This window comes from Actinomadura macra NBRC 14102 (genome assembly GCF_001552215.1).
In the GTDB taxonomy this organism is placed as follows: Bacteria; Actinomycetota; Actinomycetes; order Streptosporangiales; family Streptosporangiaceae; genus Spirillospora; species Spirillospora macra.
The window spans coordinates 167,093-224,763 of sequence record NZ_BCQT01000019.1 but is presented as its reverse complement, the minus strand read 5'-3'; the positions used below and the strand labels follow the sequence as shown (position 1 = coordinate 224,763).

The 57,671-nt window shown below is 71.0% G+C and carries 54 protein-coding genes (1 of these 54 cut by a window edge); 39 read left to right on the top strand and 15 right to left on the bottom strand.

Annotated features, from left to right (window positions below):
* On the top strand, positions 1–482 hold the 3' portion of the coding sequence (locus AMA02S_RS30720) for a CocE/NonD family hydrolase (RefSeq protein WP_067465158.1). The gene continues 1,318 nt to the left of window position 1, outside the view; the window shows 482 of its 1,800 coding nt (coding positions 1,319–1,800); its start codon lies off the left edge, out of view; it ends in the stop codon at positions 480–482.
* Between the two features lie 18 nt (positions 483–500).
* Here AMA02S_RS30720 and AMA02S_RS30715 read toward each other — a convergent pair whose 3' ends face one another.
* A complete protein-coding gene (locus tag AMA02S_RS30715) occupies positions 501–848 on the bottom strand; it encodes a GNAT family N-acetyltransferase (protein ID WP_157430913.1) in 348 nt (115 codons plus the stop codon).
* Between the two features lie 229 nt (positions 849–1,077).
* On the opposite strand from AMA02S_RS30715, the gene AMA02S_RS30710 reads away from it, so the two are divergent.
* The gene (locus tag AMA02S_RS30710; RefSeq protein WP_157430912.1) at positions 1,078–2,397 is read left to right on the top strand and encodes a tetratricopeptide repeat protein; all 1,320 of its coding nucleotides are present in this window, start codon (positions 1,078–1,080) and stop codon (positions 2,395–2,397) included.
* 111 nt (positions 2,398–2,508) lie between these two features.
* Here the strand turns inward: AMA02S_RS30710 and corA are convergent, their stop codons facing one another.
* Positions 2,509–3,489, bottom strand: coding sequence for a magnesium/cobalt transporter CorA (gene corA, locus AMA02S_RS30705; RefSeq protein WP_174550999.1), 981 nt, complete (start codon positions 3,487–3,489; stop codon positions 2,509–2,511).
* A gap of 76 nt (positions 3,490–3,565) precedes the next feature.
* Here corA and AMA02S_RS30700 point away from each other — a divergent pair, with 76 nt between their 5' ends.
* From AMA02S_RS30700 to mshC, 7 genes are all read left to right on the top strand, one after another.
* Positions 3,566–4,261, top strand: coding sequence for a histidine phosphatase family protein (locus AMA02S_RS30700; RefSeq protein WP_067465659.1), 696 nt, complete (start codon positions 3,566–3,568; stop codon positions 4,259–4,261).
* A 9-nt stretch (positions 4,262–4,270) separates the two neighbouring features.
* A complete protein-coding gene (locus AMA02S_RS30695) occupies positions 4,271–4,819 on the top strand; it encodes a DUF3090 domain-containing protein (RefSeq protein WP_067465152.1) in 549 nt (182 codons plus the stop codon).
* Between the two features lie 48 nt (positions 4,820–4,867).
* Positions 4,868–5,647: an SCO1664 family protein gene (locus AMA02S_RS30690; RefSeq protein ID WP_067465149.1), complete on the top strand. Its 780-nt coding sequence runs from the start codon at positions 4,868–4,870 to the stop codon at positions 5,645–5,647.
* 46 nt (positions 5,648–5,693) lie between these two features.
* A complete protein-coding gene (locus AMA02S_RS30685; RefSeq protein WP_369688415.1) occupies positions 5,694–6,485 on the top strand; it encodes an NRDE family protein in 792 nt (263 codons plus the stop codon).
* A gap of 77 nt (positions 6,486–6,562) precedes the next feature.
* Complete coding sequence (locus AMA02S_RS30680; RefSeq protein ID WP_067465143.1) at positions 6,563–7,513, top strand: ABC transporter permease; 951 nt, start codon at positions 6,563–6,565, stop codon at positions 7,511–7,513.
* 6 nt (positions 7,514–7,519) lie between these two features.
* Positions 7,520–8,443: an ABC transporter permease gene (locus AMA02S_RS30675; RefSeq protein ID WP_067465139.1), complete on the top strand. Its 924-nt coding sequence runs from the start codon at positions 7,520–7,522 to the stop codon at positions 8,441–8,443.
* An 89-nt stretch (positions 8,444–8,532) separates the two neighbouring features.
* Positions 8,533–9,762: a cysteine--1-D-myo-inosityl 2-amino-2-deoxy-alpha-D-glucopyranoside ligase gene (mshC, locus tag AMA02S_RS30670; RefSeq protein WP_067465136.1), complete on the top strand. Its 1,230-nt coding sequence runs from the start codon at positions 8,533–8,535 to the stop codon at positions 9,760–9,762.
* Between the two features lie 65 nt (positions 9,763–9,827).
* Here the strand turns inward: mshC and AMA02S_RS30665 are convergent, their stop codons facing one another.
* The gene (locus AMA02S_RS30665; protein ID WP_067465133.1) at positions 9,828–10,670 is read right to left on the bottom strand and encodes a PAC2 family protein; all 843 of its coding nucleotides are present in this window, start codon (positions 10,668–10,670) and stop codon (positions 9,828–9,830) included.
* A gap of 179 nt (positions 10,671–10,849) precedes the next feature.
* Positions 10,850–11,308 carry a universal stress protein gene (locus AMA02S_RS30660; RefSeq protein ID WP_067465130.1) on the bottom strand — a complete coding sequence of 153 codons (459 nt, stop codon included), beginning with the start codon at positions 11,306–11,308 and terminating at the stop codon, positions 10,850–10,852.
* A gap of 176 nt (positions 11,309–11,484) precedes the next feature.
* On the opposite strand from AMA02S_RS30660, the gene AMA02S_RS30655 reads away from it, so the two are divergent.
* The 7 genes from AMA02S_RS30655 (at position 11,485) to AMA02S_RS30625 (ending at position 19,514) form a co-directional block, all read left to right on the top strand.
* On the top strand, positions 11,485–12,165 hold the full coding sequence (locus tag AMA02S_RS30655) for an HAD family hydrolase (protein WP_067465127.1): 681 nt from the start codon (positions 11,485–11,487) through the stop codon (positions 12,163–12,165).
* 259 nt (positions 12,166–12,424) lie between these two features.
* Positions 12,425–12,853 carry a hypothetical protein gene (locus AMA02S_RS30650; RefSeq protein WP_067465124.1) on the top strand — a complete coding sequence of 143 codons (429 nt, stop codon included), beginning with the start codon at positions 12,425–12,427 and terminating at the stop codon, positions 12,851–12,853.
* Positions 12,854–13,331: 478 nt separating this feature from the next.
* Positions 13,332–14,336: an ABC transporter permease gene (locus AMA02S_RS30645; RefSeq protein WP_067465121.1), complete on the top strand. Its 1,005-nt coding sequence runs from the start codon at positions 13,332–13,334 to the stop codon at positions 14,334–14,336.
* A gap of 36 nt (positions 14,337–14,372) precedes the next feature.
* Positions 14,373–16,130 (top strand): ABC transporter substrate-binding protein, encoded by a 1,758-nt coding sequence (locus tag AMA02S_RS30640; protein ID WP_067465118.1) that lies wholly within the window; start codon positions 14,373–14,375, stop codon positions 16,128–16,130.
* A gap of 89 nt (positions 16,131–16,219) precedes the next feature.
* Positions 16,220–17,218, top strand: coding sequence for an ABC transporter permease (locus AMA02S_RS30635; RefSeq protein WP_067465115.1), 999 nt, complete (start codon positions 16,220–16,222; stop codon positions 17,216–17,218).
* Positions 17,218–18,303, top strand: coding sequence for an ABC transporter ATP-binding protein (locus AMA02S_RS30630; protein ID WP_067465112.1), 1,086 nt, complete (start codon positions 17,218–17,220; stop codon positions 18,301–18,303). The genes AMA02S_RS30635 and AMA02S_RS30630 overlap by 1 nt, the downstream gene beginning before the upstream one ends.
* Positions 18,304–18,431: 128 nt before the next feature.
* Complete coding sequence (locus AMA02S_RS30625) at positions 18,432–19,514, top strand: ABC transporter ATP-binding protein (protein WP_245667920.1); 1,083 nt, start codon at positions 18,432–18,434, stop codon at positions 19,512–19,514.
* Between the two features lie 76 nt (positions 19,515–19,590).
* Here the strand turns inward: AMA02S_RS30625 and AMA02S_RS30620 are convergent, their stop codons facing one another.
* Positions 19,591–20,568: a DUF5937 family protein gene (locus AMA02S_RS30620; protein WP_067465106.1), complete on the bottom strand. Its 978-nt coding sequence runs from the start codon at positions 20,566–20,568 to the stop codon at positions 19,591–19,593.
* A 67-nt stretch (positions 20,569–20,635) separates the two neighbouring features.
* Here AMA02S_RS30620 and AMA02S_RS30615 point away from each other — a divergent pair, with 67 nt between their 5' ends.
* Complete coding sequence (locus AMA02S_RS30615; protein WP_067465103.1) at positions 20,636–21,877, top strand: MFS transporter; 1,242 nt, start codon at positions 20,636–20,638, stop codon at positions 21,875–21,877.
* A gap of 129 nt (positions 21,878–22,006) precedes the next feature.
* Here the strand turns inward: AMA02S_RS30615 and AMA02S_RS30610 are convergent, their stop codons facing one another.
* The 5 genes from AMA02S_RS30610 to AMA02S_RS30590 form a co-directional block, all read right to left on the bottom strand.
* Complete coding sequence (locus tag AMA02S_RS30610) at positions 22,007–24,502, bottom strand: ABC transporter permease (RefSeq protein ID WP_245667903.1); 2,496 nt, start codon at positions 24,500–24,502, stop codon at positions 22,007–22,009.
* A complete protein-coding gene (locus tag AMA02S_RS30605) occupies positions 24,499–25,350 on the bottom strand; it encodes an ABC transporter ATP-binding protein (protein ID WP_067465099.1) in 852 nt (283 codons plus the stop codon). Before AMA02S_RS30605 ends, AMA02S_RS30610 begins: the two co-directional genes overlap by 4 nt.
* Positions 25,351–25,828: 478 nt before the next feature.
* Positions 25,829–26,509 carry a response regulator gene (locus tag AMA02S_RS30600; protein ID WP_067465097.1) on the bottom strand — a complete coding sequence of 227 codons (681 nt, stop codon included), beginning with the start codon at positions 26,507–26,509 and terminating at the stop codon, positions 25,829–25,831.
* A gap of 96 nt (positions 26,510–26,605) precedes the next feature.
* On the bottom strand, positions 26,606–27,829 hold the full coding sequence (locus AMA02S_RS30595) for a sensor histidine kinase (protein WP_067465095.1): 1,224 nt from the start codon (positions 27,827–27,829) through the stop codon (positions 26,606–26,608).
* A gap of 131 nt (positions 27,830–27,960) precedes the next feature.
* Complete coding sequence (locus AMA02S_RS30590; RefSeq protein WP_084265756.1) at positions 27,961–28,878, bottom strand: RecB family exonuclease; 918 nt, start codon at positions 28,876–28,878, stop codon at positions 27,961–27,963.
* 88 nt (positions 28,879–28,966) lie between these two features.
* Here AMA02S_RS30590 and AMA02S_RS30585 point away from each other — a divergent pair, with 88 nt between their 5' ends.
* The 12 genes from AMA02S_RS30585 (at position 28,967) to AMA02S_RS30530 (ending at position 42,651) form a co-directional block, all read left to right on the top strand.
* Positions 28,967–30,145 (top strand): site-2 protease family protein, encoded by a 1,179-nt coding sequence (locus AMA02S_RS30585; RefSeq protein ID WP_084265755.1) that lies wholly within the window; start codon positions 28,967–28,969, stop codon positions 30,143–30,145.
* A 74-nt stretch (positions 30,146–30,219) separates the two neighbouring features.
* A complete protein-coding gene (locus AMA02S_RS30580; RefSeq protein ID WP_245667902.1) occupies positions 30,220–31,215 on the top strand; it encodes a tRNA (adenine-N1)-methyltransferase in 996 nt (331 codons plus the stop codon).
* Positions 31,216–31,539: 324 nt separating this feature from the next.
* A complete protein-coding gene (arc, locus tag AMA02S_RS30575) occupies positions 31,540–33,303 on the top strand; it encodes a proteasome ATPase (RefSeq protein ID WP_067465093.1) in 1,764 nt (587 codons plus the stop codon).
* A gap of 285 nt (positions 33,304–33,588) precedes the next feature.
* Entirely contained in the window at positions 33,589–35,106 is a 1,518-nt protein-coding gene (gene dop / locus AMA02S_RS30570) for a depupylase/deamidase Dop (protein ID WP_174550998.1), read from the top strand.
* Between the two features lie 295 nt (positions 35,107–35,401).
* Complete coding sequence (locus AMA02S_RS30565) at positions 35,402–35,611, top strand: ubiquitin-like protein Pup (protein ID WP_067465088.1); 210 nt, start codon at positions 35,402–35,404, stop codon at positions 35,609–35,611.
* A gap of 452 nt (positions 35,612–36,063) precedes the next feature.
* Complete coding sequence (locus tag AMA02S_RS30560) at positions 36,064–36,930, top strand: endonuclease VII domain-containing protein (RefSeq protein WP_218005167.1); 867 nt, start codon at positions 36,064–36,066, stop codon at positions 36,928–36,930.
* 147 nt (positions 36,931–37,077) lie between these two features.
* Complete coding sequence (prcB, locus tag AMA02S_RS30555) at positions 37,078–37,923, top strand: proteasome subunit beta (protein WP_067465082.1); 846 nt, start codon at positions 37,078–37,080, stop codon at positions 37,921–37,923.
* Between the two features lie 21 nt (positions 37,924–37,944).
* Positions 37,945–38,697, top strand: a complete 753-nt coding sequence (gene prcA, locus AMA02S_RS30550) for a proteasome subunit alpha (protein ID WP_067465080.1) — start codon at positions 37,945–37,947, stop codon at positions 38,695–38,697.
* A 168-nt stretch (positions 38,698–38,865) separates the two neighbouring features.
* Positions 38,866–40,224, top strand: coding sequence for a Pup--protein ligase (gene pafA / locus AMA02S_RS30545; protein WP_067465078.1), 1,359 nt, complete (start codon positions 38,866–38,868; stop codon positions 40,222–40,224).
* A 161-nt stretch (positions 40,225–40,385) separates the two neighbouring features.
* Positions 40,386–41,312 (top strand): FKBP-type peptidyl-prolyl cis-trans isomerase, encoded by a 927-nt coding sequence (locus AMA02S_RS30540; protein WP_067465075.1) that lies wholly within the window; start codon positions 40,386–40,388, stop codon positions 41,310–41,312.
* An 88-nt stretch (positions 41,313–41,400) separates the two neighbouring features.
* On the top strand, positions 41,401–42,087 hold the full coding sequence (locus tag AMA02S_RS30535; protein WP_067465073.1) for a helix-turn-helix transcriptional regulator: 687 nt from the start codon (positions 41,401–41,403) through the stop codon (positions 42,085–42,087).
* Positions 42,088–42,120: 33 nt separating this feature from the next.
* Positions 42,121–42,651: a DUF3291 domain-containing protein gene (locus tag AMA02S_RS30530; protein ID WP_067465650.1), complete on the top strand. Its 531-nt coding sequence runs from the start codon at positions 42,121–42,123 to the stop codon at positions 42,649–42,651.
* A 75-nt stretch (positions 42,652–42,726) separates the two neighbouring features.
* On the opposite strand, the gene AMA02S_RS30525 is transcribed toward AMA02S_RS30530, so the two are convergent.
* Positions 42,727–43,809, bottom strand: a complete 1,083-nt coding sequence (locus AMA02S_RS30525; protein ID WP_174550997.1) for a DUF3866 family protein — start codon at positions 43,807–43,809, stop codon at positions 42,727–42,729.
* A 139-nt stretch (positions 43,810–43,948) separates the two neighbouring features.
* Between AMA02S_RS30525 and AMA02S_RS30520 the strand changes: the two genes are divergently transcribed.
* From AMA02S_RS30520 to AMA02S_RS30485, 8 genes are all read left to right on the top strand, one after another.
* Positions 43,949–44,986 (top strand): helix-turn-helix transcriptional regulator, encoded by a 1,038-nt coding sequence (locus tag AMA02S_RS30520; RefSeq protein ID WP_067465070.1) that lies wholly within the window; start codon positions 43,949–43,951, stop codon positions 44,984–44,986.
* Positions 44,983–46,026, top strand: coding sequence for a helix-turn-helix transcriptional regulator (locus AMA02S_RS30515; protein WP_245667901.1), 1,044 nt, complete (start codon positions 44,983–44,985; stop codon positions 46,024–46,026). Before AMA02S_RS30520 ends, AMA02S_RS30515 begins: the two co-directional genes overlap by 4 nt.
* A gap of 29 nt (positions 46,027–46,055) precedes the next feature.
* Positions 46,056–46,229, top strand: a complete 174-nt coding sequence (locus tag AMA02S_RS30510; RefSeq protein WP_245667900.1) for a hypothetical protein — start codon at positions 46,056–46,058, stop codon at positions 46,227–46,229.
* 78 nt (positions 46,230–46,307) lie between these two features.
* Positions 46,308–46,664, top strand: a complete 357-nt coding sequence (gene tatA, locus AMA02S_RS30505) for a Sec-independent protein translocase subunit TatA (protein WP_067465055.1) — start codon at positions 46,308–46,310, stop codon at positions 46,662–46,664.
* A gap of 191 nt (positions 46,665–46,855) precedes the next feature.
* Positions 46,856–47,683 (top strand): twin-arginine translocase subunit TatC, encoded by an 828-nt coding sequence (gene tatC / locus AMA02S_RS30500; RefSeq protein WP_369688414.1) that lies wholly within the window; start codon positions 46,856–46,858, stop codon positions 47,681–47,683.
* Positions 47,684–47,759: 76 nt separating this feature from the next.
* Positions 47,760–50,528, top strand: a complete 2,769-nt coding sequence (locus AMA02S_RS30495) for a DEAD/DEAH box helicase (RefSeq protein WP_067465052.1) — start codon at positions 47,760–47,762, stop codon at positions 50,526–50,528.
* Between the two features lie 220 nt (positions 50,529–50,748).
* Positions 50,749–51,111 carry a hypothetical protein gene (locus AMA02S_RS30490; RefSeq protein ID WP_067465639.1) on the top strand — a complete coding sequence of 121 codons (363 nt, stop codon included), beginning with the start codon at positions 50,749–50,751 and terminating at the stop codon, positions 51,109–51,111.
* Between the two features lie 145 nt (positions 51,112–51,256).
* On the top strand, positions 51,257–52,486 hold the full coding sequence (locus tag AMA02S_RS30485; protein WP_067465050.1) for an MFS transporter: 1,230 nt from the start codon (positions 51,257–51,259) through the stop codon (positions 52,484–52,486).
* Here AMA02S_RS30485 and AMA02S_RS30480 read toward each other — a convergent pair.
* Positions 52,404–53,354, bottom strand: coding sequence for an alpha/beta fold hydrolase (locus AMA02S_RS30480; protein WP_067465047.1), 951 nt, complete (start codon positions 53,352–53,354; stop codon positions 52,404–52,406). The two genes, AMA02S_RS30485 and AMA02S_RS30480, sit on opposite strands and share 83 nt — an antisense overlap.
* A gap of 234 nt (positions 53,355–53,588) precedes the next feature.
* On the opposite strand from AMA02S_RS30480, the gene AMA02S_RS30475 reads away from it, so the two are divergent.
* Positions 53,589–54,575 (top strand): ABC transporter ATP-binding protein, encoded by a 987-nt coding sequence (locus tag AMA02S_RS30475; protein ID WP_067465044.1) that lies wholly within the window; start codon positions 53,589–53,591, stop codon positions 54,573–54,575.
* A complete protein-coding gene (locus AMA02S_RS30470; RefSeq protein WP_067465042.1) occupies positions 54,572–55,420 on the top strand; it encodes an ABC transporter permease in 849 nt (282 codons plus the stop codon). Before AMA02S_RS30475 ends, AMA02S_RS30470 begins: the two co-directional genes overlap by 4 nt.
* Here AMA02S_RS30470 and AMA02S_RS30465 read toward each other — a convergent pair.
* From AMA02S_RS30465 to AMA02S_RS30455, 3 genes are all read right to left on the bottom strand, one after another.
* Positions 55,345–55,947, bottom strand: a complete 603-nt coding sequence (locus tag AMA02S_RS30465; protein ID WP_157430910.1) for a hypothetical protein — start codon at positions 55,945–55,947, stop codon at positions 55,345–55,347. The two genes, AMA02S_RS30470 and AMA02S_RS30465, sit on opposite strands and share 76 nt — an antisense overlap.
* Positions 55,948–56,101: 154 nt before the next feature.
* Positions 56,102–56,758: a class I SAM-dependent methyltransferase gene (locus AMA02S_RS30460; RefSeq protein ID WP_067465035.1), complete on the bottom strand. Its 657-nt coding sequence runs from the start codon at positions 56,756–56,758 to the stop codon at positions 56,102–56,104.
* 190 nt (positions 56,759–56,948) lie between these two features.
* On the bottom strand, positions 56,949–57,644 hold the full coding sequence (locus tag AMA02S_RS30455) for a DUF6348 family protein (RefSeq protein ID WP_067465032.1): 696 nt from the start codon (positions 57,642–57,644) through the stop codon (positions 56,949–56,951).
* Positions 57,645–57,671: the final 27 nt, after the last annotated feature.

Below are 57,671 nucleotides of genomic sequence, written 5' to 3'. Positions count from 1 at the left end.
TCGTCTACCCCGACCGCCGCGCCGCCGACCGGCGCCTGCTCACCTACACCACCGCGCCGACGCGCCGGGACCTGCGCGTCACCGGGATGCCGGAGGTCGCACTCAGGCTGGCGATCGACCGCCCGGACGCCGACCTGCACGTCTACCTGGAGGACGTCGCCCCCGACGGCAAGGTCACCTACGTCACCGAGGGTGTCCTGCGGCTGTCGAACCGGGCCGCGACCGCCCGGGGCCGCGGGGACGCCGCCGTCCGCGTCCCCCGGACCTTCGCCCGCCGGGACGCCCGTCCCATGACCCCGAACGTGCCGGCCGACGTCACCATCGGGCTCCTCTCGACATCGGTGCTGTTCAAGGCGGGCCATCGGATCCGCATCGCGATCGCCGGGGCCGACGCGCACAGCATCCCGGCCGCGCCCGGATCGGCCACCCAGTTCACCATCGTCCGGGAGGCATCGCAGGTCATCCTGCCCGTGGCCCGCTGACATGCGCCGACCTGAACGCTAGAGGGGACCGGGCGGGCGCCGCATCACCAGCGACCCGCCGCCGGGACGGGCCACGACGAACCCATGCCGGACGTACCAGGCGATCAGGCGTTCGAGATCCACCTCATCGTCGCCGGTGACGGGCTCCACGGTCAGCCGGAGCGGGACGCCCCAGCCGTCGGCGAGGGCGGTCACCTCGCGCAGGGCGGCCTCGGCGAGGCCCCGCCCCCGGCGCGCGGGCAGGGTGCGGATCAGGGCGAGGGTCACCGCCTCGTCCGGCCCCGTCCAGACGAGGTGAAGCTCGACGTCCGGGTGCGCGGCCTGTACCCCCGTGACGTCCCGGCGGAATTCCGCAAAGGTCGGCACATTGACGAGATGCCCGCTGACCAGCGGATATGCGGGGAGCCATGAGATTGCGGCGTGGTCAGGCCCGGCGCCTCAGCGCCGGGGGATCGCGTGTATCGCGGGCGTATCGAAAAGCGCGTACGCCACCGCAACACTCTTGGGTCTTCGGTGGGGGTCACGGACCACAGCGGTCCGTGCCGAGGGCATCGTGCCCCGGCTCCGGAAGGTGATCACGGAAGAGGAGAAGACCGTGGCTGATGGCGGGGCATGGGAGCGGCGTTCGCTGCTGCGGGGCGCGGCCATGGTGGCCGGTGCGGCCGCGGCCGCACCGCTGCTGGGCGGGGCGGGCAAGGCGCACGCCGGCGGCGGTGACGCGGACGCGTTGTTTAACGCCGGGAAGTTCGAGCAGGCCGGCCGCGCCTATGAGGAGATCCTGAAGAAGGACCCCACGAACCTGCGCGCGGCTCGCCAGCGCGGCTATGTCGGGCTACTGGCCAACAAGTTCCCCGAGGCCGAGAAATACCTCACGATGGCCCTCAAACTGGCGCCCGACGACAAGGAGACCAACACACTGCTCGGTGACTGCTACATCCGGCAGGACAAATTCTCCCTCTCCGTGCCGCGCTGGCAGGCGGCCGGCGAGGAATCCTATGCCAAATGGTTCGCCGCGGTCGGTGGCGATGCGTACCAGATCCACGGCGATATCGGCCGGGTGAAATGGAAGCAGATGGACCCGGAGCCGCTGGTCGAGGTCTCGGTCAACGGCGGGCCGCCGAAGCTCTTCAGCTTCTACACCGGCGCCGGGTGGCTGGGCATGTCCGCGAGGGTGGCCAAGGAGGCCGGGGTGCGCCCCGTGCACAAGGAAAGGGTCGAGTTCGAAGGCCAGATCTTCTGGTCGTACTACGGGGTGCTTGACTCCTTCAAGCTGGGCGGCATCGAACTGCGCAACGTCCCGGTGAACTGGTCGGAGGCGGAGTCGGCCGAGGACGAGCCCCCCAGGACCAGCGACGGCCTCATCGGCACCTGGGTCTTCTACCACCTGCTGACCACCTTCGACTACGCGGGCCAGTGGCTGATCCTGAGCCGCCCGACCCCCGAGGCGTCCAGGAAGGTACGCGCCGACGCCGCACGGGCGGGCACCAAACCTCTCCCGCTGTGGATGTCCCGCGACCACGACCTCAGCAGCCTCGGCAGCATCGCCGGCTCCGGCCCACGGGTGGTGGGCGTGAACTTCGGCGGAAAGGGCGGCGAGGCCGCCGCGGGCATGCCCGGGGAAGTGGCCAAGCAGTTGGGGATCCGCACCGACTACGACCGCCCGATCGAGACGGCCGCCCACAGCCACCCGACCGTCACCTATCCCTGCTACCCGGACAAGATCCGCCTCGGCGACGCCGTCGCCAACCAGGTCTACAGCGAAATGGACCCGACCATGCCGGTCAACGTGCCCTTCCCCTACGGGCCGGGGTACGACGCGATCGGCCACTTCGCCCACTGTTTCTTCAAGCCCTTCAACATCACCCTCGACTTCACCAACATGAACCTCTACATCGCCCGCGGCAAAGCCACCTGACCGCCGGCAGGGGCGTCATGGGAGCAACCCGCAACCGTCGGCGCCCACGGTCGTGGGGTAGGGGCGAACCAGCCGCCCTTACCCCGCTCGCCCGATCTCGTACGGGGCGGTTCAGAGCCAGCCGCTCTTGCGCAGGCGGCGGAACAGCAGGGTGCACACCACCGCCATCGCGCATATGACCAGCGGGTAACCGAAGGTCCAGTTCAGCTCGGGCATGTGGGTGAAGTTCATGCCGTAGATCCCCGCGATGGCCGTCGGCACCGCGATGATCGCCGCCCACGCCGAGATCTTCCGCATGTCCTCGTTCTGCTGCTTGCCGAGCAGCGCCAGATGCGCGGTCAGCACGCTGTTCAGCAGCTCGTTGTGCGCGTCCACCTGACCGTCCACCAGCAACAGGTGGTCCAGGACGTCGCGGAAGTACTCGCGGGTGCCGCCGCACTCGGCGACGCGGCCCTTCACGATCTCCTGGAGGACGGGGACCAGCGGGTCCTCGGCGCTGCGGAACTCCAGCACCTCCCGCTTCAGCGAGTAGACCTCGGCGGTGACGTCCCGCGCGCTCGGGTCGAACACGGCCCGCTCCAGGCCGATGATGTCCACCTCGACCTCGTGCACGACGAGCCCGTAGCGGTCGACGATCTCGTCGCACACCGCGTACAGCACGGCCGTCGCGCCGTGCTTGAGCAGCTCCGGCGACTCCTCCAGCCGCTTGCGGACGGGCCCCAGCGGGTTCCCCGCGCCGTGCCGGACGGTCACCACGAAATCCGCGCCGAGAAACACCATGATCTCGCCGACCTCGATGTCGGACGTCTCGTCGACATAGGTGAGGGTCTTCAGCACCACGAACAATGTGTCGTCGTAGCGCTCCATCTTCGGCCGCTGGTGCGCGGAGACCGCGTCCTCGGCGGCCAGCGGATGCAGCCGCAACTCGTCCCGGACGAGCTCGAACTCCTCCTCGTCGGGCTCGAACAACCCGATCCACACGAAGCACTCGCCGTTCTCGCGCGCGAGATCGAAGGCGTCGCTGATGTCGCCGTCGATGTCGCTGCGCGTGCCATTCGCGTAGATGGCCTTGTCCACGATCACGCCACGCATTGTCGCGCATTCGCGACGCACCCCGGAACCGCGCTCGCGATCACGGCGGCGCCCGCGATCTCCTAGAGTGCAGGGTGTGACGACCCTTCTCCTGCTTAGGCACGGCCTGACCGCCATGACCGGGCCCGTGCTCGCCGGCTGGACCCCCGGTGTCCATCTGGACGAACGCGGTCGCGCGCAGGCATCGGCGCTCGCCCGGAGGCTGACGCCCGTCCCACTCGCCGCGGTCGTCTCCAGCCCGCTGGAACGGTGCGTCGAGACGGCCGATGCCGTCGCCGCCGGACGCCCCGGATCCGCCGGCAAGGTCGAGACCGACGACCGGTTCGGCGAGGTCAGGTACGGCGACTGGACCGGCCGTCCCCTCAAGGAACTGGCGGAGGAACCGCTGTGGCGGGTCGTCCAGGCGCACCCCAGCGCCGCGCGGTTCCCCGGCGGCGAGGCGATGGCCGCCGCGCAGCACCGCGCCGTCGCCGCCGTCCGCGAATGGAACGCGCGGATCAGCGCCGAGCACGGCGAGGACGCCGTCTACGCCGTGTGCAGCCACGGCGACATCATCAAGGCCGTGGTCGCCGACGCGCTCGGCCTGCACCTCGACCAGTTCCAGCGCATCCACGCCGACCCCGCCTCGCTCACCGTCGTCCGCTACACCGACCTGCGGCCGTTCGTCGTGCGGGTCAACGACACCGGCGGCGACGTCCACGACTTGCTGCCGAAGCCCCCGGGCGAGGGCGGTTCCGGGTCGAGTGACGCGCCCGTCGGCGGCGGCGCGTAGGGTCGAGACATGCCCGTCATCTCCTACGACCTGCCGGACAGATTCATCGCCGGCGCCGTCGGCCGGCCGGGGGACCGCACCTTCTACCTGCAGGCCCGCTCCGGTCGTCGTGTCACCAGCGTCGGTTTGGAGAAGTTCCAGGTGACACTGCTGGCCGAACGGCTTGAGGAACTCCTCGACGAGGTTCTGCGCCGCAGCGGCGGCGACGCGCCCGTCCCGGCGGTCACCCCTTCGGAACTGCGTGATGACGGCCCCCTGGACCAGCCCGTCGAAGAGGAGTTCAAGGTCGGCACCATGGCCCTCGCCTGGGACCCCGACGACGAGCAGGTCGTCATCGAGGCCCAGGAGGTCACCGAGGGCGACGACGACGCCGAGGTCGGCGAGGACGACCCCGCCATCGCCGTCCTGCGGGTCCGCATCAGTGCCGCGCAGGCCCGCGCGTTCGCCGAACGCGCCCTCCAGGTCGTCGCCGCCGGCCGCCCCCCGTGTCCGCTGTGCGGGCTTCCCCTGGACACCGAGGGCCACGTCTGCCCGCGGCAGAACGGATACCTCGGCTGACATGGCGCCGTACTGGATCATGCACGTGCGGGTCGGGAGAATGGACGCATGACGCAGTCCTCCCGGGACCGGGCCACCGCCGGTGACGGTCCCCCCGCGAGCACCGTCTCCCCCCGCGACGCCGCCGCCGCCGAAACCCTTCTGCTCGGCGGGAGCCTCACCGTCGAAGGACGGCTCGTCCAGGCGTCCAACGCCACCCTCTACTGCTCCGTCGAACACGACGGCATCAGCGCCCACTGCGTCTACAAGCCCGTCGCCGGAGAACGCCCCCTGTGGGACTTCCCGGACGGCACCCTCGCCGAGCGCGAGGTCGCCGCCTATGAGGTCTCCAAGGAGATGGGCTGGGGCACCGTCCCCCCCACCGTCCACCGCGACGGCCCCTACGGCCCCGGCATGGTCCAGCTCTGGGTCGAACCCGACCCCGACATCGACCTCGTCACCCTCTCCCGTTCCGACGAGGACTCCATCCGCCGCATGGCCGTCTTCGACGCCGTCGTCAACAACGCCGACCGCAAGATCGGCCATCTCCTCCCACCCGGTGACGGCCACGTCTACGGGTGCGACCACGGCGTCTGCTTCTCCGTCGAGTACAAGCTCCGCACCGTCCTGTGGCAGTGGCGCGGCAAACCCCTCACCTCCGAGGCACTGGAAGCGTTGACCCGCGTCTCCAAAGCCCTCCGCGACGGCTCCCTCGCCACCCGCCTCGCCGAACTCCTCACCCCGGAGGAGGTCGACGCCGCACGCCGCCGCGTCGACCTCATGCTCAAGCACCGCATCCACCCCTACCCCCCCGAAGACTGGCCCGCCATCCCCTGGCCGCCGTTGTAATTGTTTGTGCTGCTTTCTTGGGCTTTGCGGGGGGCGGTGGTGGGAGATGGGCGGGGGTGGTGCTGCAATTGGGGGCATGTGTACGGCGGTCGTCAGTTTTGATCCCCTCTCGCCGGTTCCTGTGCTTCTGGTGGGTGTGCGGGACGAGTTCCTTGCCCGCTCGTGGGAGCCGCCTGGGCGGTACTGGGCGGATCGGCCGGGAGTGGTCGGCGGGCGTGATCTGCGGGCCGGGGGGACGTGGTTGGCGGTCGAGCCTGAGGCGCCGCGGGTCGCGACGGTGCTGAACGGGCGGGGGCGGATGGCGGCCGAGGATGGGCGCGCGTCGCGGGGGGAACTGCCGTTGCGGATGGCCGCGGACGGGAAGCTCGGCGAGATCGAGTTGCCCGCGTTCGATCCGTTCCACCTCGTCTGCGCTGAGCCCGACCGGGTGCGGCTCTGGAGCTGGGACGGCGAGGAGATGGTGGAACGGTCCCTCGCGCCGGGCCTCCACATGATCGTCAACAGTGGGTTGGAGGGCGAGGGGCAACTGGAGGGGCAGACCGAGGACGCCTACATGTCGGCGCGGCTGGCGCACTTCCGGCCCCGGTTCGCGGCGGCGGCACGGCCGGTGCCGGGGGAGGGGCCGGTGGAGGCGGCCTGGGGTGCCTGGTTCGCGCTGGCGAACGGAGACGGGCTGGTGCGCGCCGATCATCGGGCCCTGCTGCCGGTCCTCGACCTCGGGGAGGGCCGGGTGTGGGGCACGACGTCGGTCAGCCTCACGGCGCTGGCGGCGGACGGGGCGCGGTACGACTTCTCCGCCGTGCCGGGCGACCCCGCTTCGTGGAACCGGGTGCTCTGACGGCTTTCCCGGCGCGTGCGTGACACTGGGTGCTAGCTTGACTACTTCATGCGATCTTCGCGTGCGGGGAGTCCGGGATGGCGCCAGGGGGATGTGCGGCGGTCGCGCGTGCGCCGGAGGCGGTGCGGGGGCGTTCTCCTTCACAGCTCGCCTGGCGGCGCTTCCGGCGTGACCGGGTGGCGGTCGCGTCGCTGGTCGTCCTCTCGCTCGTCGTGGTGTTCGCTCTGCTGGCGCCGCTGTGGGCGCACTGGACGGGTCATCCCTATGACGCCACCTTTCCCGAGACCGGCCTGGACGCGAACGGGTTGCCGCGCGGGCCGGGTGGAGGGTTCTGGCTGGGCGCCGATCAGCTCGGACGGGACGTGCTGGTGCGGGCCGCCTATGGGGCACGGATCTCGCTGGCCGTCGGGGTGCTCGCGGCGCTGCTGGCCGCCGCGGCCGGGACACTCGTCGGCACCCTCGCCGGATACCTCGGCGGTGTCGTGGACGCGCTGCTGGCCCGGCTGATGGACGTGACGCTCGCGCTGCCGTACCTGCTGGTGGCGATCATGCTGGCGACGACGTTCCCGATCTCCTCGGCGGGCGCGAGCCTGGCGATGACGGTGGTGGTGATCGCGTTCTTCTCGTTCGCGTCGGTCGGCCGGGTCGTCCGCGGCCAGGTGCTGTCGCTGCGGCGCCGGGAGTTCGTCGAGGCGGCCCGCGCGCTCGGCGCCTCGGACGCGCGGATCATGGTCGTGGACGTGCTGCCGAACCTGGTCGCGCAGGTCACGGTGCTGACCTCGATGCTGGTCCCGGCGTCGATCGTGTTCGAGGCGACGCTGTCGTTCCTCGGCGTCGGCGTGCGTCCCCCGGTGCCGAGCTGGGGGTCGATGCTCGGTGAGGGCGGCGAGGTGTTCCGGACCGCGTGGTGGCTTCCGGCCGTGCCCGGCGCGCTGCTGCTGCTGACGACGTTGTCGTTCACCCTGATCGGCGACGGGATCCGGGACGCCGTGGATCCGCGCGGCGGCCGGGCGGCCGGGAGGGGGTGAGCGGACGTGTCGCGCCTCGTCGCCGGCCGCCTGCTCTACGCGGTGCTCGTGGTGTGGCTGGTGTCCACGCTGGTGTTCGTGTTCCTGCACGTCTCCCCGCTGCCGGTGGAGCGGGTCATCGGCGGGCCGCGCGCCACGACCGAGACGCTCCAGCAGATCCGCGGGAACCTGGGGCTGGACGAGCCCGTCCTCGTCCAGTACGGGCAGTTCATGAAGCGGCTGCTGCGCGGGGACCTCGGCGATTCCTACGTCAACGGCACCCCGGTGACACGCCTGATCGCTGAGCGGCTGCCCACCACGCTGTGGCTGGTGGCCGGCGCGGCTGTTCTCTGGTTCGTCGGCGGCGTCGCCATCGGGGTGCTCGGCGCGGTGGGGGCGCGGGGCGTGTGGGACCGGGCGGCGACGGTGTTCGTGCTGGTCGGCCTGTCCACACCGCCGTTCGTCATGGCGCTGGCGCTGCTCCAGGTGTTCGGTGGCGGCTTCTTCGAGGCGGGGCCGCCGCTGCAGGAGCACTTTCTCCGGCGGATGACCCTGCCGTGGATCGCGCTGGCGTTCCTCATGATCGCCACGTACACGCGGCTGACGCGCGGGGCGATGCTGGACGTGCTCGGCGAGGACTACGTCCGGACGGCGCACGCCAAGGGGCTGTCGCGGGGGCGGGTCGTCTGCCGGCACGGGCTCCGCGCGGCGCTGACCCCGGTGGTCACCCAGCTCGGCGTCGACCTCGGCGTGCTGGTCGGCTCGACCATCGTCACCGAGAAGGTCTTCGGGCTGCAGGGTGTGGGTCAGCTCGTCTACCAGTCGATCGCGCTCGGCGACACCCCGGTGATCATCGGGGTGACGCTGCTGGTGACACTGTTCGTGAGCGTCGCCAATCTCCTGGTGGACGTCGGATACAACCTTCTGGACCCGCGAGTTCGGCCGGCGTGACCTGGGTGTTCTCCGCCGGACGGACACTCCCCGCGTTTCATGGCGATCTCGGAGTAATCCCACCGAGCAGGCATGGATAAGCTTTCCGTATGCGATCGTGGCACGCCTCCGATATCCCCAGCCTCTCCGACGCGGGGCTTCCCGCCGCGACGCGGCCGCTGCGCCTGCACGACACGGGGACGGGCACGGCACGGCAGGTGGAACCGCAGGCGACGGCCCGGATGTACGTGTGCGGGATCACCCCCTACGACGCGACGCACATCGGTCACGCGAACACCTATGTGGCGTTCGATCTGGTGAACCGGGTGTGGCGGGATCTCGGGCACCGCGTCCATTACGTCCAGAACGCCACGGACGTCGACGACCCACTCCTGGAACGTGCCCAACAGACGGGGGAGGACTGGCGCTCGCTCGCCGACCGGGAGATCCAGCTGTTCCGCGACGACATGACGGCGCTGCGGGTGCTGCCGCCCGACCAGTACGTCGGCGCGGTCGAGGCGATCCCGCTGATCGTCGAGATGATCGAGAAGTTGCGCGCCAAGGACGCCACCTACGAGGTGGGCGGCGACATCTACTTCCCGGTCGCGACCGACCCCGACTTCGGGCAGGTGAGCGGGCTCAGCCGCGCGGGGATGGTGCCGCTGTTCGCCGAGCGCGGCGGTGACCCGGACCGGCCCGGCAAGCGCGACCCCCTCGACGCGCTGCTGTGGATGGCCCGGCGGCCCGGCGAGCCCGGCTGGGAGTCGCCGTTCGGGGAGGGCCGCCCGGGCTGGCACGTGGAATGCTCGGCGATCTCGGTCGAGTACCTCGGGATGGCGTTCGACGTGGAGGGCGGCGGCTCGGACCTGGCGTTCCCGCACCACGAGATGGGCGCCTCGCACGCCCAGGTCGCCACGGGGGAGCGGCCGCACGCCCGCTCCTACGTGCACGCCGGCATGGTCGGGCTGGACGGCGAGAAGATGTCCAAGTCGCGCGGCAACCTGGTGTTCGTGTCGCGGCTGCGGCGGGACGGCGTCGACCCGATGGCGATCCGCCTGGCGCTGCTGGCCCATCACTACCGTTCCGACTGGGAGTGGACGGGAGCGGAGCTGGAGTCGGCCTCGGCGCGGCTCGAGCGCTGGCGTGCGGCCGTGGCGCGCCCCTCGGGCCCGGCGGCCGCGCCGGTCGTGGACGCGGTGCGCGCGCACCTGGCCGACGACCTGGACGCCCCGTCCGCGCTGGCGGCCGTGGACGCATGGGCGGCCGTGCACGGTACCGACACGTCCGCTCCGGCGCAGGTGAGGGCGTTGTCCGACGCGCTCCTCGGCGTCGTGCTCTGACCGTCACTTCACGACGTGGCGGTCCCAGCCCGCGAGGAGTGAAAGCGGCCAGACCGGGCGGCCGGTCAGCCGGGGTCGCGGCGCCGCAGGTAGCGTTCGAACTCGCGGGCGATGGCGTCGCCGCTGGCCTCGGGAAGCTCGGTGGCGTCCTTCTGCTCTTCCAGGGTGCGGACGTACTCGGCGACCTCGGAGTCCTCCTCGGCCAGCTCGTTGACGCCGTTCTCCCAGGCGCGCGCCTCCTCGGGCAGCTCACCGAGGGGGACGGTGACGTCCAGGAGGTCCTCGACGCGGCGCAGCAGCGCCAGCGTCGCCTTGGGCGACGGGGGCTGCGCCACGTAGTGCGGGACGGCCGCCCACAGCGACACGGTGTCGAGGTCGGCTCTGGCGCAGGCGTCCTGCAGGACGCCGAGGATCCCGGTGGGCCCCTCGTAGCGGGCGGGCTCCAGGTGCAGGGTGTTGACCAGGCCCGCCTCGGACGCGGCGCCGGTGACGGGGACCGGACGGGTGTGGGGGGCGTCGGCGAGCAGCGCGCCGAGGAGCACGACGCTGCGCACGTCCAGCTCCAGCATCAGCCCGACCAGCTCCCGGCAGAACGAACGCCACCGCATGTTCGGCTCGATGCCGTGCACGAGGACCACGTCGCGGCCGTTGGGCAGCCGCGCCCAGGAGATCCGGGTGGTGGGCCAGGTGATGCCGCGGGTCTCCCCGTCGATCATCTCGACGATCGGGCGGGTGACCTGGAAGTCGTAGTAGTCGTCGGGGTCGAGTTCGGCGATGGGCACCGCCTCCCAGGTCGACTCCAGGTGCTGGATGACCCCGCTGGCGGCCTCGCCGGCGTCGTTCCACCCCTCAAAGGCGGCCACGAGCACCGGATCGACGAGTTCCGGCACGCTTTCGAGCTCGACCACGCGCTGCCTCCTTCCGACGTCGGTACAGCGTCACCGCGGGGGCCGTCATTCCCGGGGGCCGGGGGGTCCCGCTCATGATCGGTGGCTGTCAGCCTACGTGCTGACACTGACCTACCCCACCCTTCCGGCGCCAGACCCCGGCGCTGTACGCCCGAGGCAGAACGCGGGTCACGATCGGGTCACTTGCCGTCGGTGGTGTGGACGATCAGCACGTCGCACGAGAGGCGGTGGGACAGGTTGGCAGGGACGGACCCGAGGATGCGTCCGGCGAGGCTGTTGAGGCCCCGGTTGCCGATCACGACGAGGTCCGCGGAACGTTCCCGGGCCAGCCTGGAGATGACGTCGACGGCGTCGCCCTCGACGGCGGCCTGCTCGATGTCGGTGGCGCCCGCGGCGACGGCCCGCTCCCGCGCGGCGCGCAGCGCGTCGTCGGCGGGGGTGGAGCCCTGCACCTTGTAGGCGAGGTCGCCGAGCCGGTCGGCGGCACTGGCGCGCTCGCGTTCGGGCATCGGGCTGTAGGCGGACGCGAGCAGCAGCGTGGCGCCGGTGGCCGCCGCCAGCCGCGCCGCGCGGTCCACCGCGCGGAACGAGGAGTCCGAGCCGTCGGTGCCGACGAGGATGATGCGGTACGCGCTCATGCCGTTCCTTACCCGTTAGTAGTTTTCGGGCACGCTACCGTTCCGGTGCCTCATCCGTCACTGTCCGCTGCACGGATAAGCTGGGATCTTTCGGGCACTTCCGGGTGGTCGGGTGCTCCGGCACCGGACGATTCCGCGACGACGTGGGGAGCGACGTGGGGGGCACAGGAGGCACGGTGGGGGGCGCTGCGGCCGGCACCGCTGCGGACGGAGGGCTCCAGGCCGTCCTGTTCGACATGGACGGGCTGCTGATCGACTCCGAGCGCGTCTGGCTGGAGGTCGAGTCGGAGGTGATGGCCTGGCTCGGCGGGACGTGGACCAGCGCGCACCAGGAGCGGCTCGTCGGCGGGTCCCTGGACGTCGCCGTGGCCTACATGCTGGAGCTGACCGGGGCGTCGGCGGCGCCCGCGGAGGTCGGGCGGCGGATGCTGGACGGGATGTTCGAGCGGCTCAGCAGCTGCGTGCCGCTGATGCCGGGCGCCAAGGACCTGCTCACCGAGCTGCGCGCGGCGGGGGTCGCCACCGCGCTGGTGTCTTCCAGCCACCGCAGGCTCATCGAGCCGGTGCTGGACGCGATCGGCCGCGAGCACTTCCGGCTGAGCGTGGCGGGCGACGAGGTGGCGCGGACCAAGCCCGCCCCCGAGCCCTATCTGACGGCCGCCGCGCGGCTCGGCGCGGAGCCGGGCCGGTGCGTGGTGCTGGAGGACTCCCCGAACGGGGTGGCGGCGGCCGAGGCGGCGGGGTGCGTCGCCGTCGCGGTGCCGGGTGTGCTGCCGATCCCGCCGGCGCCGGGACGCACCGTGGTGCGCTCGCTGCGCGAGGTGACCCTGCAACGGTTGTCGGCGCTGGTGGCGTGAGGTGCGGCCGGGGTGGGAAACGTTCCCGCTCCACAGCTTCGACGTCCAACCGTTGCGCGATGTTGATCTCCGTGCGGCACGGCGGGGGTGCTCCCGGCGCGGTAGCGCTCCGCTGCTACCTGCGGGGCGGTCCCTAGGGGACGCATCACGCCGGAGGAGGAGGCGCGGCGGGCGGCAAACCGTCCGCCGGTAGGAGCGGCATCGGCGCCGGGACGTGTGACCATGGGAGGAGCATCACCGTACGGAGTGAGGGGCCGGCATGAGCGACACAGCCATTTTCGCGATCAGTCTCGGGGTGACCCTGGTCGGGCTGGTCACCAGCTGGGGGGTCTACCGGCGCCGGGGCGCGGCGTCGGGCATGCGCGGCGCCGCGCTGTCACTGGTGCCGCTGGCGGCGGCGATGACGGGGGTGACCGAGTTCTTCGTCGACCTGGCGTTCAGCCCGGTGAAGTGGGCGGGCGTCGCGGTGGCGGGGCTCGCGGTCCTGCTCTACCTGACCTCGGGCGCGATGCTGAGCCGCCGCGCGGGGGGCACGGAGGGTGGCGGCGGGAAGGCCGCCGGCGGCGGGCGGCAGAAGTCCGCGGGGCGAACTCCGAAGTCCAAGGGCGCGGTGGGCGGAGCGCAGCCGTCCGGTGACCCGGAGCTGGCGGAAATCGAACAGATCCTTCGCAATCGCGGCATTTCCTGATCGTCCGGGCCGACCCGCGGCGCGCGGGACGGCTTCATGTCACGGTCCGGCGGCGGGCCGGGCGTTCCTGGTGATCATCGCCTTGTGCGTGTGCGATCCTGGGGGCGTCCCGGCCCGCCGTTTGTGCGTGCCCAGCGGCTGACCTGCGGACGATCGATCTCGGAACGGACTCAGTACGGTAAAGCTTCCCGGTCTAGACCGGTTTCGTGTTGCCGTCCGGGGTGTCGGCGAACGTACTATTCGGGCGATTTGCCGGATGTGAAGTGCGGACACGTGTGCCCAAGATGACGACGAGATCACAAGTCAGATACGGGTACTGGCGAAGGCCGTCTCACGGATGGACAGTCGTGCCCGAAGGGCTACGTTTCCCTTCAGCAAACACGGCGTAACGGGCACGGGGGCCGCGGACGATCTTCGCCGCCGCCCGGAGCGTGTACGTCGGCGGCCATGTGGCCCGAAGGCCTAGGAGGTACGGAGCGTGACCGCACCGATCGAGGTGTCCGGATCAGAGGGCGAGGCCCAACCGGACGCCGTCCTCGCGGGCGTCGATCGCAAGGCGATCCAAGGTCGTTCCCTCGGCCAGATCGCATGGCTTCGGCTCAAGCGCGACAAGGTCGCCATCGCGGGCGGGATCGTCGTATTGATCCTGATCGTGTTGTCGCTTCCGGGCGTCACCGGCCTTGTCGTCGGCTGGTTCGGCAGCCCGCCCAACGAGTTCCACCAGAACCTGGTGGACGCGACCCTGGGCGGCCCCACCAAGCCGCTCGGCGGCATGAGCGGCGACCACATCTTCGGCGTCGAGCCCATCAACGGGCGCGACCTGTTCAGCCGCGTCCTGTACGGGGCGCGTGTCTCCCTGCTCATCGGCGTGCTCGCCACGCTGGTGTCGGTCGTCATCGGCACCGTCATGGGCATCACGGCCGGCTACTTCGGCGGCTGGGTGGACACGCTGATCGCCCGCACGATGGACGTCTTCCTCGCCTTCCCGCTCGTGCTGTTCGCGATCTCGCTGGTGGGCGTGATCCCCAACAGCCTGGCCGGGCTGGAGGGCAACAACCTGCGGATCGCGATCCTGGTGTTCATCATCGGGTTCTTCAACTGGCCCTACATCGGCCGGATCATCCGCGGGCAGACCATGTCGCTGCGCGAACGTGAGTTCGTGGACGCCGCGCGCAGCATGGGCGCGCGTAACTCCTACATCCTGTTCAAGGAGATCCTGCCCAACCTGGTCGCGCCGATCCTGGTGTACTCCACCCTGCTGATCCCGACCAACATCCTCTTCGAGGCAGCGCTGTCGTTCCTCGGTGTCGGCATCAACCCGCCCGATCCTTCGTGGGGCGGGATGTTGTCGCAGGCCACCGAGCTGTACTCGGTCGCCCCTCACTTCGTGATCGTCCCCGGTCTCGCCATCTTCGTCACCGTGCTGGCCTTCAACCTGTTCGGCGATGGGCTGCGCGACGCTCTGGACCCACGGGCCCGATGACCCCGGCGAACGTCCGGTATTAGCGAAAGGGAACTGATGAAATCTCCCAAGGTGGTGACCAGCGCGGCGGCGGGGATCGTCGTCCTGGGCCTCGGGCTGTCCGCCTGCGGCGGCGGTGACGACGACGGCGGCGGCGGTACCGGCGGCTCCAAGTTCGACGCCGGCTCGACCGCGGTCGTCAACGCGTCCGACCACAAGGGCGGCGTGCTGAAGTTCGCGCAGCCGGACGACTTCGAGTCGCTGGACCCGGCGAACATCTACTACGCCTACGGGCTGAACTTCGTCCGGATCTTCTCCCGCAGCTTGATGACCTACAACTCCAAGCCGGGCACCGAGGGCACCAAGATGGTCCCCGACCTGGCGGAGGCGCCGGGCACGCCCAGCAACGGCAGTAAGACCTGGACGTACAAGCTCAAGCGCGGCGTCAAGTACGAAGACGGCACCGAGATCAAGGCCAAGGACATCAAGTACGCGGTCGCGCGCACGTTCGACCGCAGCGTCCTGCACAACGGCCCCTCCTACTTCCCCCAGCTCCTGGCCGCCGACGGGTACAAGGGTCCGTTCAAGGACAAGAACCTCGACAACTTCAAGGGCGTGTCCACGCCCGACGACTACACGGTCGTGTTCAACCTGAAGTCGCCGTTCAGCGAGTTCGACCAGGTCGTCGGATTCTCCGGGCAGACCGCTCCGGTCCCGGCGGCCAAGGACACCGGCGCCCGCTACGGCATGCACCCGGTCTCCAGCGGCCCCTACAAGCTGGAGGGCGACTACACGCCGAAGAAGGGCGGCACCTGGGTCCGCAACCCCAACTGGGACCCGGCGACCGACCCGAACCGCAAGCAACTGCCCGACAAGATCGAGGTGCAGTCGGGTCTGAAGGCGGAGGAGATCGACAGCCGCCTACAGGCCGGCACCGTCCAGATCGACCTGCCCGGCTCGGGCGTGCAGGCCGCCGGCCGGCAGCAGATCCTGACCAACCCCAAGCTCAAGGCGAACGCCGACAACCCGCTCGCCGGCTTCCACTGGTACATCCCGATCAACGTCAAGAATATCCCGAACGTCGAGTGCCGCAAGGCGATCGTGTACGCGGCGGACCGCTCGGCGATGTACCGGGCGTACGGCGGTGAGGTCGGCGGCCAGGTCTCGACTTCGATCCAGCCGCCGTCGGTGCAGGGCCGCGAGAAGGGCACCGACTTCTACACCAAGGCGGACCCGACCTACACCGGCGACCCGGCGCAGGCCAAGGCCGCGCTCGCCAAGTGCGGTCAGCCCAACGGCTTCTCCACCACGATGATCTTCCGCAGTGACCGGCCGAAGGAGAAGGCCACCGCCGAGGCGCTGCAGCAGTCCCTCGCCAAGGTCGGCATCAAGATCGAGCTCAAGGGCTACCCGTCGGGTACCTACACCAACGAGCAGCTCGGCGCGCCGAAGTTCATGGCCAAGGAGAAGATCGGCCTGGGCACCTACGGCTGGGCCCCCGACTGGAACACCGGCTACGGCTACCTGCAGCCCATCACCGACGGCGACGCGATCGTCCCCACCGGCAACGCCAACCCCGAGGAGCTGAACGACCCCGAGGTCAACAAGCTCTGGGATGACGCGGTCAAGATCCAGGACGCCGCCGGCCGCGCGAAGGTCTACAACCAGATCGACGCGAAGGTCCGCGAGCAGGCCGCGATCCTGCCGAACGTGTACGCCAAGTCGCTGCTCTACCGCCCGACGAACCTGACGAACGTCTACTTCCACGCGGGCTACGGCATGTACGACTACGCCAACCTCGGCGTCACCGGCTGACGCGGTTCCCGAGCTACCTGAGAGAAGGCAGGTGAAGGCATAGGGCGGCCGCCGGGGGGATCCCCCGGCGGCCGCCTGGGCCGGACACTGTGATCGCATTCATAGTTCGCCGCCTGTTGGGCGCGGTGGGGTTGCTCCTCATCATCAGCGCGGTGACGTACGCCATCTTCTTCCTTGTCCCGCGGGCCGCGGGCGTGACCAGCGACGACATCGCGGGCCGCTTCGCCGGCAAGCAGCCGGACGCGGCCACCCTCGCCGCGATCAAGGACCGCTTCGGGCTCGACGATCCGATCCCGGTGCAGTACGGGAAGTTCATCAAGGCGATCGTCGTCGGCGACACCTACGACACCGGCACCGAGGAGATCGACTGCCCGGCGCCGTGCCTCGGCTACTCCTTCCGCACCAACCAGTCGGTGACCGACCAGATCGTCGACCGCGCCCCGGTCACGTTCATGATCGCGATCGGCGCGGCGGTGCTGTGGGTGCTGGCGGGCGTGTCGATCGGTGTGCTGTCGGCGCTGCGCAGAGGCACGATCTTCGACCGGGCGGCGATGGGTATCGCGCTGGCCGGCGTATCGCTGCCGATCTTCTTCACGGGCCTGTTGTCGCTCGCGTTCGTCGTTCACCGATGGGAGATCCTCCCTGCGGTCAACTACAACGACGTGACCGACAACCCGTTCAATCTGATCCTGCCGTGGATCTGCCTGGCGTTCCTCTACGCGGCGCTCTATGCGCGGCTGACACGGGCGGGCATGCTGGAGACGATGAACGAGGACTTCATCCGGACGGCGCGCGCGAAGGGCCTGCCGGAGAAGACGGTGGTGGTCAAGCACGGGCTGCGCGCGACGCTCACCCCGATCATGACGGTGTTCGGTCTGGACATCGGGCTGCTGCTCGGCGGCGCGATCATCACCGAGAAGACGTTCTCGATTCCCGGCCTCGGCCAGCTGGCGCTGGACGGGGTGAACCAGAGCGACCTGCCGGTGGTGCTGGGGGCGACGCTGACGACGGCGTTGTTCATCGTCCTCGCCAACCTGGTCGTGGACGTCCTGTACGGGGTCGTCGACCCGAGGGTGAGGCACAGCTGATGGCGCGCAGGAAACCGGCCGAGCTGGTGAACGGCTCCGCCGAGACCGCGGCGGAGCGCGGGGCGCCCACCTCCTTCCTTGAGGTCCGCGACCTGAAGATCCACTTCCCGACCGACGACGGCCTGGTGAAGTCGGTCGACGGGCTGTCGTTCTCGCTGGAGCGGGGCCGCACCCTCGGCATCGTGGGCGAGTCGGGCTCGGGCAAGAGCGTGACGAGCCTCGGCCTGCTCGGGCTGCACAACCGCCGCAACGCCAACGTGTCGGGTGAGATCTGGCTGGACGGCGCGGAGCTGGTCGGCGCGTCCCCCGGTCAGGTCCGCAGGCTCCGCGGCCGGAAGATGGCGATGATCTTCCAGGATCCGCTGTCGGCGATGCACCCCTTCTACACGGTCGGCAACCAGATCGTCGAGGCGTACCGGGTCCACAACGACGTGTCCAAGCAGGTGGCGCGCAAGCACGCCATCGACATGCTGGGCCGGGTCGGCATCCCCAAGCCCGACAAGCGGGTGGACGACTACCCGCACCAGTTCTCCGGCGGGATGCGGCAGCGCGCGATGATCGCGATGGCGCTGTCGTGCGACCCGGAACTGCTGATCGCCGACGAGCCCACCACCGCGCTGGACGTGACGGTGCAGGCGCAGATCCTCGACCTCATCCGGGACCTGCAACAGGAGTTCAACTCCGCGATCATCATGATCACCCACGATCTGGGGGTGGTCGCCGAACTGTCGGACGACATCCTGGTGATGTACGCGGGCCGGTGCGCCGAGTACGCCTCGGTGCAGGACGCGTTCCATCGTCCGCTGCACCCCTACACGTGGGGGCTGCTCGGGTCGATGCCGCGGCTGGACCGCGAGCGCACCGAACGGCTGATGCCGATCAAGGGAACGCCGCCGAGCCTGATCAACGTCCCGGAGGGCTGCGCGTTCAACCCGCGCTGCGCCTACTGTGACCTGACGGGCGGCAAGAGCACCACCGAGCGGCCCGAACTGCTGGAGGTCGAGCCGGGCCACAAGGCGGCCTGCCATCTTCCGCTGGACAAGCGGCGGGAGATCTGGGACTCCGAGATCCGGCCGAAGCTGTGACGAGCACGGGTGGGAACGAGACTGTGAGCACTGAGAAGACCGCGGCGGGCGACACCGCCGCCGAGGCCCCCTCCACGGCCTCGACCGCGGCCGCCACGGCCACCGAGACGGCCCGCGAGTCCCGTCCGATCCGGGACGGCGAGCCGCTGCTGGAGGTGGAGAACCTCGGCAAGCACTTCCCCGTCACGGCGGGACTGCTGCGCCGGCAGGTCGCGGCGGTGAAGGCCGTCGACGGCGTGTCGTTCTCGGTCCGCAAGGGCGAGACGCTGGGACTGGTGGGCGAGTCGGGCTGCGGCAAGTCCACGACCGGCCGGATGGTGATGCGGCTGCTGGACCCGAGCTTCGGGAAGATCACCTTCGAGGGTGAGGACATCACGAAGATGTCCCAGGGGCGGCTGCGGCCGCTCCGCCGCGACCTTCAGATGATCTTCCAGGACCCGTATTCGTCGCTGAACCCGCGCAAGACGGTCGGCGCGATCGTCGGGGCGCCGTTCCGGCTGCAGAACATCGAGACCAAGCAGGGCGTGAAGAAGGCCGTCCAGGAGATCCTGGAACTGGTGGGCCTGAACCCCGAGCACTACAACCGGTACCCGCACGAGTTCTCCGGCGGGCAGCGGCAGCGCATCGGGATCGCCCGGACGCTGGCGCTCAAACCGAAGCTGATCGTCGCGGACGAGCCGGTGTCGGCGCTGGATGTGTCGGTGCAGGCGCAGGTGGTGAACCTGCTGGAGGACCTGCAGGACGAGCTCGACCTCACCTATGTGGTGATCGCGCACGACCTGTCGGTGGTGCGGCACATCTCCGACCGGGTCGCGGTCATGTACCTCGGGAAGATCGTCGAGGTGGCGGACCGCGCGGACCTGTACGAGCGCCCGATGCACCCCTACACCAACGCGCTGCTGTCGGCGGTGCCGATCCCGGACCCGAGCGAGCGCGGCGACCGGCAGCGGATCCGGTTGCAGGGCGACGTCCCGAGCCCGCTGGACCCGCCACCGGCGTGCCGCTTCCACACCCGCTGCTGGAAGGCACAGGACATCTGCAAGCAGGTCGAGCCGCCGCTGGTGGAGCTCAGCCCCGGCCACCAGGCCGCCTGCCACTTCCCGGAGAACACCACGGTGAGCGCGACCGACGAGGTCGCGCGGGCCGCGGTCGCCCCGGCGCCGGGGGCGGGAACCACCACGGTGGTCGACGACCCCGAGCCGGAGTCCTGACCCGGCGCTCCCCGCGTTCCACACGCCGAAGGCCCGGTCCCCGCCCGCGGGGACCGGGCCTTCGGCGTCTGCGGTGTCAGGGGGTGCGGGCGAGCGCGTCGCCGAGAGGCGTCCGGCGGTACAGGACGGCGCGCCCCGCGCGGGACTTGTCGAGGAGCCCGGCGCGGCGCAGGACGGTGAGGTGGTCGCCGACGGTGCCGGGCGCGACGCCGAGGGCGCGGGAGAGCTGGGTGGTGCCCGCCGGTTCGGCGAGGGCCAGCAGGATCCGGGCGCGAGTGCGGCCGAGGAGGCAGGCGAGGGCACCGGGCTCGGCGGGCGGCGCGCTCTCCCAGAGCGCGGAGATCCCGCGGGCCGGGTAGAGCAGGGCGTGCGGCCACGGCTCCTCGGTGTGCGCGGCGATCCCCGGCCACACGAACACCGCCGGGATGAGCAGCAGGCCGCGCCCGCCGAGCGGGACGGTCTCGCTGACGGCCATGCCGAGCAGGTCGATGCCGCCATCGCGCCACCGCACGCGCGGATGCAGGTCGCGCAGCGCCGCCTCCCAGCCGCCGCCGCTGAGCCGCCCGGCGCGGTGGAGGACGTCGCGCTCGCAGATCGCGCGCAGCCGCGGCCAGTCGGGAGCAAGGAGCGTGCGCCACGCCGTCTCCAGCGTCTCGGCGACGACGGAGACCACGTCGGGACGATCCAGGATCGCGCGAGCACGGTCACCGGCCGGCCGCAGCCCCAGCGCGTGGTCGATCTCGCGGCGCGCCACGTCCGGGGGAGTGGCGCGGACGGCGGCGAGATCGTCCTCGACCGTCTGGGCGAGGCCGCGGGGCGGCGGCGCCGCGAACGCCGCGCCGTTGCGGTGGGACTGCAGGGCGAGGACGGCGTCCAGTTCCGTCCCGGCGCGCAGCGCGCGGAACTCCGGTGCCAGCCGCGCCGCCCAGGCGCCCGGCAGGGTCCGCTCGGACAGCCCGGCGAGGGCGCGCAGCAGCCCGTCCAGTTCGAACAGCGGCGACAGCGCGAACCTGCTGTGCAGCAGGTCGTCCGCGGACACCTCGAAGCGGATCACACCCCCGACCTTACGGCACAGGGCGTAAGGTTCGCGGCTCCGGAGCCGGGCCCGTGAGGCTGGCCGGATGACGGTGACCACGGGGAAGGAGCGGCGCGCCGGGTACCGGGAGGCGCTGGCCGAGCAACGGTTCCGGGTGCTGTTCGGCAGCCGGACGCTGGCCATCGCCGCGGACACGCTGCGGATGATCGCGCTGTCGGTGCTGGTGTACGGGCACACGGGATCCCCGCTGCTCGCGGCGATCGCCTACGGCATCGGGTTCCTGCCGCAGCTCGCGGGCGGGGCGCTGCTGGGGTCGCTCGCCGACCGGCTGCGTCCCCGGCCTCTGATCTGGGGCGCCTACGCCCTTGAGGCGGCCGCGGCGGCGGCGCTGGGCCTGCTGGGCATGCCGGTCGCCGCGGCGCTGACGCTGGTCGCGGTGGTGGCGTGCGCGACACCGGTGTTCGCGGGCGCCTCCAACCGCCTCGTCGCCGAGGTCCTGGACGGTGACGCCTACGTGCTGGGCCGGTCGCTGATGACGATGGCGTCGGCGGCGGCGCAGCTGCTCGGGCTCGCGTTCGGGGGCATCGCGGTCGCGGCGGTGGGGGCCCGGCACGCGCTGCTGGCGGCGGCGGCCGGGCACCTGGCGGCCGCGCTGCTGGTGCGGCTGCGGCTGCCGGACCTGCCGCCCCCGCCGCGTGCGGCCGGCGGGTCGGTGGTGGGCGACAGCTGGGCGGGGAACCTGCGGCTGCTGCGGGACCCGGTGGTGCGGGCGCTGCTGCTGGCGCAGTGGCTGCCGCCGGCGTTCGTCGCCGGCGCCGAGAGCCTCCTCGTCCCGTACGCGGGAACCCGCGGATACGGGGACGGGGTGGCGGCGCTGCTGCTAGGCGGTTCGGCGGCGGGGATGCTGCTGGGCAACCTCGCGGGGGCGCGGCTGCTGGGCCCGGCGGCGCGGGAGCGGCTCGCGGTGCCGCTGATGGCGACGTTCGGGCTGCCGCTGCTGCCACTCGCGTTGCCGCTGCCGGCGGCGGCCGCGGCGGCGCTGCTGGTGCTGTGCGGCTGCGGGTTCGCCTACGAGCTCGGCATCCAGCGGCCGTTCGTGGACGCGCTGCCGGAGGAGGGGCGCGGGCAGGCGTTCGGGCTGCTGTCGACGGGCCTGATGACCGCGCAGGGCGTGGGCCCGGTGCTGCTGGGCGGCCTGGCGGAGGTACTGCCGGTGGGGGAGACCCTCGCCTGCGCGGGCACCGCGACGCTCGTCACGGCGCTGCTCCTGCGCCGCCCCCTGCACCAGGCCCGCCTGACCACCCGCACACTCCCGGCCACCACCTGAAGGCGCCTGCTCGGACGGGGCGCCACTGTGGGACGCGAGACGCCCCGTACGGCCTACTGGCGGCCGTACGGGGCGTCGCGGCGCGGGCGCCGCGGGAGGTGTGCGGCGCCCGCGCCCTGGGGGAGGAGGTCACTCCGTGGAGATGGCCTTCAGGACGTCCATCCGCCCGGCCCGCCACGCCGGCCACAGCGCGGCGAACACGCCGATCACGGCGGCGACCACCAGGTAGATGACCAGCGTGCCGATCGGGATGGACAGCTCGCTCAGGCCCTTGTCCTTCAGCGCGTTCTGCAACGCCGCGCCGAACGACACGCCGATGCCCATGCCGAGCAGCGCACCGAACACCGCGATCACGATGGACTCCATCCGGATCATGCGGCGCAGCTGGCGGCGGCTGATGCCGATCGCGCGCAGCAACCCGATCTCCCGGGTCCGCTCGATCACCGACAGCGCCAGCGTGTTGATCACACCGACCGCCGCGATGATGACGGACATGGCGAGCAGCACCGACAGGAACGTCACGAACGTGTCCACCTCGCTGTGGGCGCTGTCCTTCAACGCCGCCTGGTCGGACACCTCCAGGTTCGGGTAGTCCTTCAGCGTCGCCTCCAGCGCCGCCTTCGTCGCCGCGTCGGTGTTCGCCGTGTCAATCACCATCGCGTCGGCGGACGGCCGGGCGGTGTGCGCCATGTACGCCGGCAGGGAGATGACCGTCCCGCCGATCAGGTCGCTCTTGGCGAAGATCCCGGCGAGCCTCAGCTGCTGCACCTTGCCGTCGGTGAACTGGACGGGGATGCTGCTGCCGACCTTCCAGCCGTGGTCCTTGGCCAGGCTCTCGGTCACCATCATCCCGGCCGGACCGAGGTCGGAACCGCCCGACACCATCTTCAGCCGCGCGGCCTTCGTGATCGCGGCGACGTCACCGGACATGTACTCCAGCTTGTCCCCGCCGACCTTGGCCCTGCCGGGATAGGTCGCCGACGCGGCCAGCACGCCCGGGGTCGCCTTCACCTTCTGGACGGTGGCGTCGTCGATGCCGCTCCCGCCGCTCGGCTCGACGAGGTAGTCGGCGCCGAACTGCCCGTCGATCTGCGCGTCCACCGACGCCCGCATCGACGACCCCATCACGTTCACCACGGTGATCAGCGCCAGGCCGATCATCAGCGCGGCGGCGGTGGCGGCGGTCCGCCGCGGGTTGCGCAGCGCGTTGCGCTGCGCCAGCCGGCCCGGCGTGCCCAGCAGCTTCGCGAACGGCGCGGCCAGCACCCGCACCACCGGGACGCTGATCACCGGCGCGAGCATCGCCACACCGATGAACACCGCGAACGCGCCGGCGCCCACCGCGACCACCGGGCTGCCGCCGCCCCCGCCGAGCCCGACCCCGATGAGGCCCGCACCGATCAGGGTGAGCAGCGACCCGAGCGCGACCCGGATCCGCAGCGACCGCTGCGGCAGCGCGACGTCGTCGCGCATCGCCGCGACCGGCGGGATCTTCGCGGCGCGCCGCGCCGGGAAGTACGCCGACACGACCGTGACGACGATGCCCACCACATACGACCAGATCACCGGGGTGGCGGTGAACGTCAGCCCGCCGTCCATACCGGCCGCGGCCTGGAGCGCGGCCGCCAGGCCGGCCCCCGTGACCAGCCCGAGCGTCGACCCCACGATCCCGACCGCGACCGCCTCGCCGATCACCGCCCGCGTCACCTGCGGGCGGGCGGCGCCGATGGCGCGCAGCAGCGCCAGCTCACGGGTCCGCTGCGCGACGAGCATCGAGAACGTGTTGAAGATGATGAACGCCCCGACGAAGATCGATATCAGCGCGAACACCAGCAGGAAGGTGCGGAAGAAGTTCAGGAACGACGCGACGTCGCTCTTGGTCTCCTCGCGCAGCTCCGTCCCCGTGACGGCCTCGACACCACCCGGGAGCACCTTCGACACCCGGTCGCGCAACTCCGTCTCGGACGGGCCGGACGAGCCCATCTCGATGTCGGAGAAGTAGCCGGGCTTCAGCAGCAGCCGCTGCGCGGTCGGCGTGTCGAACGCGGTGACGGTGGCGCCCATCAGGTCCCCGGCGTCGATCAGCCCGACCACCGTCATCTGCCGGGGCTTGCCCGAGGTGACGACGCGGGCGGTGCCGCCGACGGTGAGCTTGCCCTTGGCCGCGGTCTCGGCGTCGACGAGGACCTCATGGGGTCCCCGCGGCGCCCGCCCCGACTTCAGGTCGAAGGACCCGGAGTCGGTCCAGTTCGCGCCGAGCTGCGGCGGACCGTTTCCGCCGCCGATCAGCTTGCCGTTGGGGCCCACCACCGCGGCGAACCCGTTGACGTTGCCGACGGGGTTCTTCACCCCGTCCACCCCCTGCACGGTCGCCAGCACCGACGCCGGCACCGGCTGCGCCGGGGCGGTCTCGTCGTCGCCGCCGTCGACGACCTTCTTGGCCCGCACGTCCACGGCCACGTTCGTGCCGATCCGGCTAAACAGGTCGTCGAACTGCTTGTTCATCGTGTCGGTGAAGATCAGCGTGCCCGCCACGAAGGCCACGCCGAGGATCACCGCGACGGCCGTCAGCACCAGCCTGATCTTGTGCGCCGCGAGATTGCGGAGCGTGACCTTGCCCATCATCGCGCCGCGACCCCCGGCCCCTGCCCGCCCGCGGCACCGGCCGCGCCGGGAACACCCGCGCCGGGACGCGGCCCTGCCTCGAAGCCCTTCATCCGCTCCAGCACCCGCTCCGCCGTGGGCTGGGTCATCGTGTCGACGATCTGCCCGTCGGTCAGGAACAGCACCTGATCGGCGTACGCGGCGGCGGACGGGTCATGCGTCACCATGACGATCGTCTGGCCCATCCGCCGCACCGAGTCCCGCAAAAACCCCAGCACCTCGGCACCGGACCGCGAGTCCAGGTTGCCGGTCGGCTCGTCCGCGAAGATGATCTCGGGGCGGGCGGCGAGGGCCCGGGCGCACGCCACGCGCTGCTGCTGCCCGCCCGACAGCTCGGTCGGACGGTGCTTGAGCCGCGGCCGCAACCCGACCGTGTCGATCACCGCGTCCAGCCACTGCTGGTCGGGCTTGCGGCCGGCGATGTCCATGGGCAGCGTGATGTTCTCGATCGCCGTCAGCGTCGGCACCAGGTTGAACGCCTGGAAGATGAACCCGATCTTGTCGCGGCGCAGCCGGGTGAGCTGCTTGTCGCGCAATCGCGTCAGCTCGGTGTCGCCGATGTACACCTCCCCGGAGTCGACCGAGTCCAGCCCTGCCATGCAGTGCATCAGCGTGGACTTACCGGACCCGGACGGGCCCATGATCGCGGTGAAGCGGCCGCGGGGAATGCCCACGGTCACGCCGTCGAGGGCGACGACCTGCGCGTCGCCCTTCCCGTACACCTTCGCGACCTGATGCGCCCGTGCGGCGAAATCGCCCGCCCCCGGCGCGGCGTGCGCGTCAGCGGTCGATGGGGCGGTGTTCGTCACGTGAACTCCCTGTTTCGGGTGAAAGCGGAATGAGATCTGTGTCCGGACCGCGCCTGACCCCCCGGCGATCCGTCGTAAGAAACAGTAGGAGTCCGGCGCGCCCGTGAGATGCACCCCAGGAAGGGAATTACCACTCCAACCCTGGCAGGAGGGCACCTCCACCCCGTCGTCCTCCCGGAGTAGGACCCCCGTGACAAAGGAGGGGGTACCCCGGAGGTACGGCCTAGGGGAGAACCCCGGCAACGCGAAGGCCGGCCCTCCCCGAAACAGGCAAGGACCGGCCGGAAAGCACCAGAACGGCCCGGCGGGGCACCCACCGGCGTCATACCAGGGTTTGGTCCACCCGCCAGGGTCAGATTCGCCAGGGTCGATTCGCGAGGGCCAGATCGCCGGGGCGGGTCAGATCTGCCAGAGCGGGTCAGATCGGCTGGCAGCGGATCAGATGGGTTCGGAGCGGATCAGGTGTGCCCGGAGCGGATCAGGTGTGCCCGGGGCGGCTCAATCCCGTCTCATACGCGTACACCACGGCCTGCACCCGGTCCCGCAGCCCCAGCTTCGCCAGGACGTTCCCCACATGCGTCTTCACCGTGGTCTCGCTCACCACCAGCTCCGCCGCGATCTCCGCGTTCGACTGGCCCCGCGCCACATGCGACAGCACCTCCCGCTCCCGCTCGGTGAGGGTGTCCAGCCCCGGCGGCGGGGAGGAGTCACGCACCGCCGGCAGCCGCGTCGCGAACTTGTCCAGCAGCCGCCGCGTCACGCTCGGCGCCACGATCGCGTCGCCCGCCGCGACGATCCGGATCGCCTGCACCAGATCCTCGGGCGGCGAGTCCTTCAACAGGAACCCGCTCGCCCCCGCCCGCACCGCCTCGATCACGTACTCGTCCAGGTCGAACGTCGTGAGGATCAGCACCCTCGGGTCATGCGAGGCGGCCTCCTCCCGGATGATCCGCCGGGTCGCCTCGATCCCGTCCACCCCCGGCATCCGGATGTCCATCAACACCACGTCCGGCAGCAGCGACCGCGTCATCTCCACCGCCGCCGCGCCGTCCCCGGCCTCACCGACCACCGCGATGTCGGCCTCGGCCTCCAGGATCAACCGGAAACCCGTCCGCAGCAGCGGCTGGTCGTCGACGAGCAGCACCCGCACCGTGCTCATCGGTCCACCCCGCGGCACCGTTCCGCCACGCGCCGCCGCACCGTCCCGCTCGGTTCCATCGTCCCAGCTCCTCGCCTCGCGCCGCTCATCCTCAACCTATGCCTCCAGGGGGAACCGGGCCCGCACGCCGAACCCGCCACCGACACGCGGCCCGATCCGCAGCTCGCCGCCGTACAACGCCACCCGCTCATACATCCCGACCAGACCGTGCCCGGGATTGTCCCCATTGTCAGCCATGATCGTCGCGGTGCCGTGCCCGTCGTCCTCGATCTCCACGGTCAGGTCGTTATCGGTGTAATACAGCCGGACCCAGGCCCGCGCCTGCGAACCCGCATGCTTGAGCGTATTGGTCAGCGCCTCCTGGATCAGCCGGAACGCCGCCACGTCCACCCCCGGAGACGGTGTCCGCGCCTCACCCTCGATCCACAGCTGCACCGACAGGCCCGTCTCCCGCACATGGTCCAACAGCTCCCCGAGATCCCCCAGGCCCGGCTGCGGCGCCAGCTCCCGGCCCGCCTGCTCCACGTCCCGGTCCGTGCGCAGCACACCCACGATCCGCCGCATCTCGCTCAGCGCCGTCCGCCCGACCTCCTCGATCGTCGACATCGCCTCCCGCGCGCTGTCGGTGTCCCGGTCGATGATCCGCCGCGCCGCCCCCGCCTGCACCGTCATCACGCTCACATGGTGCGCCACCACATCGTGCAACTCCCGCGCGATCCGCGACCGTTCCTCGATCCGCGCCGCCCGCGCGTCCGTGCCCCGCGCCCGCTCCAGCCGCGCCGCCCGGTCCTCCAACTCCGTGAAGTACGCCCGCCGCAGCCGCAGGTTCCGGCCCAGCACCCACACCCCGACCACCAGCGCCGCGTCCGTGATCAGCACGACCGGCGACATGTCGATCGGCAGCATCACCAGCGACACCACGAAGTACACGAAGCCCACCACGCCGCCGAGGGCGCTGTGCGCCAACCCCCGGTGCGCCGCGACGCTGTACACCGCGATCAGGAACGCCACCACGTCCGGCACCGACGGCGGATAGTCCTGCACCGCCATCGCCAACTCGCCCGCCACGATGAACATCAGCACCGACAGCGGATACCGCTGCCGGAACGTCAGCGCCATCGTCACCATCGCCACCAGCAACCCGTTCACCAGATCCGGTGACTGGAAATGCTCGTAGCCCTCCCCATGCGGAAGGTCCTCCACGAACAACTGCGGCAGCCCTACCAGCAGCAGCCCGAGCGACAGCACCGCGTCGGCGGCCAGCGGGCGCGACTGCAGCCAGGCACGGCAGGTACGAAGACCACGAATGCGGGGTGACACGACTCTCACCCTAGGAGGTCATGCCAGGTCGTGACCCCTCCTGTACGTGGATCTGTCGTCCTCCCCAAGGAGGATCCGGAGCACCGTCCAGGTTCCGTCCGGTGCAGACCACGATCGTCCTACAGATCGTCCTACAGATCGTCCCGTTCGCGGGCCGCGGACTCCAGATCCGCCGGGGACGGGCGCCGCACCGGCACCACCGGCAACGGCGGGGGAGTGCCCCCGAACTGCGGGCACCGCTCCTTGTGATCACACCAGTCGCACAGCCGGCTCGTCCGCGGCCGCCACTCCCCGGTGTCCATCGCCCGCCGGATCGCCTCCCACAGCGCCTCCACCTTCCGCTGCGTCGCCCGCAGATCCGCCTCATCCGGCTCGTACCGCAGCACCTCGCCATTGCCCAGATACATCAGCTGCAGCAAACGCGGCACCCGCCCCTGCAAATGCCACAACACCAGCGCGTAGAACTTCATCTGGAACAACGCCCGCGCCTCGAAGTCGGCCCGCGGAGCCGTCCCCGTCTTGTAATCCACGATCCGCACGTCACCACTCGGCGCCACATCCACCCGATCGATGTAACCCCGCAGCTTCAACCCCGAATCCAGGACCGTCTCCACGAACAGCTCCCGCTCCGCCGGCTCCAGCCGCCGCGGATCCTCCAACGTGAAGTACCGCTCCACCATCCGCCGCGCCTGCTCCAGCCACTCCGCCCGCTCCGCGTCCCCGCCCTCACCCGCGAAAAGCCCCGCCAGCTCCGGCTCCGCCTCCAGCAGCCGCTCCCACTGCGGCCCCAGCAGCTCCAGCGCCGCCGCCACCGTCCGCCCGCCCGTCGGCAGATCGAACAGCCGCTCCAGCACCGCGTGGACCAACGTCCCCCGCGCCGCCGCCGCGCTCGGCCGCTCCGGAAGCTTGTCGATCACCCGGAACCGGTACAGCAGCGGGCATGTCATGAAATCCCCCGCCCGCGACGGCGACAGCGAGCCGACGACCCGGACGCCCCCGTCCTCGGTGGACGGGACACTCGCCTCACTACCGGCCTCCGTGGTCGTCATGGCCAGCAGCGTAGGCGACACCCCCGACGAAATCCCGCAACCGGGCCACCGCGCCGGGCCACCCCTACGGGGCCGTAGCATCGGTGACGTGACACACAGCGCGCCACCCGCCGAGGGCAAGACGCCCGCCGGAGACCCCGGCTCCGACGACGACCGCACCGGCCGCCCCGGCCTCCTCATGGGCCGGCCCTTCGGCGTCCCCGTCTTCGTCTCGCCCAGCTGGTTCCTGGTGGCAGTCCTCGTCACAATCATGTTCGAGGGCCAGGCCAACGACGTCATCGACCGGCCCGCGAGCTACGCCGTCGCGTTCGCCTACGCCCTCCTGCTCTACGGCTCCGTCTTCATCCACGAACTCAGCCACGCCGTCACCGCCCGCGTCCTCGGCCTGCCCGTCCGCTCCGTCACCCTGCACATCCTCGGCGGCGAGACCTCCATCGGACGCGAAGCCCCCACCCCCGGCCGCGAATTCCTCATCGCCTTCGCCGGCCCCCTCGTCAACCTCGTCCTGGCCGGACTCGGCCTGTTCGCCCACGCCGTCCTCACCCTGCCCGACGTCGCCCTCCTCCTCCTGGAAGCCCTCACCTTCGCCAACCTCCTCGTGGGCGTCTTCAACCTCCTGCCCGGCCTGCCCCTCGACGGCGGCCGCCTCGTCCGCGCCGCCGTCTGGAAGGCCACCGGACGCAGCCGCAGCGGCGCCATCTTCGCCGGCTGGGTCGGACGCGGCGTCGCCATCGCCTGCCTCCTCGCCGGCGCCTTCCTCGCCACCTACCAGACCGACGGCGCCGGGTTCGGCTGGCTCGCCCTCCTGTGGTCCGCGCTCGTCGCCTCCTTCATCTGGGTTGGCGCCACCCAGGCCATCCGAGCCGAACGCGTCCGCGACCGCATCCCCCTGCTGTCGGCCCGCCGCCTCGCCCGCCGCGCCACCCTCGTCACCGCCGACGTCCCCCTCGCCGAAGCCATCCGCCGCGCCCACGAGGACCACTCCGGCGCCCTCGTCATCGTCGACCACGACGGCATGCCCCGTGGCCTCGTCAGCGAGAAGGCCGTCACCGCCATCCCGCCCCAGCGCCGCCCCTGGATCTCCGCCGGCGACCTCTCCCGCGGCATCGAGGACGCCCTCACCCTCCCCGCCGACATCACCGGCGACGACCTCGTCACCGCCCTCCGCCGCGCCCCCGCGTCCGAGTACCTCCTCGTCGAACCCGACGGACGCGTCTACGGCGTCCTCGCCGTCACCGACGTCGACCGCACCTTCACCGGCGTCTGACCCGCCGGGGGAGGGGCCAAGGCGGCGCCACAGCCGGTCTGGGCTGCGCCCACCCGGCGCTAGCCTTGACCACCATGAGCGAACCCCAGCCGAAGCCCCCGTCCACCGGCCGCATCCCCCACGGCCCGTTCCGGCACGGCGACCAGGTTCAGCTCACCGACCCCAAGGGCCGCATCAACACGATCACCCTCCAGACCGGCAAGCTCTACCACTCCCACAAGGGCTCCGTCCCCCACGACGACATCATCGGCAGCCCCGAGGGCACCGTCTTCCGCTCCACCGGCGGCACCGACTACCTCGCCTTCCGGCCCCTCCTCGCCGACTTCGCCGTCCGCATGCCCCGCGGCGCCGCCGTCGTCTACCCCAAGGACGCCGCCCAGATCGTCGCCATGGCCGACATCTTCCCCGGCGCCCGCGTCATCGAGGCCGGCGCCGGATCCGGCGCCCTGTCCTGCTTCCTCCTGCGCGCCGTCGGCGAGCACGGCCGCCTGTCCTCCTACGAGCGCCGCCCCGACTTCGCCGACATCGCCCGCGCCAACGTCGAGAAGTTCTTCGGCGGCCCCCACCCCTCCTGGCACCTCACCGTCGGCGCCCTGGAGGACGCCCTCACCGAGACCGAGGCCGACCGCGTCGTCCTCGACATGCTCGCCCCCTGGGAGACCCTCGACGCCGTCGCCAAAGCCCTCATCCCCGGCGGCCTCATCTGCGCCTACATCGCCACCACCACCCAGATGTCCCGCGTCGTGGAGGACCTGCGCGCCCACGGCGCCTTCGCCGAGCCCTACGCCTTCGAGACCATGCTGCGCTCCTGGCACGTCGACGGCCTCGCCGTCCGCCCCGACCACCGCATGATCGGCCACACCGGCTTCCTGGTCACCGCGCGCCGCCTCGCCGACGGCGTCACCCCGCCCCCGCGCCGCCGCCGCCCGGCCAAGGGCGCCCACCCAGAACCCGCCCGCCCCGCCACCGGCGCCGCGGCGGCCGACACCGACCACCTCAACGGCGCCCACCACGACGGCGCCACCGGCGAGAACGGCGCCGCCACGCCGGACGACGCAACCGAGTCGTAGATCACATTCTGGAACCGATCACGCCGGGATTCCGTACGATCTGACACCGGACGGATCCGTACCGTCACATCCCCGGCGCCGCGGGTGCCCGGCCCCTCACCGTCCGAACCCGGCAAACCGCCCATCGGCTCGGGGTGGGACCAGCGAAATCCCCACCCCGCCACCCCCACCTCCGCACCACAACCGCCCAGGCAGCCGCCACCCCGACCCTGCCGCCCGCACCCACCGAACGACACGAGTACCGAAAGGGCAGGTTACGGAAGCCCTCCAGATAGGTAGGGTCTCAGTAGGTCGTCGGCTCTCTTCGTGAGGAGGTGACGGGGCGTGGCCGCTCGTGACGATGCTGGGGCGCGCAGGGCGCAGCACGACAAGGAGGTTAGAGACCTCCAAACGCAGATCTCCTTCCTGGAGGAGGAGATCTCCGTGCTGCGCCGAAAGCTCGCGGAATCCCCGCGCCAAGTACGTGTTCTGGAAGAACGCCTCCATGAGGCACAGGCCAACCTGGCCGCCGTAACCGGACAGAACGAGCGACTCGTAGCGACCCTCAAAGAGGCTCGCGAACAGATCGTGGCGCTCAAGGAGGAGGTCGACAGGCTCGCCCAACCACCCTCCGGATTCGGGGTCTTCCTCGAAGCCCGCGACGATGGAACGGTCGACATCTTCACCGGCGGACGCAAACTCCGCGTCAACGTCAGTCCCGCCGTCGAAGTCGACGAACTCCAACGCGGCCAAGAGGTCATGCTCAACGAGGCCCTCAACGTCGTCGAAGCCCTCGCCTTCGAAGAACAAGGCGAAGTCGTCATGCTCAAGGAGATCTTCGACGACGGAGAACGCGCCCTCGTCATCGCGCACGCCGACGAGGAACGCGTCATCAAGCTCGCCGAGCCGCTGCGCGGAGTCCCCCTGCGCGCAGGCGACTCCCTCATGCTCGAATCTCGTTCCGGATACGCCTACGAGAAGATCCACAAGGCGGAGGTCGAGGAACTCGTCCTCGAAGAGGTCCCCGACATCTCCTACGACGAGATCGGCGGCCTCGGATCACAGATCGAGATGATCCGCGACGCCGTCGAACTCCCCTACCTGCACGCGGACCTCTTCCGCGAGCACCAACTCCGCCCCCCCAAGGGCGTCCTGCTCTACGGACCCCCCGGCTGCGGGAAGACCCTCATCGCCAAGGCCGTCGCCAACTCCCTGGCCAAACAGGTCGCGGAGAAGACCGGCCAGGAAGGCAAGAGCTTCTTCCTCAACATCAAGGGCCCGGAACTGCTCAACAAGTACGTCGGCGAAACCGAACGGCACATCCGCCTGGTCTTCCAGCGAGCCCGCGAAAAGGCGTCCGCCGGAACACCCGTCATCGTGTTCTTCGACGAGATGGACTCCATCTTCCGCACCCGCGGCTCCGGAGTCTCCTCCGACGTCGAGAACACCATCGTCCCGCAACTCCTCAGCGAGATCGACGGAGTCGAGGGCCTGGAGAACGTCATCGTCATCGGCGCCTCCAACCGCGAGGACATGATCGACCCCGCGATCCTGCGCCCCGGCCGGCTCGACGTGAAGATCAAGATCGAACGCCCCGACGCCGAAGCCGCCAAGGACATCTTCTCCAAGTACATCCTCAGTGGCCTTCCGCTCCACCCCGACGACGTCAAGGAGCACGGCGGCTCCGACGACGTCACCGTCGAGGCAATGATCCAACGCGTCGTCGAACGCATGTACACCGAAACCGACGAGAACCGCTTCCTGGAGGTCACCTACGCCAACGGAGACAAGGAAGTCCTCTACTTCAAGGACTTCAACTCCGGAGCGATGATCCAGAACATCGTCGACCGCGCCAAGAAGATGGCCATCAAGCAGTTCCTCGACACCGGCCAGAAGGGCCTGCGCGTCAACCACCTCCTCGCCGCCTGCGTCGACGAGTTCAGCGAGAACGAAGACCTCCCCAACACCACCAACCCCGACGACTGGGCCCGTATCTCCGGCAAGAAGGGCGAACGGATCGTCTACATCCGCACCCTCGTCTCCGGAACCAAGGGCGCCGAAGCCGGCCGGTCCATCGACACCGTCGCCAACACCGGCCAATACCTCTGACCGACACCACACCCGAAGCGACACGCGCGGCGGCCACCCCCACCGGGGAGGCCGCCGCGCCCTCATTCATCGGAGAACCCCCATCACCCAGCCCCCCGCGCACACGCCCGCCCGCACCCCGACACACCCGAAGAACACACCACACCAGACACCGCTCAACCCAACCCGCCCACACACCCACGCCCAGACCACGAACCATCCCCGCACGGCGCCGGGAACCCCGGCGCCCGCCCCTCAAGAGGAGCCCCATGGCTCCACCCCCGCCGCCCCGATAGGCTCGACGATATGAGTGTTCGGCGGGTGATGGGCATCGAGACCGAGTACGGCATCTCCGTACCCGGCCAACCAGGGGCCAACGCGATGGTGACCTCCTCCCAGGTCGTCAACGCCTACCTCGCGGCATCGGCGGCACGCGCCCGCAGGGCCCGGTGGGACTTCGAAGAGGAGAACCCCCTCCGCGACGCCCGCGGCTTCGACCTCGCCCGCGAGGTCGCCGACCCCACCCAGCTCACCGACGAAGACCTCGGCCTCGCCAACGTCATCCTCACCAACGGCGCCCGCCTCTACGTCGACCACGCCCACCCCGAATACTCCGCACCCGAATGCACCAACCCCCTCGACGCCGTCACCTGGGACAAAGCAGGCGAACGCGTCATGGCCGACGCCGCCGCCCGTGCCGCCCTCGTCCCCGGCACCCACCCCATCCAGCTCTACAAGAACAACACCGACAACAAGGGCGCCTCCTACGGCTGCCATGAGAACTACCTCATGAAGCGCGAGACGCCCTTCGCCGACATCGTCCGCCACCTCACCCCCTTCTTCGTCTCCCGACAGGTCGTCTGCGGCGCGGGCCGCGTCGGCATCGGCGTCGACGGCCGCGGCGACGGCTTCCAGATCAGCCAGCGCGCCGACTTCTTCGAGGTCGAGGTCGGCCTGGAGACCACCCTCAAACGCCCCATCATCAACACCCGCGACGAACCCCACGCCGACCCCGAGAAGTACCGGCGGCTCCACGTCATCATCGGCGACGCCAACATGGCCGAGCTGTCCACCTACCTCAAGCTCGGCACCACCGCCCTCGTCCTCGCCATGATCGAGGACGGCTTCCTCACCGTCGACCTCTCCGTCGACATGCCCGTCGCCGCGCTCCGCGCCGTCTCCCACGACCCGTCCTGCAAGCATCTGCTCACCCTCCGCGACGGCCGCAAGATGACCGCCGTCCAGCTCCAGATGGAGTACCTGGAGCAGTCCCGCAAGTACGTCGAGGACCGCTTCGGCGCCGACGTCGACGACATGACCAAGGACGTCCTGGACCGCTGGGAATCCGTTTTGCACCGCCTCGGCGAAGACCCCATGCAGCTGTCCCGCGAGCTCGACTGGGTCGCCAAGCTCGAACTCCTGGAGGGCTACCGCAGCCGCGACGGCCTGGACTGGTCCCACCCCCGCCTGCAGCTCGTCGACCTCCAGTACACCGATATCCGCCCCGACAAGGGCCTCTACAACCGCCTCGTCGCCCGCGGCCGCATCGAGCGCGTCGTCACCGAGTCCCAGGTCGAGTCCGCCATCGAGGATCCGCCCGAGGACACCCGCGCCTACTTCCGCGGCCGCTGCCTGCGCCAGTACGCCGAATCCGTCGCCGCCGCCTCCTGGGACTCCGTCATCTTCGACGTCCCCGGCCGCGAGTCCCTCCAGCGCGTCCCCACCCTGGAGCCCCTGCGCGGCACCAGGCAGCACGTGGGAGCCCTTCTGGACCGCTGTCGCACCGCCGCCGACCTCGTGGCCACCCTGACCGGCCAGAGCTGACACAGCCCCTCACAGGCCCTCACAGGCCCCGCAACCCGACCGCCACACGCGCCGCGACGGCTGTGGACGGCCCAATTGGATAGTGTCACTATCGAAGTCGAACATCCCGCTGACCTGCGGCTTCGGGAGAGGTCTCGGATTCGTGACCGCTATGCCCGTTTCAGTAGTCGGGGCTGGGGCGATAACCGGAGCAGGCCCCCGGCTCCATCGCGGCGGTGTAGCGGACCCGATAGGTCCGTTCGGCGCAGAAGATCGGCGGATAGGGTTGGGGGTACCGGCAGAGCGGAGGTACGGAATGGCCACGAAGGACACCGGCGGTCAGAAGCAGACCACTCGGCGCACGGAAGAGGTCGACGAGACCGAGGCCACGACGACCGAGGACGTCCAGGAGCGCCAGGACAAGCTCACCGACGACGTCGACGCAATTCTCGATGAAATTGACGAAGTCCTCGAAGAAAATGCGGAGGAATTCATCCGTAGCTACGTCCAAAAAGGGGGAGAGTGACCCTATAAGGGAGAGGATGTCCGAGTTCGAGGAGTAAGAACCGGAAAGTCATCTAGCTCCCTAGCTCGATCCACCTATCAATCGTGGTTGTTCGCTCCACGGGCTGAGAAAGGCATGGGCGGGACTGTAAAGTCCTGCCCATGCCTCGTAAGCGATGCCGGGACTGTGGCCAGGTGAAGGACGCCGCAGAATTCTCGAAAAGGAAAGCGTCTGCCGACGGCCTGGCTCTCTACTGCAAGGAGTGCTTTGCCTTGCGCAACGCGGCCTCCTACAGGAAGAGGCAGGAGCGACTGGGCAAGCAGGTGAGAGCCTTCAGACGATACTCGGCAGTCCCGGACGGGATGAAGCACTGCGCCCGCTGCGGCGAGATCAAACCAGTCGGAGAATTCGGTAGAAATCGTGCTAACAAGTCAGGGCTCGCTGGCTACTGTCGTCCCTGCCACAACACGGCAATGGCAGAGATCAAGCAACGAAGCCATGGAAGTGAGCGCAACTACCTTCTGAAGCTCCGCTACGGCCTCACGGAGGAACAGGTGGGGCAGATGATCGCTCGGCAGGGGGGCGTCTGCGTTATCTGCCTTCGTGAGGAGGCGAAGCATGTCGACCACAGCCATCTCACTGGAGTCGTCCGAGGAATCCTCTGCTTCAGGTGCAACGGAGCGCTCGGCCAGTTCCACGACGACCCGCGCTGCCTGGGCGCCGCCGCCGACTACGTGGAGTTGCGGGGCCCGCACGCGCGCAGGATGAGACTCGAAGTCGGCGCCGCGGTTCTGGGAGGGCCCGAGCGCAGGCGGCAGGACCCGCAGTGGACGATGAGGGCCGCGAAAATCAACACGGCTCGGCACTACCACCTGCGTCAGAAGTACGGGATCAATGACGAGGATGCCCAATGGCTGCTCGGGATCCAGGGAGGGCTGTGCGCGGTCTGCTGGGACGTTCCGGCCGAGCACGTCGATCATGACCACCAGTCGGGCGCCGTGCGCGGGATGGCCTGTGGTGGTTGCAACACGGGCATGGGCCAACTGGACGATGATCCCGTCTCGCTGCGCCGCGCGGCGGATTACCTCCTGGGTCAGCTGATGACGGAGGTTCCGGTGGCCGGCAAGGGGACTCGGCTGTCGTTCACGCTGCCGGACGTCGATCCTTCGACGGTGCCCGTGGGTGGCTGGGCGGAGTATCGCGCCGCGGACGGGCTGCATCGGTCCAGGCTGTGGCGGGTCGACGACGACCATGAGGGGCCGACGTGGCTCTCGCTGGGTCTGAAGCGCCTCCTGGACTCTCACAGGGCGCTGGCCGAGGGGTACGCGGGTTCCCGGTAACGATCGCCGCGGTGAGGTTCGCCGTGGGCGGACTGGAGCGGGGATCACGCGGCATGCGGTGGACGACCGTGAACAGTAGGGTCGTAGTCGTCCCGCGCCGGTGGGGTTATGGAGGAGCCGGTGCCATGACAGAGGGAAGGGAGTCGCGTGGCGTCCCACGATTCGCACACCGGACGTCTGCCGAGGTTGTTCGCCAGCCCGGATTCGTCCTCGTTCACGGAGTTCCTGGGGGCGTACTCTCCGGAGCTGCTGCCCGGCAGGCGGACTCTTCCGGCGTCCTCGGTGAGGGATGAGATCCCGCACGGTACGACGATCGTCGCGGTGGGGTTCCCCGGCGGGGTGGTGATGGCGGGGGACCGGCGGGCGACGGCGGGGAACGTGATCGCTCAGCGCGATATCGAGAAGGTGTTCCGCGCGGACGAGTTCTCGGCGATCGCGATCGCGGGGACGGCGGGCATCGGGATCGAGATGGTGCGGCTGTTCCAGGTGGAGCTGGAGCACTACGAGAAGCGCGAGGGCCGGACGCTGTCGGTGGAGGGTAAGGCGAACCGGCTGGCGACGATGGTGCGGCAGAACCTGGGCATGGCGATGCAGGGTCTGGCGGTGGTGCCGTTGTTCGCGGGTTACGACGAGGAGCGCGACGGCGGGCGGATCTTCTCCTACGATCCTGCGGGCGGCCGGTACGAGGAGAGGGACTTCTACTCGATTGGTTCGGGTTCGGTGTTCGCGCGGGGTGCGCTGAAGAAGCTGTACCGGCCGGATCTGTCGGTCGAGGACGCGGCGCTGGTGTGCGTTCAGGCGTTGTACGACGCGGCGGACGACGACTCGGCGACGGGTGGCCCTGACCTGACGCGGGGGATCTTCCCCGTGGTGGCGGTGGTGACGTCGGACGGGTATCGCCGGCTCGGTGAGGACGAGGTGGGCGCGGTGGCGCGTTCGGTGGTCGAGGGACGTTACGACTCGCCGGGCGGGCCGTCCGCCCCGCTGCGATAGAAGGGATCCAGTTCGGTGTCCATGCCGTTCTACGTGTCGCCCGAACAGCAGATGAAGGACAAGGCGGACTATGCGCGGAAGGGGATTTCGCGTGGCCGCAGTGTCGTGGTGCTGCAGTACGACGATGGCATCTTGTTCGTGGCGGACAATCCGTCGCGGGCGCTGCACAAGATCAGTGAAATCTACGACCGGATCGCTTTCGCGGCGGTGGGGAAGTACAACGAGTTCGAGAACCTGCGGCTGGGCGGGGTCCGGTACGCGGACATCAACGGGTACCAGTACGACCGTCGTGATGTGACGGCGCGGGGGCTGGCGAACGTGTACGCGCAGTCGCTGGGGACGATCTTCACGGAGACGAACAAGCCGTACGAGGTGGAGTTGGTGGTCGCCGAGGTGGGCGACGACGCGGAGACGGACCAGATCTACCGGTTGACGTTCGATGGTTCGGTGGCCGATGAGCACGGTTACGTGGCGATGGGCGGTCAGGCGGACGCGGTGGCGCAGGCGTTGAAGGACGGGTACCGGGAGGGCTCGTCGCTGGTGGAGGCGTTGCGGACGGCGGTCCGGGCTTTGGAGGCGCAGGATTCGGAGCGGCGGCTGGAGGCGACGTCGCTGGAGGTGGCGGTGCTGGATCGCAATCGTGAGCACCGGCTGTTCAAGCGGTTGACGGCGCGGCGGATCGAGGAGTTGCTCGCTGAGGGTGATTCGGGTTCGGCGTCTTCGGGTGCCTCGGGTTCGGCGTCGCCGGCGTCGGAGGACGCGGACGAGGAGTGACGTCCGGCAGGGGCCGGCGCCGCGTGGGCGGCTCCGGTGTGGTTGTGGCCCGTCGTGGTGGGGTGGCTGGGGCCGCCCGGCTGCGGCGGGTCCTGGCGTCTGGGCCGTTGCGGAAACGGTGTGCTTGAGAGACTGCCAAGACGGGGCCGGGCCGCATAGGGTCTTGGTGTGGACAGGCGCATTTTCGGGCTTGAGAACGAGTACGGCGTCACCTGCACCTTCCGGGGTCAGCGGCGGTTGTCACCTGATGAGGTGGCGCGCTATCTGTTCCGGCGAGTGGTGTCGTGGGGTCGTAGCAGCAACGTGTTCCTGCGCAACGGCGCGCGGCTCTACCTGGATGTGGGCAGTCACCCGGAGTATGCGACGCCGGAGTGCGACAGTGTCGTGGATCTGGTGACGCATGACAAGGCGGGGGAGCGGATCCTGGAGGGGTTGCTGGTCGATGCCGAGCGGCGGCTCCGGGAGGAGGGCATCGCGGGTGACATCTATCTGTTCAAGAACAACACGGACTCGGCGGGGAACTCCTACGGTTGCCATGAGAACTATCTGGTGGGGCGGCATGGGGAGTTCGGGAGGCTCGCGGACGTCCTGATCCCGTATCTGGTGACGCGTCAGATCATCTGTGGTGCGGGGAAGGTGCTGCAGACGCCGCGTGGTGCGGTGTACTGCGTGTCGCAGCGGGCGGAGCACATCTGGGAGGGTGTGTCGTCGGCGACGACGCGTTCTCGTCCGATCATCAATACGCGGGATGAGCCGCATGCGGATGCGGAGCGGTTCCGCCGGCTGCATGTGATCGTCGGTGACTCGAACATGAGTGAGACGACGATGTTGCTGAAGGTCGGGGCGAGCGATCTGGTGCTGCGGATGATCGAGGCCGGGGTCGTGATGCGTGATCTGACGTTGGAGAACCCGATTCGGGCGATCCGGGAGGTCAGTCACGATATGACGGGCCGGCGGAAGGTGCGGCTGGCGAACGGCCGTGAGGCGAGTTCGCTGGAGATCCAGAAGGAGTATTTCGGCAAGGCGCGGGACTTCGTGGACGCGCGGGGTGGGGACGCGACGGCGAAGCGGGTGCTGGAGCTGTGGGAGCGGACGTTGCGGGCGGTGGAGACGGGCGATCTGGACATGGTGGCCCGTGAGATCGACTGGGTGACGAAGTACAAGCTGATCGAGCGGTATCGGCGGAAGTATGATCTGCCGTTGTCGTCGCCGCGTGTGGCGCAGTTGGATCTGGCGTATCACGATGTGCATCGGGATCGTGGGCTGTACTACCTGCTGGAGAAGCGGGGGTCGGTGGAGCGGGTGTCGCGTGATCTGGACATCTTCGAGGCGAAGTCGGTGCCGCCGCAGACGACGCGGGCGCGGCTGCGGGGGGAGTTCATCCGGAAGGCGCAGGAGAAGCGGCGCGATTTCACGGTGGACTGGGTGCATTTGAAGTTGAACGATCAGGCGCAGCGGACGGTGTTGTGCAAGGACCCGTTCCGGTCGGTGGACGAGCGGGTCGACAAGCTGATCGCGGGGATGTAGGGGCCGGAGCGGTCGTGGTGGGGCGCTGCGGGTGTGCGGCGCGACCATCGCTGGGATGGCTCTGGTCACGGGGTGTGGCGCGTCCGTGGCTACTCGCAGGTCACTTGGCGGTAGTGTGAGCGCCCAGCAGCGCTCGTCACCCCCCGTGAAGGACCACCTGTATGCGCCGAGGTCTCGCCGCCGTGTCCGTGGCCGCCGTGCTGGCGGTTCCGTTCGTGTTCGCCGCCGGGTGTTCGGGTGGCGGGGGCGTGCGGGTGACGGTGAAGGGGGAATTCGGGCGGCTTCCGGAGGTGTCGTTCCCGAAGGGGGCGCCGGGTGGTTCGCTGGCGGTGGAGACGCTGTCGGGTGGGCGGGGTGCGGGGGCGCGTAAGGGTGATCTGGTGGTGGCCGACTATGTGGGTTACCGGTGGAGTAGGAGCGGGCGGAAGCTGTTGGCGAGCAGTTTCGCGGCGGGGCGGCCGGAGGCTTTCCCGACGTGGGGGCTGGTGCCGGGGTTGCAGCGGGCGTTCGAGGGCGCGCGGGTGGGGTCGCGGGTGGTGGCGTCGATCCCGCCGAAGGACGGGTTCGGGGAGCGGGGGAATGCGGCGCGGCAGATCGGCGGGGGCGACACGTTGGTGTACGTCCTGGATGTGCGTGGGGTGTATGGGAGGTCGGCGGGTCCGCGGGGGCGGGTGGAGCCGCCGCTGGCGGATCCTCGGTTGCCGAGGGTGTCGGGTGGTGGGGCGCCGAGTGTGACGGTTCCGCGGGTGGCGGCGCCGAGGGGGTTGCAGGTGCGGGCGCTGGTGCGTGGGGACGGGCCGGTGGTGCGGAAGGGGCAGTTGTTGGCGGTGCAGTATGCGGGGTTCTTCTGGCGGGACGGGAAGATGTTCGACTCGTCGTGGGCGTCGGGGCATCCGAACGGGGTGACGGCGGGGACCGGTCAGGTGATGAAGGGCTGGGATCAGGGGCTGATGGGGCAGCGGGTGGGCAGCAGGATGCTGCTGGTGGTGCCGCCGTCGTTCGGGTACGGGGCGAAGGGGCTGGCGCAGGTGGGTATCAGGGGATCGGACACGCTGGTGTTCGTCGTCGACATCCTCGGGGCGCACTGAATCCCGCTGGACGCCTGGGCGGGCTGGGGGCGTGTTGATCCGCCCCGCGAGTTCTATGTCCTATCTCGGTTGTTCTTAGAATGGCGGGGTGGACGATATCGATGCGGTCGCGTCGCTACAGGATCCGGTACGGCGGCGGTTGTACGAGTTCGTGGCGGCACAGGACCGCGAGGTGGGCCGGAACGAGGCGGCGGAGGCGGCGGGCGTCCAGCGGACCTTGGCGGCGTTCCACCTGGACAGGTTGGTGGAGGTGGGGTTGCTGGAGGCGGCCAGCAGGCGGCTGACGGGTCGTTCGGGGCCGGGCGCGGGGCGTCCGGCGAAGGTGTACCGGCGGTCGGTGGTGGAGCATGGCGTGTCGGTGCCGCCGCGGGATTACCGGACGGTGGCGGGGCTGCTGGCGGAGGCCGCGGACGCGGCGGGCCTGGACATGGAGGTGCAGGACGCGGCGCGGCGGCGGGGGAGGGCGCTGCGTGGGCCTGGCGGGTCGTGCGGGGATCTGGGCGCGGTGGCGAAGGTTCTGGCGGAGCGCGGGTACGCCCCGGTGTTGGAGGACGGGCGTGACGGGGGCGAGGGGAGCGGGGGGCGTCCGGTGTTGCGCATGCGCAACTGCCCGTTCCGTGTGGTCGCGGAGCAGTTTCCGCCGCTGGTGTGCGGGATGAACCTGGCGTTGCTGGAGGGGCTGGTCGAGGGTTCGGACGGTGTGCGGGTGCGGATGGACCCGCGTCCGGGGTGGTGTTGTGTCGTGGCCGAGACTTCTAAAAATAATGATCGTTGACATAGAGATCGTGGACGTGGTGAGGTGGCGGACATGACCGACGACACCTCAGCGCGCCTCCATCTCGCCCAGTTCAACGTCGCGACCCTCCACTTCCCCCTCGACGACCCGCGGATGAAGGACTTCGTCGAGCTCTTGGACCCCGTCAACGCCCTCGCCGACGGCGCGCCCGGGTTCGTGTGGCGGCTGATCGAGGAGGGCCAGGCCGACGCGACCGGCATGCGCCCCGCCGGCACCGACGTGATCATCAACTTCTCGGTGTGGGAGTCCGCGCAGACCCTGTGGGACTTCGTGTACCGCAGTGCGCACCTGGAGACGATGCGGCGCCGCCGTGAGTGGTTCCGGCGGCATGTGGACGCCCATCTCGTGCTGTGGTGGATCCCGGCGGGACACGTCCCCACCGTGGAGGAGGCTCTGGAGCGCCTCGAACTCCTCCGTGGCGAGGGGCCGTCACCGCTCGCGTTCACCTTCAGGACGTCCTACACGGCGGAGGAAGCCACCCAGGCAGCCCAGGCGCCCGGGATGATCAGCACTTCCGGAGACGCTCAGCCGGCGGCACTCTGACCCGGACCGCACGGACGCGGGCCGGCGGCGCCACATGACGGGCACGTGACCGGCATGGGGGAGCCAGGGGCCGGGTCAGGAAAGGAGCGTGGCGGTGTGGCGTCCGGCGGCGGCGGCGGTGAGGAAGTACGGGAGGTCCTCGTCCAGACGGCGGCCCATGGTGGACAGGCGGACGCCCCAGTCCTTCTCGGCGGCGCGCAGCGTCTCGTGCAGGCCGTCCACGGGGACGGGGACGAGGGTGTGGCGGTCGCCGAGGGGTGCGGCGTCGGCGGCGACGCGGGCGCCGAAGGGGCCGCCCAGTCCGGGGACGGGGATGTCGGCGGCGGCGAGGGCGACGCGGCCGTAGGCGGTGAGGGAGTGGTGGGACACGCCGATGTGACGCTCGCGCCGGTCGCCCTCGCTGACGCGCAGCGATCCGACGGGGCGGCCGCCGAGGACCGCCGCGGCGTTGACCGCCTCGCCGGCGGACACGCCGGAGAAACCCCAGCGGGTGCCGGTGCCGAGGTTGCCGGGGCCCTGCGCGACGATGATGACGTCGGCGCCGAGGACGAGCCGCGCGGCGAGCAGACCGGTGTGGACGGTGACGGCCTCCAGGTCGCCGCCGAACGCCTGCCCGACGGTGACGGTGGCGGCGAGGGCGCCGGCGCCGGTGAGCTGGGCGATGGACATGGAGAACCAGGACGGCAGCGCCCCGCCGTCCGGCATCACGTACACGGCGCGGGTGCCGGGCCGGGCGGCGAGGAGCCCCGCGAGGATCGGCGGGAGCGCGGAGTGCAGGTCGGCGACGATGACGGGCGCGCCGCCGAGGGAGTCGGCGTCGCGGAGGACGGCGTGGTGGGGGGAGTCCTGCTCGTCGGCGCCGAGGACGGTGGCCTGCAGGGGGGTGTAGCGGGCCTTGACCAGATGTCCCGGGCCGGTCGGGTCGGGCGGTAGCCGGTCGGGGACGGCGACGACCATCGCGTACCCGCCGGTGCCGAGTCCCATCGCCAGGGCGGTGGTGTTGAGCAGTACGGTGTCGCCCGGCTCGGGCCGCCCCACCAGGGCGGGGTAGGCGAGTGCGCGGCGCTGTCCGTCCCCGGGGATGTCGACGGTCAGTTCCACCGCGCCCGGCCATTCGCGGCGGACGCCCTCCACGGTCCCTCTGCGCCATCTGATCACACCGGAAAGGTAGCGTCCTGGCCTGCGCGGTGGGGGCTGACCGCCCTTTCCGCTGGCGGGAGATGCCCGCCATGTCGTCCAACTCCGGCAGGAGCCGGGCGTGGGTCCGGTAGCGTGTCCGGCGGGGAAGGGGGGTCCAATGTCACGGCGCAAGACCGAGCGTCTGTTGAACCTGGTGGTCTGCCTGCTCGCCACGCGGCGCTACCTGACGGCCGAGCAGATCCGCCGGGCGGTGCCGGGCTACCCCGAATCCGACGAGGCGTTCAAGCGGATGTTCGAGCGCGACAAGGAGGAGCTGCGCGAGCTCGGTGTCCCGCTGGAGGTCGGCAGCGACCAGCAGGGTGGCGGCGGTGAGGAGATCGGGTATCGGATCCCGCCGCAGGCGTACGAGTTGCCCGACATCCATCTGACGCCGGACGAGGCGGCGGTGCTCGGCCTCGCGGCGCGGGTGTGGCAGCGCGCCAGCATGGCGGAGGCGGCCTCCGGTGCGCTGTTGAAGCTGCGCGCCGCCGGGGTGGAGACGGACGTGACGACCGCGGTCGGGATCGAGCCGCGGGTGAACACCGGTGATCCGGCTTTCCCGGCGTTGTGGGAGGCCGTCCGCGACGGCCGTCCGGTCGCGTTCGACTATCAGGGGATCGGCCGGACGTCGGTGGTGCGGCGGCATCTGGAGCCGTGGGGCGTGGTCAGCCGGCGGGGCCGCTGGTACGTGGTCGGGTTCGATCGTGACCGGGAGGAGCAGCGGGTGTTCCGGCTGAGCCGCATCGTCGGCGATGTCGGCGGCGACGGCCCGTCCGGGACGGTCACCGTGCCCGACGGGGTGGACGTGCGGCGCATCGCGTTCGACTGGGGCGACCCGGTGAGCGAGCCGAGGCCCGCGACGGTGCGGCTGCGCGCGGGCTCCGCGCAGGGGCCGCGGCGGTGGGCGCGGGATGTGCGGCCCGCCCCCGCCGATGAAGGGGACGGCGACTGGGACGAGGCGACGCTGACCTTCCGCGATGTGGAGCGCTTCGCGCCCTACCTGGCGCGCTTCGCCGATGACGTCGTCGTCCTGGACCCTCCTGATCTGCGAGAGGCCGTGATCCAGCAGCTGAAGTCGGTGCTCGCCGTCACCTCCCACGACCCTGGGGCGGCTGACGTGCGGGGCGTCCAGGAGGGGACGGTGGGCGGCCGATGAGCGCCGGGATGGCGTCCGGTGGGCCCGCGGCGGCTCCCCGGCAGGGCGGCCGGCCCGCCGCGACGACCTCCACCGACCGGCTCGCGCGGCTGCTGGCGCTGGTCCCGTACGTGGTGAACCGGGACTCGGTGGCGCTCGGCGAGGCCGCCGCCGCGTTCGGGGTGACCGAGAAGCAGTTGATCGACGACCTGAATCTGCTGTGGTGCGTGGAGCTGCGGGCGCCCGACCCGTACTGTCCGATCGACCTGTCCTACGAGGGCGGCGAGATCACCGTCACCGAGGCCGAGTCGATCGCGCGGCCGCTGCGGTTGAAGGTCGATGAGGCCAGCGCGTTGCTGGTGGCGCTGCGGATGCTCGCGGGGATCCCCGACCTGCACGACCGGGATGCGCTCAGCCGGGTGATCGCCAAGTTGGAGAGCGCCGCGGGCGCCGCGGCCGCGGTCAGCAGCCAGGTCGCCGTCGAGGTCGATGCCCGGGGCGGGGTCGCCGGTCCGGACGGGGCGGGCACCGCGCTCGGCCGGCTCCGTGACGCGATCGGCGCCGGTCGCCGCGTCCACCTGACGTACTACGTGCCGGCACGGGATGAGAACACCGAGCGGGACGTCGACCCGATGCGGCTTCTGGTGGTGGAGGGCAACACCTACCTGGAGGGCTGGTGCCGCCGCGCGGAGGCCGTCCGGTTGTTCAAGCTCGACCGGATCGCGGGGCTGACCGTGCTGGACGTGCCCGCGCAGGTCCCCGACGACGCGGAGCCGATCGACGTGGACGCCGGCCTGTTCCGCCCGTCCCCGCAGGATGTGCGGGTCACGTTGGAGTTGACGCCGCGGGGCCGCTGGGTCGCCGACTACTACCCGTGCGAAAGCGTCGAGGAGCTGGGGGAGGGGCGGCTGCGGGTGGTGCTGAGGACTCCCGACACCCGGTGGGTGCGGGGTCTGGCCCTGCGTCTCGGCGATCAGGGCCGGGTGACGGCGCCGGAGTCGCTGGGTTTGGCAATCCGTGACGACGCCGTCCGAGCTCTGGCACGGTACGGCATGGCGTGAGCTTGACCTGGTCGGCTACCGTGGCGGACGTGGCGTGGGTTCCGGTGTCGGTGTCGTTGGGGTTCGTGGGCTTGGTCGTCCTCGCCTACTGTTCTTTCAAGGTCTACCTGGGCGTACGGCGTTTCGGGCGTGAACTGGAACGCACCAGGCGGCGGCTCGGGCCGAAACACACGGCGCTGCGGGATGAACTCCGTGATCTCTAAAACCTCGGGCGCCACAACGGCCCGGGGACGGCGTACGATCGGTCTAGCACGATAACCGGCTGAAGAGGATTTGCAACGATGCTTCCCAACCTTGGCGGCGGCGAGTGGATGATCATCCTCGTCGTTGTGCTTCTGTTGTTTGGATCGGCGAAGCTGCCGCAGCTCGCCAGGTCGCTGGGCAAGTCCGCGCGGATCTTGAAGGCCGAGACCAAGGGCCTGCACGATGACGACGAGGGCGCCGAAGGCAAGAAGAGCGAGTCCACCGAGGCCCGTGACAAGGCCGCGCGGCTTCGTGAGGAGGCCGCCCGGCTCGAGCGCGAGGCCGCCGCGGGTGAGGGCGGTAACGTGCAGCGTCCCCGTGGGGCGTTGGCGTCCGGTGAGCCGATCCAGGGCATCCCGGTCTCCGACCCCGGCCAGGTCCGCAAGGGCGGCTGACCCCTCCCCACGCGCATGACCGCGTCCCCGCCCCCGCGCATGACCGTGCCCCCGAGCGCGTCCCCGACCGTGTGCGCGACCGCGCACCCGGGTGGCCGGACGTGTCCGACCCCGCCGCCGGAACCGAGCCCCGAATGCCCACAATGAAGCTGACCAGGCAGAATGCCGCCAACGGCGGTCGCATGCCCCTCATGGACCACCTCCGTGAGCTGCGCAACCGGCTGATCAAGGCGATCCTCGGCCTGGTCGCGGGCGCGATCATCGGCTGGATCTTCTTCGGCCCCATCTGGGACTTCATCAAGCAGCCCTACACGCGCATCCCGCAGGAGCACTGTCTCGGCGGCAAGTGCGACCTCGTCGTGCACGGGATCTTCGACGGTTTCTTCGTCCACCTCAAGGTCGCCCTGATCGCCGGCGCGCTGATCTCCTCCCCGATCTGGCTGTACCAGATCTGGGCGTTCGTCGCGCCCGGCCTGTACAAGCGGGAACGCCGCTGGACGTACACGTTCCTGTGTGCGGCGGTGCCGTTGTTCCTGCTCGGCGGCGCGCTGGCGTACCTGACGATGGACAAGGGCCTGAAGATCTTCATCGGGCTCGCGCCGGGCGACACCACGGTCCTGGTCGGTGTCCAGGACTATCTCGGCTACGCCCAGGCGATGCTGTTCATCTTCGGGCTGACGTTCGAGCTGCCGCTGTTCGTCGTCATGCTCAACCTCGTCGGCGTCCTCACCCACCAGCGGATCCGCAAGTCCCGGCGATTGCTGATCTTCGGTGTGTTCGTGTTCGCCGCCGTCGCCACCCCCAGCCAGGATCCGTTCACGATGCTGGCGCTGGCGCTGCCGACGATCGTGCTGTTCGAGTTCGCCGAGGTGATCGCGTTCTTCCACGACCGGCACAAGGAACGCGCCCCCGTCATGGACGACGACCTGTCCGACGACGAGGCGTCCCCGCTGGACCTGGAGGCCATCGACGCCGAGCTGGAGAAGGGCGAGCTGGAGAAGGGCGACCGCACCCGCTGATCCCCGCCCGCGGTCGTCCGGGCGAAACGGGGCCCGAATTGGGAATCGGGCCGGTCGAAACCGTAGGCTCGATGTCATGACCACCCCCGACACCACGTCGGCCGAGCAGACCCCGGCGCAGCGGTACGCCGCCTACCGCAAGCGCACCGCCGGGAACGGCCCAGCCCTGCTGGACTTCCGCACCCTGTACGACTTCGAGCTGGATCCGTTCCAGATCGAGGCGTGCCAGGCGTTGGAGGACGGCAGCGGCGTCCTGGTCGCGGCGCCCACCGGCTCCGGGAAGACCGTGGTGGGGGAGTTCGCCGTCCACCTGGCCCTCACCGGCGGCACCAAGTGCTTCTACACCACCCCGATCAAGGCGCTGTCGAACCAGAAGTACGCCGACCTCGTCCGCCGGTACGGGCCCACGAAGGTGGGGCTGCTCACCGGCGACAACAGCGTCAACGGCGAGGCGCCCATCGTCGTCATGACGACCGAGGTCCTGCGGAACATGCTGTACGCCGGTTCCCCGACGCTCGGCGGGCTCGCGTTCGTGGTCATGGACGAGGTGCACTACCTCGCCGACCGGTTCCGCGGCGCCGTCTGGGAAGAAGTGATCATCCATGTGCCGGACTCGGTGCGGATCGTGGCGCTGTCGGCGACCGTCTCCAACGCCGAGGAGTTCGGCGAGTGGCTGCACGCCGTCCGCGGCGACACCGCCGTGATCGTCGATGAGCACCGGCCCGTCCCGCTGTTCCAGCACATGCTCGTCGGCACCCGCATGTACGACCTGTTCGTCGACACCGGCAAGGGCAAGGACCGGCAGGCCCGCCTCAACCCGCAGCTCACCCGCATGGCCGTCGAGGAGGTCCGGCGCGCCAAGGTCAACCAGGGCCGCCGCACCGGCCGTCGCCGCGCGCCGCGCCCGCAGCGGTTCCGGCCGCCCGCCCGGCCCGACGTCATCGAGCGCCTCGAACGCGCCGGGCTGCTGCCGGCGATCACGTTCATCTTCAGCCGAGCCGGCTGCGACGCCGCCGTCCTGCAGTGCCTGCACGCCGGGATCCGGCTTACCTCCAAGGAGGAGGCGGAGGAGATCCGCGCCCACACCGGGCTGCGGACCGCCGACATCCCCGCCGAGGACCTGCGGATCCTCGGCTACGACGACTTCCTCGCCGCGCTGGAACGCGGCGTCGCCGCGCACCACGCCGGGATGCTCCCCACCTTCAAGGAGATCGTCGAGGAGCTGTTCACCCGCGGGCTGATCAAGGCGGTGTTCGCGACGGAGACGCTCGCGCTCGGCATCAACATGCCCGCCCGGACCGTCGTCATCGAGAAGCTCGACAAGTGGAACGGCGAGGCCCACGTCGACCTGACGCCCGGCGAGTACACCCAGCTCACCGGCCGCGCCGGGCGCCGCGGCATCGACGTGGAGGGCCACGCCGTCGTGGTGTGGGGGCCGAACGTCGAGCCCGCGTCCGTCGCCGGGCTTGCCGGCACCCGCACCTACCCGCTCAACTCCAGCTTCCGGCCGTCCTACAACATGGCCGTCAACCTCGTCGGCGCCGTCGGCATCGAACGCGCCCGCACCCTGCTGGAGGAGTCGTTCGCGCAGTTCCAGGCCGACCGCGCCGTCGTCGGCCTGGCCCGGCAGGTGCACAAGAACGAGGAGGCCCTCGCCGGTTACGCCAAGGCGGCCGAATGCCACCTCGGTGACTTCATGGAGTACGCCGCGCTGCGGCGGCAGCTGTCGGACCGCGAGTCGCAGATGTCGCGGGAGCGGTCGTCGGCGCGCCGCGCCGAGGCGGCCCGGTCCCTGGAGCACCTGCGGCCCGGCGACGTGATCCTCGTCCCGTCCGGGCGCCGCTCCGGCCTCGCCGTCGTCCTGGACCCCGGGGTCGGGCGCCGTTCCGACGGGCCGGCACCGCTCGTGCTGACGGTCAACCGGTCCGTGCAGCGGCTGTCCATCCAGGACTTCCCCCGCGCCGTCGAACCCGTCGAGCGGATCCGCATCCCCAAGTCGTTCAGCCCCCGCAACCCCCAGGATCGCCGCGACCTGGCCTCCACGCTGCGCGCCAAGGTGCCCGACGAGGCGCGCGAGCGTCGCCGCGGCCGCGCCGACGCGCCCGTCGTCGACGACGCCGAGATCTCCCGGCTGCGCACCGAGCTGCGCCGCCACCCGGTGCACGGCTGCGACCAGCGCGAGGATCATGCCCGGTGGGCCGAGCGTTTCCACCGCCTCGAGCGGGAGACCGAGCAGCTGCGCCGCCGTGTCGAAGGCCGTTCCCAGGTCATCGCCCGCACCTTCGACCGCGTCTGCGCCGTCCTGCAGCAGCTCGGCTACCTCGAAGGCGACTCCGTCACCGACGAGGGACGCCGCCTCGGCCGTATCTACAACGAGCTGGACCTGCTCACCGCCGAGAGCCTCCGCGAGGGACTGTGGGAGCGGCTCGGGCACGCCGAGCTCGCCGCGTGCGTGTCCGCGCTCGTCTACGAGTCGCGGCAGCCCGACGACGCCACCCCGCCCCGGACCCCGCCCGGGCCCGCCCAGGATGCCCTGGCCGCCATGGTCCGGCTGTGGGGAGAGCTCGACGCCGTCGAACGCGACAACCGCGTCTCGTTCCTCCGCGAACCCGACCTCGGGTTCGCGTGGACCGCCTACCGGTGGGCCAAGGGCGACGAGCTCGACGAGGTCCTGCTCGAAGGCGACCTCACCGCCGGCGACTTCGTCCGCGCCGTCAAGCAGCTCCTCGACCTGCTCGGCCAGGTCAGCGATGCCGCGCCGGAGAACAGCCACATCCGCAAGACCGCCCGCCGCGCCATGGACGCGATGCGCCGTGGTGTCGTCGCCTACTCCTCCGTCACCTGACCGGCGCCGGCGACCGGGTCCGGACGACCGAGCCGGAACCGATTCGGTTGCCCGGAACCGGCTAATGCCATGAAAACCGCACAGAAATGCCGCTTCGGTGGCACAATCGGGACGCCCGACAACCCTTGAGGGACGTGGGGACCCAGCGTCGTGCCCGCGCGCCCCGTGTCGGCGGCCACTGCCCGGGATGCCCATGCGCTACGTGAGAAAGGTCCGGACCGTGGCTATCCGCGACAAGATGCGCGCCAACGCGGCCCACGTGCTGCAGCCCGGCGAGAACATCCAGGCGGTGTTCTGCGCCCAGACGACCAGCCAGTACTTCGCCCTGATCTCCTATTGGATCATCATCTTCAGCAACGCCTACCGTGTCGTGGTCGTCACCGACCGGCGCATCCTGGTCTGCCGGTCCGGGCGGCTGCGGATGACCCCGGTGAACGAGGTGCTCCGCGAACTGCCCCGCAACACCCGGATCGGCCCGCCCAGCGGCCTGTGGTGGCGCAGCGACCACCTCGGTGAGCGCCTCTACGTCAACAAGCGCTTCCACAAGGACATCAACGCCGCGGACGGCGTCGCCGCCGCCTGACCGGCACTGACGCCGACAACGACACCGGCGCCCTTCCCGCGGTCGGGGAGGGCGCCGTCGCGTCCCCGGAGGCGGGCCGTTGCCAGGTCGGTGCGGGCGTGGGCGTAGCCTCCTGCTGACCACCAGGTCAACAGGAGGAGGCGGGGTGAGGGGTCCGGAACGGCGGATCCGCGTGGCGCGCTGCGCGGTGACGGCGGTGTTCCTGCTCAACGGGGCGGTCTTCGCCGCCTGGATGCCGCGCATCCCCGAGGTCAAGTCCGACCTCGGGCTCGGCGACGCCGCGCTCGGCGCCGCGCTCGCCGGCCCCGCACTGGGCTCGATCGGGGCGATGGCCGTCACGGGAGCCCTCGTCGCGCGGCTCGGCAGCCGCCCGGTGACCCGCGCGGCGTTCGTGGCGTTCTGTGTCCCACCCGCGCTGATCGGCCTCGCCGGGTCCTGGGCCGCGCTGTTCGCCGTCCTCACCGCCTGGGGCGCCGCGGTGGGCTGCCTGGACGTCGCGATGAACAGTGCCGGGATGGCCGTCCAGGAGCGCTACGGGCGGTCGATCATGTCGGGCCTGCACGCGAGCTTCAGCGGCGGCGCCCTCCTCGGGGCCGTCGGGGGTTCGGCCGCCGCGCACCTCGGACTGCCCGTCGCCTGGCACCTCGGCCTGACCGCCGCCGCAGCGCTCGCGGCGGGCCTCGCGGCGACCCGGGGGCTGCTGCCCGCGGGCGCCGACGCCCAGGCGGGCGGTCCCGCGTTCGCCCGCCCCACCCGGCCGCTGCTCCTGCTCAGCGTCCTCGCGCTCGCGGCGCTGCTGTCGGAGGGCGCCGCCGGTGACTGGAGCGCGGTCTACCTGCGGGACGTGCTGGACGCGGGCCCCGGCGTCGCGGGCGCCGGGTATGTGGCGTTCGCGGTGATGATGACGGTGGGGCGGCTCGCCGGCGACCGCCTCGTCGGCAGGTTCGGGCCCGTCGGCGTCGTCCGGGTGCTGGCCGCCGTCGCCGCCGCCGGATTCGGTGCGGCGCTGCTGGCCGGGCATCCGGCACTCGTGCTCGCCGGGCTCGCCGCCCTCGGTCTCGGACTGGCGTGCGTGGTGCCCGTCGTGTTCACCGCGGCGGCGCACGCGGGCGGCGCGCCCGGCCCCGCCATCGCCGCCGTGTCCACCTGCGGCTACCTCGGGTTCATCGCCGGCCCGCCGCTGATCGGCGCGGTCGCCGAGGTCACCGGGCTCGGTGCCGCGCTCGGGATCGTCGCCGCGCTGACCGCGCTGCTGGCCGCCGCGGCGGGCTCCGTCCGCCCCGCCGCCGCCGTCACCGCCCCGCCACCGCCCCGATCGCGTCCGCGACCGGACGCGGATGGGACACCAGCGACAGATGCCGCGCACCGGGGATGAGCACCGGGGGAGGGGCGCCGATGCGCCGCGCCGTCTCGTGAGGGGAGGAGGGGGAGAACACGTCGTCCTCGGCCCCGAACACCACCGACGTGCGCAGCCCGAGCTCCGCCAGCGCCGCCACCCGGGAGGCGGGCAGACCGATCACGCCCCGCATCGCCCACAGCGCCCGCTCGGCGCCCGTGACCTGCAGCGGGCGCCGCCACCGGTCCACGCCCTCCCGGTCCAGCCGAGGGCAGGACGGGCCGCACTGCGCGCCGTAGATCGTCCGGATGACCCAGTCCGACCGGACGGCCAGCCGCAGCAGCGTCGTCCGGTACGGGTCGCGCAGCACGAACCGCAGCCGGTCCGCGCCCGCCCCCGCGCCGGTGTCCAGCGCGTCGCCGTCCAGGAACACCACTCCGCCCACCCGGGACGGCGCCTCCAGCGCCGCCGCCGCCACGACGCCCGCGCCGCTCGAATGCCCGGCCAGCAGCGCCCCGTCCAGACGTAGCGCGCCGAGGAATCCGAGCAGTTGCGCCGCCTGGTGCGCGGTGTCGTAGGGGCCGCGCCGCTCGCTGTAGCCCCACCCCGTCAGGTCCAGCGCGAACACCCGGTGCCGTACCGCCAGCAGCGCCGCCACGTCCTCCCAGGTGTCGGCCGACTCGGCGGCGCCGTGCACCAGCACGATGGGCGGCCCCTGTGCGCCCCAGTGCCGGTACCGCGTGCGGATCCCGCCGGCCTGGACGAACTCCATCCCCGCCGGCTCGCGCGCCCGCCCGGAGGTCGCCGCGTTGTAGCCGAGCGAGAAGCAGGTGCCCGCCAGCAGCAGCGCCAGGAACACCACGGCGAGCCGCCGCGCCCACCGGCGGAGCCCGGGTCGGATGGTCATGCGCCTCCTCCTGTCCGGGAGAAGCATGCCCGCAGGCGCCCCCGGCGGTCATCGGACACCGGGACGAGACGCACCTGCTCCGCGGGAGGTAGACGAAAGTGCCGCCGTACATCCTGAGGATTCCCCTACCCAGGTCGGAGGCGGATCGGCTTCCAGGAGGATCCGCCATAGGCGATCATCACGTTAGTGTGATCCGGGTCACCGGACCCGTCATCGACCCCCCAGGACGCAGACATGATCGAGGCGGAGAACCTCACCAAACGCTACGGCGACCGGCTCGCCGTAGATGATCTCTCTTTCACCGTGGTGCCCGGCCGGGTGACCGGCTTCCTCGGCCCCAACGGTGCCGGCAAGTCCACCACCATGCGGCTGCTGCTCGGCCTCGACCGGCCGAACCGCGGCGACGCGCGGATCCACGGCCGGCACTACCGCGACCTTCCCGAACCCCTGCGGGTCGTCGGCGCGCTGCTGGAGGCGCGGGCCGTGCACACCGGCCGCAGCGCCTACAACCATCTGCTGTGCCTCGCCCAGACCCAGGGCGTCGGCCGCAAGAGGCTCGACGAGGTGATCGAGCTCGTCGGCCTCACGGGCGTCGCCCGCAAGCGCGCCGGGGGCTTCTCCCTCGGCATGGGCCAGCGCCTCGGCATCGCCGCCGCGCTGCTCGGCGACCCCGCGGTGCTCATCCTGGACGAGCCGGTCAACGGCCTCGACCCCGAGGGCATCGTCTGGATCCGCACGCTCATGCAGCGCCTGGCCGCCGAGGGCCGCACCGTGTTCGTCTCCAGCCATCTGATGAACGAGATGGCCGTCACCGCCGAGCACCTCATCGTCATCGGCCGCGGCAAGCTGATCGCCGACTGCTCCACCGAGGAGTTCATCGAGCGCAGCACCGAGAAGATGGTGATCGTGCGGACTCCCGAACCCGCGCGGCTCACCGACCTCCTCACCGCCGAGGGCGCCAAGGTCCAGCCCGGCGGCGAGTCCGGCGACGCCGCCGCGCCGCTCACCGTCACGCACATGGAGGCGCCGCGCGTCGGCGAGCTCGCCGCCGCCGAGGGTCTCGTGCTGCACGAGCTGACGCCCCGGCGCGGATCACTGGAGGCCGCGTTCATGGAGCTCACCCGCGAGAGCGTCGAGTACGGCGCCACCGGCGCCGAACCGGGCGCCGCGCCCGGCGCCGTCCCGGGTGCCGTTCCCGCGCAGGAAGGGAAGACCCGATGACCGCCGTCACCGCCACCCCCGCCACGCCCCCGGCACCTCCCGGGCCCACCGCGTCGCGCGGCAAGGCCTTCGGGCGGCTCATGCTCGCCGAATGGACGAAGATCCGCTCGGTTCGCTCGACGTTCTGGTCGCTGATCCTGCTGGTCGTCCTCGACCTCGGCTTCACCGCCCTGTTCGTCGGCCTCACCGTCGGGCAGTGGGACAAGACCGAGGAGTCCGACCGCGCGTCCATCATCGCCGACCCCACCAGCATGATCCTCGGGAGCGGGTTCTTCCTCAGCCAGCTGACCGTGTGCGTGCTCGGCGTGCTGGTGATCGCCTCGGAGTACTCCACCGGGATGATCCGCGCCAGCCTCCTCGCCGTGCCCGGGCGGCTGCCGATGCTGTGGGCCAAGGCCGCGGTGTTCGCGCTGCTGGTGCTCGTCCTCGGGGTGGCGGTCTCCTTCGCCTCGTTCTTCATCGGCGCCGCGTTCCTCAACGACAAGGTCTCGGTGTCGCTCGGCGACACCGGCGTGCTGCGCGCGGTCGTGGGCGGCGGGCTGTACCTGGCGATGCTCGGCCTGTTCGCCATGGCCGTCGGCGCGATCGTCCGGCACCCCGCCGGCGGCATCACCGGCGTGATCGGGTTCGTGCTGGTGCTCGCGCCGCTCACCGCGCTGCTGCCGGGCAGCATCGGCGACCACGTCCACGCCTACCTGCCGTCCGAGGCGGGGCACCTCATCGCCCAGGCCCACCAGGGCAAGGACGACCTGCTCACACCCTGGCAGGGCTACGGTGTCTTCGCCCTGTGGACGGCCCTGCTCCTCATGGTTGCCGCCGTCCTGCTGAAGCGCCGCGACGCCTGACGCGCGAACGGGCGCGGCCCGCCGGCCCGCCGTCCGCTGATGATCCGCCGCAGGGCGGGCCTGCGGGCGGCGGGCCGCACGGGGGCGAGCCGTCCCGCGACGACGACCCCGTACAGGACGTGGTCCAGCGCGACCACGACCCGCCACACGACGCCCCGCTCGCGCACGGACCGCACCCCGAGGGCCGGCGCGACACCGGTCTCGAACCCCAGCCAGATCGCCAGCCCGTAGGCCGGGCCCGCCGCGGGATGCGCCCGCACCCGGGAGGGCAGCACCCCGAACACGACGCCGCCGGTCGTCCCGTACGCCCAGTGCACGAGCTCGATGATCGCATCCCGGTACCGTTCGGGAAGCCGGTGCACGACCGGCAGGTGCTCCTCCACGATCGCCTCGGGCGGGGTCCTCTCGTGCGGGCCGACCGCCGCCGTCACGGTGCGGACGCCCGTCATCGCCATCGCGGCGACCAGCCCGCGCGCGCCCGCCCGGATGATCGCGCCGCGTCCCGTGTTCACCCCCAGTGGCGCCACGTCCACCTCCCCGATCTCTTCTGAGCCCGCCCACGGACCTGCCCCGTCCGTCCCGGACCAAGCCCCGGCGCCGGTCAGGCGGAGGTCAGGCGGAGGTCAAGACCGCCACGGCACCGCCGGCGCGGTGGACGCGCCGGCGCTCCAGAGGGGAGCCTCACGCCGGACGGGCGGCCACCCACCCGCCGGTGTCGTCGAGGAAGCGGTCGAAGCGCAGGCCCGCGGCCTCCAGCGCGGCGGGCAGCTGGTCGTCGTCGAGCCGCCGCGAGGTGAACGAGTGTGTCCAGCGCCGCCCGCCCATCCGGTACTCGATCGTCGCCGCGACGGCGCCGGGCCCCCGCGGCTCCACCTGCGTCACCCGGAAGTCGATGCCGTCGTGCGACCAATCGCGCGGGCTGCCCTCCTCCCACTCGAGGGTCTCGCGCTGCAGGATCACCAGCCCGTCCGGTGCGGCGTGCCGGCGGCAGGCACGCAGCAGCGCCTCCCGGTCGCCGTAGTTGACCAGGTACGACATCATCAGCACACAGCCGAACCGGTCCGGCAGGTCCAGATCCTGGATCGCCGAGTGCACCGTCGTCGCGCCCTGGATGTGGGCGAGCATCTCCGGCGAGTCGTCCACCGCCGTCACCGGGTGGCCGAGGGCCAGGAGGGGAGCGGTGACCCGGCCCGTGCCCGCCCCCAGTTCGAGGATCGCCGTCCCGGGCGCAAGGGCGCCGTGCACCAGCGCCGCGCTGCGCTCGTCGAACGGCATCGCGGCGTAGAACTCGACCGCCGAGCCGTCGGGTGCGATCTCGCCCGGCCCCGTCCCGCTCATCCCTGTCCCCGTCACCGGCGTCGCCTCCGCTCGTCCCGACCAACGGCGTTGTTGATCACCCGCATCGTCGGACGCGGCGGCGGCGCCCGTCAAGGCCGCCCGCAGCCGCCCGCAGCCGGCCGGCGCCGTGCCCCGGCTGGTCCTCGGGGCCGGCCGGCCCCTGCAAGCCGCCGCTGGGGCCGAACCCGTCCTAGCCGCCGTGCCCGGCCGGGCGCGGCATGACCAGCGCCCACGACTTGACCGAGCCGTGCCCCTCCCAGGGCAGATGGTCGGCGACGTGCCCGAACGACCCGCTGCTGTCCCCGTTGAGCAGCGTCACCTCGGTCACGGGACCGTCGGGCATCCGCGCACAGAACGTGTACAGCCACAGGGGCCGGTCGGGCAGCGCGAAACCGCCGAACAGCTCCTGCACCACGACCATCGTCGGCGGACGCTCCGCCGCCGCGGCCCGCACCGCCGGCGCCAGCCCGCCGAAGTCCCGGAACGCCAGCGGCCCGTAGTAGACGTCCGCCGTCCGGTCGCCGCTCGTGAGCGGTATCGCGGCGGCGTTGCGGGCCAGGTCGGACGAGGGCAGCAGCGGGGCGGCGAACACCGGGAAGACGTTGTGCGCCCACCCGTCCAGGGCCTCGGCCACCGGGTGCCGCTCGCCGCCGCCGACCCCCACCGTCTGGTCCCAGGCGAACATCCCGTCCCAGCTCGGATGCGCCACCCCGATGGGCACCCGGATGCTGCGGCCGTCCATGTACGTCTCGGGCTCGGCGACGGCGACGCGCACGCCCGTCCCGGTGACCTCCACCACGGCCCCGTCCCTGGTCACGGGCAGGCCGTGCCCCTCGCCCAGCATCCGGGCCACGTACTCCGCGACCTCCTGCGCACCGATCCCCATGCCGATCCCCTCATCGCCCGCGAAGGG

Excerpts from the sequence above, each read along its gene's own strand:
- corA (WP_174550999.1), bottom strand. The coding sequence starts at position 3,489 with ATGCGTGGCGTGATCGTGGACAAGGCCATCTACGCGAATGGCACGCGC.
- AMA02S_RS30695 (WP_067465152.1), top strand. The coding sequence starts at position 4,271 with ATGCCCGTCATCTCCTACGACCTGCCGGACAGATTCATCGCCGGCGCC.
- AMA02S_RS30690 (WP_067465149.1), top strand. The coding sequence starts at position 4,868 with ATGACGCAGTCCTCCCGGGACCGGGCCACCGCCGGTGACGGTCCCCCC.
- AMA02S_RS30685 (WP_369688415.1), top strand. The coding sequence starts at position 5,694 with ATGGGCGGGGGTGGTGCTGCAATTGGGGGCATGTGTACGGCGGTCGTC.
- AMA02S_RS30680 (WP_067465143.1), top strand. The coding sequence starts at position 6,563 with ATGGCGCCAGGGGGATGTGCGGCGGTCGCGCGTGCGCCGGAGGCGGTG.
- mshC (WP_067465136.1), top strand. The coding sequence starts at position 8,533 with ATGCGATCGTGGCACGCCTCCGATATCCCCAGCCTCTCCGACGCGGGG.
- AMA02S_RS30660 (WP_067465130.1), bottom strand. The coding sequence starts at position 11,308 with ATGAGCGCGTACCGCATCATCCTCGTCGGCACCGACGGCTCGGACTCC.
- AMA02S_RS30650 (WP_067465124.1), top strand. The coding sequence starts at position 12,425 with ATGAGCGACACAGCCATTTTCGCGATCAGTCTCGGGGTGACCCTGGTC.
- AMA02S_RS30640 (WP_067465118.1), top strand. The coding sequence starts at position 14,373 with ATGAAATCTCCCAAGGTGGTGACCAGCGCGGCGGCGGGGATCGTCGTC.
- AMA02S_RS30630 (WP_067465112.1), top strand. The coding sequence starts at position 17,218 with ATGGCGCGCAGGAAACCGGCCGAGCTGGTGAACGGCTCCGCCGAGACC.
- AMA02S_RS30615 (WP_067465103.1), top strand. The coding sequence starts at position 20,636 with ATGACGGTGACCACGGGGAAGGAGCGGCGCGCCGGGTACCGGGAGGCG.
- AMA02S_RS30610 (WP_245667903.1), bottom strand. The coding sequence starts at position 24,502 with ATGATGGGCAAGGTCACGCTCCGCAATCTCGCGGCGCACAAGATCAGG.
- AMA02S_RS30600 (WP_067465097.1), bottom strand. The coding sequence starts at position 26,509 with ATGAGCACGGTGCGGGTGCTGCTCGTCGACGACCAGCCGCTGCTGCGG.
- AMA02S_RS30590 (WP_084265756.1), bottom strand. The coding sequence starts at position 28,878 with ATGACGACCACGGAGGCCGGTAGTGAGGCGAGTGTCCCGTCCACCGAG.
- AMA02S_RS30580 (WP_245667902.1), top strand. The coding sequence starts at position 30,220 with ATGAGCGAACCCCAGCCGAAGCCCCCGTCCACCGGCCGCATCCCCCAC.
- dop (WP_174550998.1), top strand. The coding sequence starts at position 33,589 with ATGAGTGTTCGGCGGGTGATGGGCATCGAGACCGAGTACGGCATCTCC.
- AMA02S_RS30565 (WP_067465088.1), top strand. The coding sequence starts at position 35,402 with ATGGCCACGAAGGACACCGGCGGTCAGAAGCAGACCACTCGGCGCACG.
- AMA02S_RS30560 (WP_218005167.1), top strand. The coding sequence starts at position 36,064 with ATGGCAGAGATCAAGCAACGAAGCCATGGAAGTGAGCGCAACTACCTT.
- prcA (WP_067465080.1), top strand. The coding sequence starts at position 37,945 with ATGCCGTTCTACGTGTCGCCCGAACAGCAGATGAAGGACAAGGCGGAC.
- AMA02S_RS30540 (WP_067465075.1), top strand. The coding sequence starts at position 40,386 with ATGCGCCGAGGTCTCGCCGCCGTGTCCGTGGCCGCCGTGCTGGCGGTT.
- AMA02S_RS30530 (WP_067465650.1), top strand. The coding sequence starts at position 42,121 with ATGACCGACGACACCTCAGCGCGCCTCCATCTCGCCCAGTTCAACGTC.
- AMA02S_RS30520 (WP_067465070.1), top strand. The coding sequence starts at position 43,949 with ATGTCACGGCGCAAGACCGAGCGTCTGTTGAACCTGGTGGTCTGCCTG.
- AMA02S_RS30515 (WP_245667901.1), top strand. The coding sequence starts at position 44,983 with ATGAGCGCCGGGATGGCGTCCGGTGGGCCCGCGGCGGCTCCCCGGCAG.
- tatA (WP_067465055.1), top strand. The coding sequence starts at position 46,308 with ATGCTTCCCAACCTTGGCGGCGGCGAGTGGATGATCATCCTCGTCGTT.
- tatC (WP_369688414.1), top strand. The coding sequence starts at position 46,856 with ATGGACCACCTCCGTGAGCTGCGCAACCGGCTGATCAAGGCGATCCTC.
- AMA02S_RS30495 (WP_067465052.1), top strand. The coding sequence starts at position 47,760 with ATGACCACCCCCGACACCACGTCGGCCGAGCAGACCCCGGCGCAGCGG.
- AMA02S_RS30480 (WP_067465047.1), bottom strand. The coding sequence starts at position 53,354 with ATGACCATCCGACCCGGGCTCCGCCGGTGGGCGCGGCGGCTCGCCGTG.
- AMA02S_RS30475 (WP_067465044.1), top strand. The coding sequence starts at position 53,589 with ATGATCGAGGCGGAGAACCTCACCAAACGCTACGGCGACCGGCTCGCC.
- AMA02S_RS30470 (WP_067465042.1), top strand. The coding sequence starts at position 54,572 with ATGACCGCCGTCACCGCCACCCCCGCCACGCCCCCGGCACCTCCCGGG.
- AMA02S_RS30460 (WP_067465035.1), bottom strand. The coding sequence starts at position 56,758 with ATGAGCGGGACGGGGCCGGGCGAGATCGCACCCGACGGCTCGGCGGTC.
- AMA02S_RS30455 (WP_067465032.1), bottom strand. The coding sequence starts at position 57,644 with ATGGGGATCGGTGCGCAGGAGGTCGCGGAGTACGTGGCCCGGATGCTG.